55 protein-coding genes and 1 pseudogene (2 of these 56 only partly in view) are annotated in these 54709 nt (G+C 70.4%); 26 read left to right on the forward strand and 30 right to left on the reverse strand.

Annotation, left to right across the window (positions count from 1 at the left end; translation table 11 throughout):
* Positions 1-611, forward strand: partial view of a DEAD/DEAH box helicase gene (locus SPF06_RS15435; protein ID WP_323280013.1) — the final stretch only. It extends 1159 nt beyond the left edge of the window; only the last 611 of its 1770 coding nucleotides appear in the window; its start codon lies off the left edge, out of view; the stop codon is at positions 609-611.
* A gap of 84 nt (positions 612-695) precedes the next feature.
* Here SPF06_RS15435 and SPF06_RS15440 read toward each other — a convergent pair whose 3' ends face one another.
* The gene (locus tag SPF06_RS15440; protein ID WP_323280014.1) at positions 696-1280 is read right to left on the reverse strand and encodes an isochorismatase family protein; all 585 of its coding nucleotides are present in this window, start codon (positions 1278-1280) and stop codon (positions 696-698) included.
* 37 nt (positions 1281-1317) lie between these two features.
* Positions 1318-2661: a nicotinate phosphoribosyltransferase gene (locus tag SPF06_RS15445; RefSeq protein WP_323280015.1), complete on the reverse strand. Its 1344-nt coding sequence runs from the start codon at positions 2659-2661 to the stop codon at positions 1318-1320.
* 130 nt (positions 2662-2791) lie between these two features.
* On the opposite strand from SPF06_RS15445, the gene clpS reads away from it, so the two are divergent.
* From clpS to SPF06_RS15465, 4 genes are read left to right on the forward strand one after another with little or no spacing between them, the layout of a single operon-like run.
* On the forward strand, positions 2792-3109 hold the full coding sequence (clpS, locus tag SPF06_RS15450; protein WP_323280016.1) for an ATP-dependent Clp protease adapter ClpS: 318 nt from the start codon (positions 2792-2794) through the stop codon (positions 3107-3109).
* Complete coding sequence (locus tag SPF06_RS15455; protein WP_323280017.1) at positions 3102-3710, forward strand: DUF2017 domain-containing protein; 609 nt, start codon at positions 3102-3104, stop codon at positions 3708-3710. The genes clpS and SPF06_RS15455 overlap by 8 nt, the downstream gene beginning before the upstream one ends.
* Positions 3688-4719: a glutamate racemase gene (gene murI / locus SPF06_RS15460; RefSeq protein ID WP_323280018.1), complete on the forward strand. Its 1032-nt coding sequence runs from the start codon at positions 3688-3690 to the stop codon at positions 4717-4719. Before SPF06_RS15455 ends, murI begins: the two co-directional genes overlap by 23 nt.
* Positions 4716-5513, forward strand: a complete 798-nt coding sequence (locus tag SPF06_RS15465; protein WP_323280019.1) for an MBL fold metallo-hydrolase — start codon at positions 4716-4718, stop codon at positions 5511-5513. The genes murI and SPF06_RS15465 overlap by 4 nt, the downstream gene beginning before the upstream one ends.
* Here SPF06_RS15465 and lgt read toward each other — a convergent pair.
* The gene (gene lgt, locus SPF06_RS15470; RefSeq protein ID WP_323280020.1) at positions 5501-6454 is read right to left on the reverse strand and encodes a prolipoprotein diacylglyceryl transferase; all 954 of its coding nucleotides are present in this window, start codon (positions 6452-6454) and stop codon (positions 5501-5503) included. The genes SPF06_RS15465 and lgt overlap by 13 nt on opposite strands.
* Positions 6455-6589: 135 nt before the next feature.
* On the reverse strand, positions 6590-7567 hold the full coding sequence (locus SPF06_RS15475) for an aldo/keto reductase (protein ID WP_323280021.1): 978 nt from the start codon (positions 7565-7567) through the stop codon (positions 6590-6592).
* Between SPF06_RS15475 and rph the strand changes: the two genes are divergently transcribed.
* Entirely contained in the window at positions 7566-8339 is a 774-nt protein-coding gene (gene rph / locus SPF06_RS15480; protein WP_323280022.1) for a ribonuclease PH, read from the forward strand. The genes SPF06_RS15475 and rph overlap by 2 nt on opposite strands.
* On the forward strand, positions 8336-8986 hold the full coding sequence (gene rdgB, locus SPF06_RS15485; RefSeq protein ID WP_323280023.1) for an RdgB/HAM1 family non-canonical purine NTP pyrophosphatase: 651 nt from the start codon (positions 8336-8338) through the stop codon (positions 8984-8986). The genes rph and rdgB overlap by 4 nt, the downstream gene beginning before the upstream one ends.
* A gap of 44 nt (positions 8987-9030) precedes the next feature.
* Here the strand turns inward: rdgB and SPF06_RS15490 are convergent, their stop codons facing one another.
* Entirely contained in the window at positions 9031-9783 is a 753-nt protein-coding gene (locus tag SPF06_RS15490; protein ID WP_428985776.1) for a DedA family protein, read from the reverse strand.
* Between the two features lie 86 nt (positions 9784-9869).
* Here SPF06_RS15490 and SPF06_RS15495 point away from each other — a divergent pair, with 86 nt between their 5' ends.
* From SPF06_RS15495 to SPF06_RS15505, 3 genes are all read left to right on the forward strand, one after another.
* Complete coding sequence (locus SPF06_RS15495; protein ID WP_323280024.1) at positions 9870-10904, forward strand: 3'-5' exonuclease; 1035 nt, start codon at positions 9870-9872, stop codon at positions 10902-10904.
* Positions 10905-10982: 78 nt separating this feature from the next.
* A complete protein-coding gene (locus SPF06_RS15500; RefSeq protein ID WP_323280025.1) occupies positions 10983-11519 on the forward strand; it encodes a DUF4395 domain-containing protein in 537 nt (178 codons plus the stop codon).
* A gap of 83 nt (positions 11520-11602) precedes the next feature.
* Positions 11603-11932: a hypothetical protein gene (locus SPF06_RS15505; protein WP_323280026.1), complete on the forward strand. Its 330-nt coding sequence runs from the start codon at positions 11603-11605 to the stop codon at positions 11930-11932.
* On the opposite strand, the gene SPF06_RS15510 is transcribed toward SPF06_RS15505, so the two are convergent.
* Entirely contained in the window at positions 11929-12939 is a 1011-nt protein-coding gene (locus tag SPF06_RS15510) for an ADP-ribosylglycohydrolase family protein (RefSeq protein WP_323280027.1), read from the reverse strand. The two genes, SPF06_RS15505 and SPF06_RS15510, sit on opposite strands and share 4 nt — an antisense overlap.
* 214 nt (positions 12940-13153) lie before the next feature.
* On the opposite strand from SPF06_RS15510, the gene SPF06_RS15515 reads away from it, so the two are divergent.
* The 3 genes from SPF06_RS15515 to SPF06_RS15525 all read left to right on the forward strand — a co-directional run bounded on the left by SPF06_RS15515 (position 13154) and on the right by SPF06_RS15525 (position 18499).
* Positions 13154-14119 carry an aquaporin gene (locus SPF06_RS15515; RefSeq protein WP_323280029.1) on the forward strand — a complete coding sequence of 322 codons (966 nt, stop codon included), beginning with the start codon at positions 13154-13156 and terminating at the stop codon, positions 14117-14119.
* Positions 14120-14195: 76 nt separating this feature from the next.
* On the forward strand, positions 14196-15371 hold the full coding sequence (locus SPF06_RS15520; RefSeq protein ID WP_323280030.1) for a metallophosphoesterase family protein: 1176 nt from the start codon (positions 14196-14198) through the stop codon (positions 15369-15371).
* On the forward strand, positions 15368-18499 hold the full coding sequence (locus SPF06_RS15525; protein WP_323280031.1) for an SMC family ATPase: 3132 nt from the start codon (positions 15368-15370) through the stop codon (positions 18497-18499). The genes SPF06_RS15520 and SPF06_RS15525 overlap by 4 nt, the downstream gene beginning before the upstream one ends.
* Before the next feature lie 7 nt (positions 18500-18506).
* Here the strand turns inward: SPF06_RS15525 and SPF06_RS15530 are convergent, their stop codons facing one another.
* Complete coding sequence (locus tag SPF06_RS15530) at positions 18507-19217, reverse strand: IclR family transcriptional regulator (RefSeq protein ID WP_323280032.1); 711 nt, start codon at positions 19215-19217, stop codon at positions 18507-18509.
* 142 nt (positions 19218-19359) lie between these two features.
* On the opposite strand from SPF06_RS15530, the gene SPF06_RS15535 reads away from it, so the two are divergent.
* The 3 genes from SPF06_RS15535 (at position 19360) to SPF06_RS15545 (ending at position 22879) form a co-directional block, all read left to right on the forward strand.
* Positions 19360-19890, forward strand: a complete 531-nt coding sequence (locus SPF06_RS15535; RefSeq protein ID WP_323280033.1) for a flavin reductase family protein — start codon at positions 19360-19362, stop codon at positions 19888-19890.
* Positions 19891-19909: 19 nt separating this feature from the next.
* Positions 19910-21361 (forward strand): 4-hydroxyphenylacetate 3-monooxygenase, oxygenase component, encoded by a 1452-nt coding sequence (gene hpaB, locus SPF06_RS15540; protein WP_323280034.1) that lies wholly within the window; start codon positions 19910-19912, stop codon positions 21359-21361.
* Positions 21362-21511: 150 nt separating this feature from the next.
* Positions 21512-22879: an MFS transporter gene (locus tag SPF06_RS15545; protein ID WP_323280035.1), complete on the forward strand. Its 1368-nt coding sequence runs from the start codon at positions 21512-21514 to the stop codon at positions 22877-22879.
* A gap of 62 nt (positions 22880-22941) precedes the next feature.
* On the opposite strand, the gene SPF06_RS15550 is transcribed toward SPF06_RS15545, so the two are convergent.
* From SPF06_RS15550 to SPF06_RS15570, 5 genes are all read right to left on the reverse strand, one after another.
* A complete protein-coding gene (locus SPF06_RS15550) occupies positions 22942-23637 on the reverse strand; it encodes a GntR family transcriptional regulator (protein ID WP_323280036.1) in 696 nt (231 codons plus the stop codon).
* Positions 23638-23754: 117 nt separating this feature from the next.
* Positions 23755-25122: an MFS transporter gene (locus SPF06_RS15555; protein WP_323280037.1), complete on the reverse strand. Its 1368-nt coding sequence runs from the start codon at positions 25120-25122 to the stop codon at positions 23755-23757.
* 154 nt (positions 25123-25276) lie between these two features.
* Entirely contained in the window at positions 25277-26050 is a 774-nt protein-coding gene (locus SPF06_RS15560; RefSeq protein WP_323280038.1) for an SDR family NAD(P)-dependent oxidoreductase, read from the reverse strand.
* Between the two features lie 19 nt (positions 26051-26069).
* Entirely contained in the window at positions 26070-27050 is a 981-nt protein-coding gene (locus SPF06_RS15565) for a 3-hydroxyacyl-CoA dehydrogenase family protein (RefSeq protein WP_323280039.1), read from the reverse strand.
* Positions 27051-27086: 36 nt separating this feature from the next.
* Positions 27087-28022 (reverse strand): sugar phosphate isomerase/epimerase family protein, encoded by a 936-nt coding sequence (locus SPF06_RS15570; RefSeq protein ID WP_323280040.1) that lies wholly within the window; start codon positions 28020-28022, stop codon positions 27087-27089.
* A gap of 194 nt (positions 28023-28216) precedes the next feature.
* On the opposite strand from SPF06_RS15570, the gene SPF06_RS15575 reads away from it, so the two are divergent.
* Positions 28217-28912, forward strand: coding sequence for a FadR/GntR family transcriptional regulator (locus SPF06_RS15575; RefSeq protein ID WP_323280041.1), 696 nt, complete (start codon positions 28217-28219; stop codon positions 28910-28912).
* Between the two features lie 32 nt (positions 28913-28944).
* Here the strand turns inward: SPF06_RS15575 and SPF06_RS15580 are convergent, their stop codons facing one another.
* The 3 genes from SPF06_RS15580 to SPF06_RS15590 all read right to left on the reverse strand — a co-directional run bounded on the left by SPF06_RS15580 (position 28945) and on the right by SPF06_RS15590 (position 31974).
* Positions 28945-29724, reverse strand: a complete 780-nt coding sequence (locus tag SPF06_RS15580) for a triose-phosphate isomerase family protein (RefSeq protein ID WP_323280042.1) — start codon at positions 29722-29724, stop codon at positions 28945-28947.
* Positions 29724-30185, reverse strand: a complete 462-nt coding sequence (locus SPF06_RS15585; RefSeq protein ID WP_323280043.1) for a ribose-5-phosphate isomerase — start codon at positions 30183-30185, stop codon at positions 29724-29726. The genes SPF06_RS15580 and SPF06_RS15585 overlap by 1 nt, the downstream gene beginning before the upstream one ends.
* Positions 30186-30246: 61 nt before the next feature.
* Positions 30247-31974: a dihydroxyacetone kinase family protein gene (locus SPF06_RS15590; RefSeq protein ID WP_323280044.1), complete on the reverse strand. Its 1728-nt coding sequence runs from the start codon at positions 31972-31974 to the stop codon at positions 30247-30249.
* Between the two features lie 165 nt (positions 31975-32139).
* Here SPF06_RS15590 and SPF06_RS15595 point away from each other — a divergent pair, with 165 nt between their 5' ends.
* The 3 genes from SPF06_RS15595 to SPF06_RS15605 all read left to right on the forward strand — a co-directional run bounded on the left by SPF06_RS15595 (position 32140) and on the right by SPF06_RS15605 (position 33940).
* The gene (locus SPF06_RS15595) at positions 32140-32673 is read left to right on the forward strand and encodes a hypothetical protein (protein ID WP_323280045.1); all 534 of its coding nucleotides are present in this window, start codon (positions 32140-32142) and stop codon (positions 32671-32673) included.
* A 25-nt stretch (positions 32674-32698) separates the two neighbouring features.
* Entirely contained in the window at positions 32699-33484 is a 786-nt protein-coding gene (locus SPF06_RS15600) for an alpha/beta fold hydrolase (RefSeq protein WP_323280046.1), read from the forward strand.
* Between the two features lie 63 nt (positions 33485-33547).
* Positions 33548-33940: a VOC family protein gene (locus tag SPF06_RS15605; protein WP_323280047.1), complete on the forward strand. Its 393-nt coding sequence runs from the start codon at positions 33548-33550 to the stop codon at positions 33938-33940.
* 49 nt (positions 33941-33989) lie between these two features.
* Here SPF06_RS15605 and SPF06_RS15610 read toward each other — a convergent pair whose 3' ends face one another.
* Complete coding sequence (locus SPF06_RS15610; protein WP_323280048.1) at positions 33990-34193, reverse strand: S1 RNA-binding domain-containing protein; 204 nt, start codon at positions 34191-34193, stop codon at positions 33990-33992.
* A gap of 212 nt (positions 34194-34405) precedes the next feature.
* Between SPF06_RS15610 and SPF06_RS22150 the strand changes: the two are divergent.
* Together SPF06_RS22150 and SPF06_RS22155 are read left to right on the forward strand one after the other, a co-directional pair.
* A pseudogene (locus tag SPF06_RS22150) lies at positions 34406-34834 on the forward strand (DUF222 domain-containing protein); the annotation flags it as partial.
* Between the two features lie 50 nt (positions 34835-34884).
* A complete protein-coding gene (locus SPF06_RS22155) occupies positions 34885-35280 on the forward strand; it encodes an HNH endonuclease signature motif containing protein (protein ID WP_428985778.1) in 396 nt (131 codons plus the stop codon).
* Between the two features lie 24 nt (positions 35281-35304).
* Here the strand turns inward: SPF06_RS22155 and SPF06_RS15615 are convergent, their stop codons facing one another.
* Positions 35305-36300 (reverse strand): AraC-like ligand-binding domain-containing protein, encoded by a 996-nt coding sequence (locus SPF06_RS15615; protein WP_323280049.1) that lies wholly within the window; start codon positions 36298-36300, stop codon positions 35305-35307.
* Complete coding sequence (locus SPF06_RS15620) at positions 36297-36908, reverse strand: TetR/AcrR family transcriptional regulator (RefSeq protein ID WP_323280050.1); 612 nt, start codon at positions 36906-36908, stop codon at positions 36297-36299. The genes SPF06_RS15615 and SPF06_RS15620 overlap by 4 nt, the downstream gene beginning before the upstream one ends.
* A gap of 154 nt (positions 36909-37062) precedes the next feature.
* Between SPF06_RS15620 and SPF06_RS15625 the strand changes: the two genes are divergently transcribed.
* Both SPF06_RS15625 and SPF06_RS15630 read left to right on the forward strand, forming a co-directional pair.
* Positions 37063-39081: a primary-amine oxidase gene (locus tag SPF06_RS15625; protein WP_428985779.1), complete on the forward strand. Its 2019-nt coding sequence runs from the start codon at positions 37063-37065 to the stop codon at positions 39079-39081.
* Positions 39082-39239: 158 nt separating this feature from the next.
* The gene (locus tag SPF06_RS15630; protein ID WP_323280052.1) at positions 39240-40742 is read left to right on the forward strand and encodes an APC family permease; all 1503 of its coding nucleotides are present in this window, start codon (positions 39240-39242) and stop codon (positions 40740-40742) included.
* Between the two features lie 21 nt (positions 40743-40763).
* Here the strand turns inward: SPF06_RS15630 and SPF06_RS15635 are convergent, their stop codons facing one another.
* Positions 40764-41480: a phosphoribosyltransferase gene (locus tag SPF06_RS15635; RefSeq protein WP_323280053.1), complete on the reverse strand. Its 717-nt coding sequence runs from the start codon at positions 41478-41480 to the stop codon at positions 40764-40766.
* Positions 41481-41511: 31 nt separating this feature from the next.
* Between SPF06_RS15635 and SPF06_RS15640 the strand changes: the two genes are divergently transcribed.
* Entirely contained in the window at positions 41512-42117 is a 606-nt protein-coding gene (locus tag SPF06_RS15640; RefSeq protein ID WP_323280054.1) for a DnaJ family domain-containing protein, read from the forward strand.
* 36 nt (positions 42118-42153) lie between these two features.
* Here SPF06_RS15640 and SPF06_RS15645 read toward each other — a convergent pair whose 3' ends face one another.
* From SPF06_RS15645 to SPF06_RS15670, 6 genes are read right to left on the reverse strand one after another with little or no spacing between them, the layout of a single operon-like run.
* Positions 42154-42999: an HpcH/HpaI aldolase family protein gene (locus tag SPF06_RS15645; protein WP_323280055.1), complete on the reverse strand. Its 846-nt coding sequence runs from the start codon at positions 42997-42999 to the stop codon at positions 42154-42156.
* A complete protein-coding gene (gene hpaH, locus SPF06_RS15650) occupies positions 42984-43769 on the reverse strand; it encodes a 2-oxo-hept-4-ene-1,7-dioate hydratase (RefSeq protein ID WP_323280056.1) in 786 nt (261 codons plus the stop codon). Before hpaH ends, SPF06_RS15645 begins: the two co-directional genes overlap by 16 nt.
* A gap of 2 nt (positions 43770-43771) precedes the next feature.
* On the reverse strand, positions 43772-44887 hold the full coding sequence (gene hpaD, locus SPF06_RS15655; protein WP_323280057.1) for a 3,4-dihydroxyphenylacetate 2,3-dioxygenase: 1116 nt from the start codon (positions 44885-44887) through the stop codon (positions 43772-43774).
* A gap of 36 nt (positions 44888-44923) precedes the next feature.
* Positions 44924-46429, reverse strand: coding sequence for a 5-carboxymethyl-2-hydroxymuconate semialdehyde dehydrogenase (hpaE, locus tag SPF06_RS15660; protein WP_323280058.1), 1506 nt, complete (start codon positions 46427-46429; stop codon positions 44924-44926).
* Positions 46430-46486: 57 nt separating this feature from the next.
* Complete coding sequence (locus SPF06_RS15665; RefSeq protein WP_323280059.1) at positions 46487-47185, reverse strand: GntR family transcriptional regulator; 699 nt, start codon at positions 47183-47185, stop codon at positions 46487-46489.
* Positions 47182-48696 (reverse strand): fumarylacetoacetate hydrolase family protein, encoded by a 1515-nt coding sequence (locus tag SPF06_RS15670; RefSeq protein WP_323280060.1) that lies wholly within the window; start codon positions 48694-48696, stop codon positions 47182-47184. The genes SPF06_RS15665 and SPF06_RS15670 overlap by 4 nt, the downstream gene beginning before the upstream one ends.
* A 133-nt stretch (positions 48697-48829) precedes the next feature.
* On the opposite strand from SPF06_RS15670, the gene SPF06_RS15675 reads away from it, so the two are divergent.
* Positions 48830-49810: a CapA family protein gene (locus SPF06_RS15675; protein ID WP_323280061.1), complete on the forward strand. Its 981-nt coding sequence runs from the start codon at positions 48830-48832 to the stop codon at positions 49808-49810.
* A gap of 10 nt (positions 49811-49820) precedes the next feature.
* Here SPF06_RS15675 and SPF06_RS15680 read toward each other — a convergent pair whose 3' ends face one another.
* The 5 genes from SPF06_RS15680 to SPF06_RS15700 all read right to left on the reverse strand — a co-directional run.
* A complete protein-coding gene (locus SPF06_RS15680) occupies positions 49821-50636 on the reverse strand; it encodes an alpha/beta fold hydrolase (RefSeq protein ID WP_323280079.1) in 816 nt (271 codons plus the stop codon).
* Positions 50637-50691: 55 nt separating this feature from the next.
* Positions 50692-51021 carry a biotin/lipoyl-containing protein gene (locus tag SPF06_RS15685; RefSeq protein WP_323280062.1) on the reverse strand — a complete coding sequence of 110 codons (330 nt, stop codon included), beginning with the start codon at positions 51019-51021 and terminating at the stop codon, positions 50692-50694.
* Positions 51014-52060: an alpha-ketoacid dehydrogenase subunit beta gene (locus tag SPF06_RS15690; protein WP_323280063.1), complete on the reverse strand. Its 1047-nt coding sequence runs from the start codon at positions 52058-52060 to the stop codon at positions 51014-51016. Before SPF06_RS15690 ends, SPF06_RS15685 begins: the two co-directional genes overlap by 8 nt.
* Positions 52053-53189 (reverse strand): thiamine pyrophosphate-dependent enzyme, encoded by a 1137-nt coding sequence (locus tag SPF06_RS15695; protein ID WP_428985777.1) that lies wholly within the window; start codon positions 53187-53189, stop codon positions 52053-52055. The genes SPF06_RS15690 and SPF06_RS15695 overlap by 8 nt, the downstream gene beginning before the upstream one ends.
* Before the next feature lie 199 nt (positions 53190-53388).
* Positions 53389-54709 carry the 3' portion of an amino acid permease gene (locus tag SPF06_RS15700; RefSeq protein ID WP_323280064.1) on the reverse strand. It continues 86 nt past the right edge of the window, so only the last 1321 of its 1407 coding nucleotides appear in the window; the start codon falls outside the window, past its right edge; it ends in the stop codon at positions 53389-53391.

Below are 54709 nucleotides of genomic sequence, written 5' to 3' on the forward strand. Positions count from 1 at the left end.
AGACGGCGTCCGTCTTCCTGCCTTCGGTGCCGCAGCTCATGGCGCTCGCGAACTCGATGGAGGCCGAGCGGGACCATGCCCTCGACCGCCCATCCTCGGACGAGGACGGGCTCATGGACCTCGAGGAATCGCTCATGGACGAGGCCAATCGCGAGGAGAAGGCGTCCGACACCCTCGAGAAGGGCAAGTACGAGGCACTGGAATCCCAGGCGGCGTTCGACAGGGTCCTGTTCGACGGCGGCGAATTCGGCATGGGCGGCGACGTGGGCTCCGACGAGGAGCTCGATTTCCTCGGCATCCCGGGGCTCCTCGACGCTGATCAGGTCGCGACGCTCCTGCGGCAGCGGCAGCAGGAGCAGGTTTCTCGGCGCAAGAGCGCGGGGCCCACGTCCTCGCCGGGAGGCATTCCCGACCATCGCCGCCTCATGGACCTCCGCAACGAGCTCGCGAAGAACGTCTCTGCGTGGAGCGCGCGGACCGGCACGCCGCACGGCGTGGTCCACACGAAGCTGCGCGAGCTGTGTGGCGGACCCGCCGTGGCGCAGGCAAGCGAGGAGCAGCTGACGGCGCGGCTCAAGAAGCTCCAGGGATGGTTTGTGGGGCGGGCGTAGCGCGTGCGCTCCGTTCGGTGGTCGCCTCCCGTGGTTGGTTGGGCCGGACCCGCGGGTGGTGACGGTTGGACGGTGCTGCGCCCGTCAGGCGAGGCGAACGCCCGCGGCCTCGAGGTCGTGGAACGTTGGCCCGAGGTCGTCGGAGATGCCCGCGCAGAGGTCCTTGAGCACGGTCGTGCGGTAGCCGGCCCGCGCAGCGTCGAGGGCGGTGGCCCTGACGCAGTAGTCGGTCGCGAGGCCGGCAACGTCGACGTCGGTGATGCCGTGCCGCGAGAGCCACTCGTCGAGGCCGGGGGAGTCGTCCGATGTGCCCTCCGCGTCTCCCGCTTGCGCGAGGTGCCCCTCAAAGCCCGAATAGGCCGCGGCGTACTGGCCCTTGCGGAACATCGCGTCGACGCTTGAGACGTCGAGGTTCGGGTGGAAGGCCGCCCCGCGCGTGCCGGCAACACAGTGGGGGGGCCACGAGTCCACGAAGTCAGGCGTGTCGGAGAAGTGCTCGCCGGGATCGATGTGCCAGTCCTGCGTCGTCACGACGGCCCCGTACTCGCGCGCATGGTCCGCGACGTGCTGGGAGAGGCGCGCGGCGACGGCGGCCCCGCCGTCGACCGCGAGCGAACCTCCCTCGCAGAAGTCGTTCTGCACGTCGACGATGATGAGTGCCCGTTTCATGGCTCCATTCTCCAACGCGCGGGCGGGCACGGAGCCGTCAGCTCTCGACGTACACCGTGGGAATCACGGGTTCGCCGCGGTGCATTCGTCGGGCCGCGGGCGGGAGCTCGGCGAGGGAGGCCTCGTGGCGCGCCCGCGCGCGCTCGACTCCTTCAGGTCCCGTCCATCCCGGCACGAGCTCGCCGTCCTTGACGAACTGCTCGAGGAGCGGGCGGTCGTTGCCGTCGCCTTCGGGGGGCTGCCCGACACCGACGATCTCGGCGATCGCGAGCCCGTCCTCGCCGAGCTGCCGCAGCGCGTACTTGCGCCCGCCGACGGTCTGCTTGTTCTTGGCGGCCTTGGCGACGGACACGAAAACGCCGTCGTCGTCCGTGCGGCTCACGAGCTTGTAGACCATGGAGGCGGTCGGGGCGCCGGAGCCCGTGACGAGCGAGGTGCCCACCCCGTACGAGTCGACGGGGGCGGCCGCGAGTGCCGCGATCGCGTACTCGTCGAGGTCCGAGGTCACGACGATGCGGGTGTTGACGTTGCCGAGTTCGTCGAGCAGGCGGCGCACCCAATGCGCCTGCCCGATGAGGTCGCCCGAATCGAGCCGCACCGCGCCCAGGCGACTGCCCGCGATGTCCACGGCCGTGCGGACGGCGGCCTCGACGTCGTACGTGTCCACGAGCAGCGAGGTGCCGGGCCCCATCGAGGCGACCTGCGCCTCGAACGCCTCGCGCTCGGAATCGTGGAGCAGGGTGAAGGAGTGCGCGGCTGTGCCCACGGTACGCAGCCCGTAGCGAAGGCCCGCGGCGAGGTTCGAGGTGCTCGCGAAGCCCGCGACGACGGCAGCCCGCGCCGCGGCGACCGCCGACTCCTCGTGCGTTCGACGCGAGCCCATCTCGATGCACGGGCGGCCATTCGCGGCGATCGTCATGCGCGACGCGGCCGAGGCGATGGCCGAGTCGTGGTTGAGCACTGACAGGAGGTACGTCTCGAGGATGCACGCCTCGGCAAACGTCGATTCGACGATGAGGACCGGTGAGTTCGGGAAGTACGCCTCGCCCTCGGCGTAGCCCCACACGTCGCCGGAGAATCGATAGTCTGCAAGAAAGTCCAGGGTCTCGCGGTTCACGACGCCGGTGCGCTCGAGGAACGCGAGCTCCTCGTCCTCGAAGCGGAACCCGACGATCCCTTCGAGGAGCCGCCCGGTTCCCGCGACGACGCCATAGCGCCGGCCGTCGGGGAGCCTCCGCGCAAACACCTCGAACACGGCCCGCCGGTGCGCCGCCCCCGAATGCAGGGAGGCCTGGAGCATCGTGAGCTCGTAATGGTCGGTGAACAGGGACGTGCGGGGCGCTTCGTGGCGGGCGGGGCCCCGGTCGGTCGAAGAGGTCACGGGCTTCACTTTAGCGGCGGTGCCGAGCGGGTGGGGCTGGTTGGCGGGCTGCGAGGGTGGGTGGGCGGGCTGCGAGGGTGGGTGGGTGGGCTGCGAGGGGTGGGAGGGTGGGCTGCCTAGAATGGTGCCCATGACTTTGACCGTCGCGACGGAACCATCGCCTGGCCTCACCGAGGAGACGACGTCGGCGACCGACACCGCGAACCTGGTCCCGTGGAACCTTGTGGTCTGGAATGATCCCGTGAATCTCATGAGCTACGTGAGCTACGTCTTCCAGACCTATTTCGGCTATTCGGAGACGAAGGCCGAAGCCCTCATGATGCAGGTTCACACGGAGGGGCGCTCGATCGTCTCCCACGGCGCGAAGGAGACGGTCGAGAGGCAGGCGATCGCGATGCACAATTTCGGGCTGTGGGCCACGGTCGAGAGGGCGGGCGAGGATGGCTGAGCCTTTCACCTACGGCCGGCGCGGCATCAGCGGGCGCTTCGAGGACGCGGAACGAGAGCTCCTGCGCGGCCTCTTCCGGGACGTCGTCGCGCTGCTCGAGCCGCACGACGCGCCGGACGAGGATCCCCTCGCGGCCCTCGTGGGCATCACCCCGGACGCGGAAGAGCCCGAGGATCCGGCGCTCAAGCGCCTGCTCCCGAACGTCTCGAAGGACGACGGCGAGGCGGCCCGCGAGTTCCGCCGCTTCACCGAGCGTTCGCTCCGCGAGAGCAAGGCGGGCGCGCTGCGGGCCGCGGCGATGGGCCTCGAGGCCCGCGACGTGCTCCTCGACGACGCGGCGGCGGCGCATTGGGCGACTGCGCTCACGGACGTGCGCCTCGTCCTCGCCGAGCGCCTGGGGATCCACAGCGAGGAGGACGCGGAGCGGATTCACGAGATCGCCGATTGGTCCGATGTCGGGGACGACGACGTCGACGCCTACCTCGCGCTTGTCTACAACTTCGTGACGTGGCTCCAGACGACACTCGTCGACGCGATGATGACGGCGTTCCGCGCGCGGGACGGGAAGGATGCCGCCCATGGGCCGCAGGGCCAAGACTGAGGCGTACGCGGAGCTCGACCGCTCAGAGCGCCCGATCGGCGTCTTCGATTCCGGGGTGGGAGGGCTCACGGTCGCGCGGGCCGTCATCGACCAGCTTCCGAACGAGTCCGTCCTGTACGTCGGGGACACGGCCCACGGCCCGTATGGACCGCTTCCCATCGCGGAGGTGCGTGCGAACGCGCTAGGCGTCATGGACGAGCTCGTCGATTCCGGGGTCAAGCTCCTCACGATCGCGTGCAATTCGGCGTCGGCCGCCGTCCTCCGCGACGCGCGCGAGCGGTACACGGCACGCTACGGAATCCCGGTCATCGAGGTCATCCAGCCGGCGGTGCGCCGCGCCGTCGTCGCGACCCGCAACGGGAGGGTCGGCGTCATCGGCACGAGCGCGACAGTCGGCTCGCGGGCCTATGAGGATACGTTCGCGGCGGCGCCTGAGCTGAGCATCACGTCGGCCGCGTGCCCCGATTTCGTGCGCTACGTCGAGGCCGGCGTGACCACGGGCCCCGAGCTCCTCGCAGCCGCCGAGGGCTATCTCGCGCCGCTCCGCGAGGCGGGCGTCGACACGCTCGTGCTCGGCTGCACGCACTATCCGCTCCTCACGGGCGTCATCAGCTACGTCATGGGGGACGGCGTGACGCTCGTCTCGAGCGCGGAGGAGACCGCGAAGGACGTCTACCGGGCCCTCGTGGACCACGGGCTCGAACGCCGCTCGCCCGAGCCCCCTCTCCACACGTTCCTCGCGACGGGGGACCCGGTCCAGTTCGAGGTCCTCGCGCGCCGGTTCCTCGGCCCCGAGGTCCAGCGCGTCGAGCACGCCGAGCATGTCTCGGCGCACTATCCGACGGGAAGCCTTGCCCGCATCACGCCCGAGATGCTCGAGGCCGCCCGGGTCGAGGCACGCACCGGGAGCGGTGGCCGCCTCTCCTACTTCGTCGAGGGCTTCGGCGGGCGATCGCTCTCGGGTCCTTCCACGCCTTCCGAGCCGGGCGCGGATAGGATGCAGGCGTGAAACTCACGATCGTCGGCTGCAGCGGCTCGTTTCCCGGGCCGAGCTCGCCGGCGAGCTGCTATCTCCTCACGGCGAACGACGGCGATCGCGACTGGCGTCTTCTCCTCGACCTCGGCTCGGGCGCGCTGGGCAATCTCCAGCGGTACATGGACCTGAGCGACATCGACGGCGTCCTGCTGAGCCATCTGCATCCCGACCACTGCATGGACCTCACGGGGCTTCAGGTCGCGATCCATTGGGACCCGGCCGGCTGGCCGTCGGGGCGGGTTCCCGTGTGGGGGCCTGCCGCAACCTCGCGGCGACTCTCGATCGCGCTCGACATGGAGCCCCCCGCGAACCTCGACGAAGACTTCGAGTTCCACAGCTGGGCGGTCGGCGAGAAGGTCGAGCTCGGCCCGTTCAGGTTCTCTGTCTTCGCCGCGCGGCACCCCATCGCAGAGGCCTACGCGATGCGGATCGAGGCCACAGAGCCGCGGCGCGATGGAGGCATCGAGACGAGGGTCCTGGCCTATTCGGGGGACACCGATTCGTGCCCTGGCCTCATCGAGGCAGCGCAGGACGCCGACATGTTCCTGTGCGAGGCCGCCTACCACGAGGGGCGGGACGACGCGATCGACGGCGTGCACCTCACGGGCCTCCGCGCCGCGCAGGCCGCGACCGACGCTGGCGCGAAGCGCCTCCTGCTCACGCACCTTCCCGTGTGGAACGACGCCAACCGCACCGTGACGGAGGCGCAGGCCGCCTATTCGGGTCCGATCTCCGTCGCCGTGGCGGGCGTCCACTACACGGTCTGATCAGCCTCCGGGCCGGGCTCGGTCTCCGCGGGACCGGGTTCTTTTTCCCCGGCCCCGAGCTCGGGCCCGGTCCCCGCGCCTTCCGCTTCGGGACGGGCCGGCTGGTGCCGCGCGCGCATGAGGATGAGCGCCAAGGAGACGGCGCCGCCGAGGAACACGAGCCCCGCGACCCACGTGTTGACCCGGAGCCCGAGGATGAGGTTGGCGTAGTCGGAGCGCATGAGCTCGATGACGAAGCGTCCCGCCGTGTAGATCATGACGTAGAGCGAGAATTCGACCCCGCGCGCGAGCCTGAGGCGCCGCGCCAGGACGAGGATCGCGATCGCGCCGAGGACGGTCCACACGGCCTCGTAGAGGAATGTCGGCTGGAAGTACCCGATGACGATCGGCTGGCCGTCCGGTCCGATCGCTGCCTGGCCCGTCGCGGAGTCCATCTCGTGGATCTCGAGGCCCCAGGGGAGCGTGGTCGGATCGCCGTAGAGCTCGTTGTTGAACCAGTTGCCGAGGCGGCCGAGGGCCTGGGCGAAGAGGAGGCCGGGAGCGAGGGCGTCTGCGAATGCGGGGAGGCTGGCCTTCTTCCACCGGCAGCCGAACCAGGCCCCCAGCCCGCCGAGGGCCACGGCGCCCCAGATCCCGAGGCCTCCGTCCCAGATCGCGAACGCGTTCCACGGGTTCTTGCCGGGGGCGAAGTACAGCTCGGGATCGGTGATGACGTGGTAGATCCGGCCGCCGACGATGCCGAACGGGACCGCCCACAGGGCGATGTCGAGCACCTCGCCGCTCCGGCCCCCGCGGCTGATCCAGCGGCGGTTGGTGAGCCAGATCGCGACGGCGATGCCCGCGAGGATGCACAGGGCGTAGAAGTGGATCGAGAGCGGGCCGATCTTGATCGCGTTGATCGTCGGCGAGGGCAGGTATCCCGGGAGGGAGAGCGCGCTCATGGCACGTCCTTTCGTCGCGGCGCGGCGGGCGAGGCCTTCCACGCCTCGGGCAGGTCCCGGCCCGCGGTGCGCTGCGGGCTGCCTGCACGCCCTCCAGTCTAGGGGCGACGCCCGCCCCCCTCGGAAGCGGACGGGTCAGAGCATCTCGAGCGGCACGGCCCGGCGTGGCGCGGGGAACGCCGCATCGAGCACCGCGAGGTCGTCCGGGGTGAGCCGGATGCCGAGGGCGCTGCGGTTCTCGAGCGTGTGCTGGGGAGTCGAGGACTTGGGGATCGCGATCACCCCGTCGTCGCGCAGGACCCACGCGAGCGCGACCTGGGCCTCACTGGTCCCGTGCCGCGCCGCGACGCTCGCGAGCGCACGATGGCCCAGAAGACGGCCCTGCTCGATGGGGGAGTAGGCCATGACGGGCACTCGGGATCGGCGGAGGCGCGGGAGGAGGTCGAATTCGATGCCGCGGCGGGCGAGGTTGTAGAGGACCTGATCTGTCTGGAAGCCAGTCGCCGAGGTGGCGCCGGGGATGTGAGCGAGCTCTGCGAGGTCCGCGGGATCGAGGTTGCTCACCCCCCACGCCCGGATCTTGCCCTCCTCCTGGAGCCGCATGAGGGCTTCGATGCTCTCGGCGAGCGGCGTGCTGCCGCGCCAATGGTAGAGATAGAGGTCGAGATAGTCGGTGCGGAGCCGGCGCAGGCTCCCCTCGAGTGCCTGGGCGGTTCCCCGTCTGGTCGCGTTCCACGGGAGGACCTTGCTCACGAGGAACACCTCGTCGCGCCGCCCGGCGATCGCCTCCCCGACGAGCGCCTCGGCAGCGCCGTCCCCGTACATCTCGGCCGTGTCGACGAGCGTGAGGCCCGCGTCGAGTCCCGCCCGGAGGGCGCGGCGCTCCTCGTCCGCGCGGGAAGGGTCCTCGCCCATGAACCACGTGCCCTGCCCGAGGCACGGCACGCGGGCGCCGCATGGAAGCGGGACGAGAGGGACGCCGTCGTCGTTCGTCGCGGGGTGCGGGGAATCCTCGGGGGCCATGAGTCCCCAGCCTAGCCCCGCGCCCACAGCTTGACCCTGCGCCTGCGGATAAAGGCCGACGACGGCGCGCGCCGCTAAGCTTGGTGCCATGACCCCACTCAAGGCCTCGAGCTCTTCCGCTGTGCGCGCCGATGGGCGCGCTCCCGACCAGCTGCGCCCCATCAGCATCACGCGGGGGTGGTCGAAGCAGGCGGAGGGCTCGGCGCTCATCGAGTTCGGGAACACCCGCGTCCTGTGCACGGCGTCGTTCACGGAGGGGGTGCCGCGCTGGCTCAAGGGCGAGGGCCGCGGGTGGGTCACCGCCGAGTACGCGATGCTTCCGCGCGCCACGAACACGCGCTCGGACCGCGAGTCGGTCAAGGGGCGCATCGGCGGGCGCACGCATGAGATCTCACGCCTCATCGGCCGCTCCCTGCGGTCGATCATCGACACGAAGGCGCTCGGCGAGAACACGATCGTGCTCGACTGCGACGTGCTCCAGGCCGACGGCGGCACGCGCACCGCTGCGATCACGGGCGCGTTCGTCGCGCTCGCCGAGGCCGTGCGCTGGGCGAAGGACAAGGGCCTCGTCGAGTCGGGCTCCGAGCCGCTCGTCGATACGGTCTCCGCGGTCTCGGTCGGGATCATCGACGGTGTGCCGGTCCTCGACCTTCCCTACGTCGAGGACGTGCGGGCCGAGACGGACATGAACGTCGTCGTGACCGGCTCCGGGAAGTTCGTCGAGGTCCAGGGGACCGCCGAGGGCGCGCCGTTCGACCGCGACGAGCTCAACAGCCTCCTCGATCTCGCGCTCATCGGAACGGCGCAGCTCGCCGACATCCAGCGCGAGACCCTCGCCGAGGCACTCAGGACCGCTGAATGAGCGGCGCCCCCGGCGGCGCAGGGCCGCGCCTCGTCCTCGCGACGCACAACCAGGGCAAGCTCCGCGAGCTCCGCGAGCTGCTCCGCGGCCACGTGCCCGGGCTCGACGTCGAGGCGCAGGTCGTCGATGCCGCGGCGGTCGGCGGCCCCGACGTCGTCGAGGACGGCGTGACGTTCGGCGAGAACTCGCTCCTCAAGGCGCGCGCCGTCGCGGCGGCCACGGGCCTCGTCGCGGTGGCCGACGATTCGGGGCTCTCCGTGGACGTGCTCGGCGGAGCGCCCGGGATCTTCTCGGCGCGCTGGGCCGGCCGGCACGGCGACGACCGCGCCAACCTCGAACTCCTTCTCGCCCAGCTGGCCGACGTCCGCGACGAGCATCGCGGGGCGGCGTTCGTGTGCGCGGCCGCGCTCGTGGTCCCCGCGAACCAGGGCGACGCAGCCCGCGAGCACGTCGAATACGGCGAGCTCAAGGGGACGCTCCTGCGAGAGCCCCGCGGCGAGGGCGGCTTCGGCTACGACCCGATCCTCCGGCCCGATGGCCTCGACCGCAGCTGCGCCGAGCTCACGCGCGAAGAGAAGAACGCGATCAGCCACCGCGGCCAGGCGTTCCGCGCGCTCCTTCCCGCCATCGTGGAGGCACTCTCCTGAGCCCGGAGGCGGCTTGAGCCCGCGGACTGGGCGGGCCTGGGCTCTCAGTCCTGACGCTCGCCCCGGTCCTCGAGGCTCGGCAGGGCTTCGGCGGCGGGCTCCGTGCCGCGGCGCTTCGCGAGCCATGACTTGGTGAACTCGACGATGATCGGGATCACCGAGATGAGGACGATGACGACGAAGATCAGGTCGATGTTCTTGCCTACCCAGTCGTATTGCCCGAGCCATGCGCCGAGGAGCGTTACGCCGCCGCCCCACGGAATGGCGCCGAGGACGTTGTAGAGGAAGAACTTCCGCTTCTCCATGCCCGCGACGCCCACGATGACCGGGACGAACGTCCTGATGATCGGCACGAAGCGGGCGAGGATGAGTGCCTGGCCGCCATGCCGCTCGAAGAATTCGTGCGCCTTTCGGACGTTCTCCTGCTTGAAGAACCGAGAGTCCGGACGGCTGAAGAGGGCGGGGCCGATCTTCGCGCCGATGAGGTACCCGACCTGATTGCCCACGATCGCCGCAACGATGATGCACACGATGAGCAGCCAGATGTTGAACTGGATCGCCCCCGTTGCGACGAGGAGCCCAGCCGTGAAGAGCATCGAGTCGCCGGGCAGGAAGAACCCGATGAGCAGGCCCGTCTCCGCAAAGATGATCCCGCAGACCAGAAGCACGACCCACGGGCCGAGCGACGAATGGCGCAGGAAGACGTCAGGGTTGAGCCAGTCCGGAAGAAGGGCGGTCTTCGGCTGGACGACGGCGGGCAGGGCGGCGGCGAGTTCGTGCAGCGCGGAGGGGATCACCTTCCAAGGGTACCGGCCGCGACTATGAGAGTGCTGTGGCCGTGGCGGTCCCGGATCGGACGGGCCCCCGCGGCTAGACTCGCCGCGTGGCCCTGGACTTCACCGCGATCGACTTCGAGACCGCCAACGGCTTCCGGGGCTCCCCGTGCTCGGTCGGCCTCGTGAAGGTGCGCGGGGGAAAGCCCGTCGAGACGGCAACTTGGCTCATGCGCCCGCCTGCCGGCCACGACGGCTTCGACCCGCGCAACGTCGCGATCCACGGGATCCGCGCCGAGGACGTCGTGGGCGAGCCCCGCTTCGGCGAGCTGTTCTCGGAGATCGGCGGCTTCATCGGGGACGACGTCCTCGCGGCCCATAACGCGGCGTTCGACCTCGGCGTGATCCGTTCGGCCCTTGAGGTCTCGGACATGCCGGCCCCCGCGTACGACTACGCGTGCACGGTCGTGCTCTCGCGCCGCACGTATGACCTGCCGTCCCATTCGCTGCCGTTCGTCGCGGAGGCGGCGGGCGTGCCGCTTGTGAATCACCACGATGCGACCGAGGACGCCGCGGCCTGCGCAGGCATCCTCGTCGACATCGCCCAGCGCCACGGCGCGGACAGCGTCGAGGATCTCTACGGGTCCCTGCACCTGGCCCTGCCCCGCCATCCCGAGTTCGTCCCGGGACGGGACGCGGTCTCCGCGCCGACGGCGAAGGCCCTCGGTATCGCTTCGCGCGCGGCCGCCCCGGGCGCGGCTGCCCGCGGCCAGCGCACCTGGGTTCGGTGGCCGGAAGAGGGCGTGAACCCCTCGCCGAACCCCGCGGCCGACCCCGCGCACCCGCTGTTCGGCCACCGGATCGTCTTCACCGGTGCCCTCGGCATGACCCGCGCCGAGGCGAAGAGCCGGGCTGCCGCGCTCGGCGCCCAGCCGGCAAGCTCCGTCACGCGGGCCACGACGCTCCTCGTCGTGGGGGACGGCTTCGTCGCGTCCGACCTCGCCGCCGGCCGAGGTTCGGCCCGCATGACGTCGAAGGCGCGCCGTGCCCTTGAGCTCCGCTCGTCGGGCTATCGGGTCGAGGTGCTCTCCGAGGGCGAGTTCCTGCAGATGCTCGGCGGGGAGTGGCCTGCACAAAGCGCATGAAGCCTGCCCAAAGTGCGTGAAAGTCACGCTCCGCAACATTCCTTTCGGTGGTGCGGCGGCACTTCCTAGGCTGGAACGGTGACGAGCACTCGATCAGCCTCAGCCGTCGTCCGCAGCAGCGTCCTCCGCAGGGCGTTCGCGTTCCCGAACCCCGTCAACGAGTACGCTGCCCGCTCGACCGCGGGCATCGTCGTCGTCCTGAGCCTCTCGGCCCTCGTGCTCGGAGTGTTCGCGGGCTGGGGGTGGCCCCTGTGGATCATCGCGCTCGGCTTCTGGCTCCGGGTGGCGGGCGGGCCGCGCTATTCGCCCGCGGGCAGGCTCGCCGTGCACGTCATTGCCCCCCGCTTCGGCAAGCCGCGCCTCGTCCCGGGCCCGCCCAAGCGCTTTGCCCAGACCATCGGAGCGGTGCTGTCGACGGCGGCCGCGATCCTCTGGATCGCGGGCGTCGCCCCGGTCGCGTTGGCCCTCGTGGGGCTCCTTGTCGTCGCCGCGTCCCTCGAGGCCTTTGCAGGCTTCTGCCTTGGGTGCTGGCTCTTCGGGCGGCTGCAGGCGGTTGGGCTCATCCCCGAGAGTGTGTGCGAGGCCTGCAGCAACATCGCGCTGCGGAGCCGCTGAGCCGCGCCGTCGCGCCAGAGGAGCCGGGAAGTCGTGATGCCGGACCCTCGACACCTTCGGTGACCGCGTCTGACACTTGGTGGGTGGCTGGATACCGGATCACGCTCTACGTCTTTCCGAGCCCAGGCATCCGTGGGGGACCGGGGGTGCCCGCCGATCTGCGACCGGTCGTGAGGGGTTGGCCGGCCGACGGGCCGTCCGCGCGGGCCGCCGCCTTCGAGCTTTCGCGCATCTATCTCGGGTCCGGCTGGGCGGTCGAATGGACGGCCCGCCCGATCGGCCTCGCGTGGCCTGGGCGCCGGTGGAGCGGGAGATTCGCTCCGAGCGGCGGGGACGACGACGGCCTGTCGGGTGTGCGCGAGCCCCGGCGCCCCTACCCGCCCGTCGGCTCGGCACGGGCCGCGCGGGTCTAGTCCGCGCCCGAGGCCGCCGCAAGCGCCGTGGAGAGCCCGACGGCGATGTCCTCGCCGTCGAGCCGCACCCTCCACAGCGCGGGAACTGCATCGATGCCCCAGTGCACGCCGAGCAGGGCGCCCGCGATCGCGGCCGCGTCGGGCCCGGCCTCGGCCGTCCGCCGGATCGCGGCCGAGAAGGCCTCGGGCAGCACCGCGCCGGAAGCGGCGGCTGCCTCGGCCGCGAGCGAGGCGGCGAGCGCTTCGTGCAGCGTGCGGGCCGCCGCGGATCCCTCCGAGAGCGGGACGCCGTCGAGCGCCGCATCGACGGCCGCGATGACGTCGGGGGCCGCACCGCGCGCGCCCGGGAGCCCTTCGCGCGTCGTCGCCGTGGCCTCTCGCACCCCCGATCCCTCCGCGATCTCCCGCACGGCGAGCGCAACGGCGACGGCCGCGTGCACGGCAGAGGCATGGCCGTGGGTGAGAGACGCGCCGTCGGCAGCCATCGCCGCGACGGCCTCGGCGGGCGTCCCCACGACGAGGCCGAACGGGGCCGAGCGGGCGGCGGCGGCGCCGTCGTCGAACGCGGTGCCGAGCGGGCGCGCGGGGGTTCCCATCTCGCCGCCCGCGAGCGACGACGCCCAGTCGGGTCGCGCGGGGAGGGCGCGGCGGGCGGCGGGCTGGCCGTCGATCCATCGCTCGGGCACGGGAGGGGCAGAGGAGGGGAGCGGGATGCCCTGGCCGCGCGCCCACCGCAGGAAGGCGAGCCAGACGCACGCGGACTGGTCGGCATAGACGCCCGCGTTCGCCCATTCGAGCACCTCGAGGAGTGCGTCCGCGGTGTAGAGCGAGAGTTGGCCCGCCGCGCCGAGCCGGATGGCGCCGTCGTCCTCTTCCCGGGGCCCGAATTCGCCCGGGACCATGAATTCCCGGGCGTCGGGCGTTCTCGCGAGGACGACGCCCTCCGCTGCCGCGCCGCCCGCGAGGCAGCCGTGGATTCTCGAGAGGGGGCTCGGGGAACTCGTCACGTGAGCAATGTACCGCCCGCTCGCCGCTTCGGGGACGGACCGCGCTCGCCCGCCTGTGGCGGCGCTCACAACTTGGAGTGTTCGCAAAGAGGGGGACTGTAGGATGTGGGCGGGCCCGCGACCAGTCACCTGCGTGACCATCGCACCTGCGCCAGAGAAGCAGCCCCCGGCCCAGCCAGACGGGCCCCACCGACGACTCGAAAGAGGACTTCCCATGACCACCCCCGCGGCAACCACCGCTGCCGAGGCCGTTCCTGCGGCCCCCAAAGAGTTCGGCATCGTCGCGAAGCTCGCGGCCGAGGCCTTCGGCACGTTCCTTCTGATCTTCGGCGGACTCGGCGTCGCCCTCTTCAGCAACCCGACCACCGCGCCCCTCCCGACGCCGCTCGCGCTCGGCCTGAGCATCGGCGTGGGCGTCGCCGCCGTCGGCCACATCTCGGGCGGCCACTTCAACCCGGCCGTGACGGTCGGCACCGCCGTGGCGGGCCGCACGCCGTGGAAGGTCGTGCCCCTGTACGTGCTCGCCCAGCTCGTGGGCGGCGCGATCGGCTCGCTCATCCTGTGGGTCACGGTCAAGACCCTCCCGAACCTCTCGAACGTCCAGACGATCTTCACCCAGCTCTCGAACGGGGTGGACGACCTCTCGCCGAACAAGTTCCCGCTCGCGGGCGGCCTCCTCGTCGAGGTCGTCGCGACCGCCGCTTTCCTCGCGATCGTCCTCGCCGCCACGTCGAAGCGCGCCGCGAAGGGCGTGGCGCCGTGGGCCATCGGCATCGGCCTCGCGATCCTCATCCAGGCGATCGCCCCCATCACGAACGCGTCGATCAACCCGGCGCGCTCGACGTCGACCGTCCTCTTCGCCGAGGGGAGCGCCGTGGGGCAGCTCTGGATCTTCTGGGTCGCCCCTCTGCTTGGCGCCGTCATCGCGGGCCTCATCTTCCGCGGCTTCGGCTCGCCCGACGACGTGCTCGTGACCGGCGCGCCGTCGGCTCCGTCGTTCACGACGGTTGAGGGAGAGCCGTCTCCGGGCGAGACGCTCGCCGAGAAGAAGGCAGACGAGGCGGAGGAGGCCGCGGCCGAGTCCGCCGCCGAGTCCGCTGATGGCTCCGTCGAGGCCCCGGCGGTGCAGCCGCGCTCCGACGAGGACGACGCGAAGTCGTTCTTCGACCAGTCGAAGTAGGTCTTTCGCGCCGTCATTGCATCCTGCTGGCGGGTGGCACCGAAGAATGTCGGTGCCACCCGCTAGCGTTTTTCCCATGAAGATCCTGCACACGTCGGACTGGCATCTCGGGCGGTCGTTCCACGGGCTCGGCCTGCTCGCGGTCCAGGGCGAGTGGCTCGACGGCCTCGTGGACTACGTGGCCGCCGAGCGGGTCGATGCCGTGCTGGTCGCGGGGGACGTCTACGATCGGGCCCTTCCGGCCGTCGACGTCGTGGCCCTTCTCGACCGCACGCTCGTGCGGCTCACGGAAGCCGGTGCGCGGGTCATCCTCACGAGCGGCAACCACGATTCGGCCGTGCGGCTCGGCTTCGGCTCGAGGCTCCTCGAGCGCGCGGGCGTCCACCTGCGCACGCGTGTCGCCGAGCTCGACGAGCCGGTTCTCATCGGCGGAACCGACGGGACTCAGCTCGCCGTCTACGGGCTGCCCTATCTCGAGCCGCGGCTCGTGGCGGGTGATCTCGGCGTCGATGAGCCGGGCCACACGCCCGTCACGCGGGCAGCGCTGGAACGCGTGCGCGCCGACCTCGCGCACCGCCGCGAGGGGCGCCCCGGCCCGGGCCTCCTGCACGCGGTGGTCATGGCCCACACGTTCGCGTCCGGCGGGGTGTCTGCCGAGAGCGAGCGGGCGCTGGCTGTCGGTGGGCTCGACGTCGTCTCCGCGGAAGAGTTCGCGGGGTTCGACTACGTCGCACTCGGCCATCTGCACGGCCGCCAGAAGCTCACAGAGACGATCCGCTATTCCGGCTCGCCGCTTGCCTACTCGTTCGGCGAGGCACGGCAGTCCAAGGGAGCGTGGCTCCTCGACTTCGACGAAACGGGTCTCGCCGCCGCGAGCGAGGTCGGATGGACCACGTCGCATCGGCTCGAGATCCTCCGCGGACAGCTCGACGAGCTCCTGTCCGATCCCGAGCTTTCCTCGGCCGAGGGCGCATGCTGTCAGATCACCCTCACGGACGCCGAGCGGCCCCAGCGAGCGATGGAGCGCCTTCGGAGCCGCTTCCCCCTCACGCTGTCGCTCCACTTCGACCCGGTCGGCGGGGCCGAACTCGGGTCTTCGACGTACCACACCCGGCTCGTGGGCGCCCGCGACGACCTCGAGGTGTGCTCCGGTTTCCTCGAGCATGTGCGCGGCCGGGGCCCGGGCGAATCCGAACGCGCGGCCCTCACGAGGGCGCTCGACGCAGTTCGGCTCGAGGAGGCTTCGCGATGAGGCTCCACCGGCTCGAGATCGAGGCCTTCGGGCCGTTCGCCGCGCGCCAGACTGTCGATTTCGACGCGCTCGCCGAGCACGGGCTCTTCCTCCTCAACGGCGCGACGGGTTCGGGGAAGACGAGTGTCCTCGACGCCGTGTGCTTCGCGCTCTACGGCGGGCTCCCGGGGGCGCGCCAGGGGAGCAAGTCGCTCAAGAGCCATCACGCAGAGGCGTCGGCGCAGCCCGAGGCGCTCCTCGAATTCAGCGCCCAGGGGCGGCGGTTCGAGGTCCGGCGCACGCCCGAATGGCAGCGGCCCAGCGCACGGTCCAAGAACGGCTACGTGACCCAGCAGGCAAGCACCCATCTCCGGGAGCTTGTCGGGGGCGAATGGCACGCTGTGTCGTCCCGCAATGATGAGGCCTCCGCTCTCCTGCGCGAGGTTCTCGGCATGGACCGAGAGCAGTTCACGCGGGTCGTCATGCTTCCACAGGGCGAATTCGCGGCGTTCCTCCGGGCGAAGCCGTCGGACCGCGAGGATCTGCTCGAGAGCCTCTTCGCGACGGGAAGATTCGGTGGGGTCGAGACACAGCTCGCGTCGATGGCGCAGGACGCGGAGTCGCGCGCCGCATCGGCCGAGCAGGCCGCGAGGGTGCCGCTGCGCCAGCTCGAAGCCGAGCTCTCGACGAGCGGCCTGCCGCAGGCGGGCTCAGACCCGGCAGACGCTCCATTCGAGGACGACGACGGCGTCGAGCCGATCCACGTGGACGGGCCGCGCCTCGACGCGGAAGCCGCCGAGAGGCGTTTTGTGTGGGCCGAGCGGCAGCTTGCCAGGCTTTCGGGGGAGGCCGAAGCCGCGATCGACCCGGCACGACGCGACGTGAAGGCCGCGCGCGCCGCCGAGGAGGCCTGCCGCCGTGCGGACGAGGACGCCGCCGAGCTTGCCGCCGCCCGGAGCCGTCAATCGCGCTGGGCGGCGAACGCCCGCGAAAACGGTGCGCGCGCGGAGAGGCTGCTGCTCGCGACGGCCGCGGCCGCGATCCGGCATGAGCTCGCTGAGGATCGCCTCGCGGCACGAGCCGCTGAGGACGCGGTCCAAACGCTCACGGCGGCTCGGGCCGCAGCCGCCGCGGCGGGATGGGCTGCGCCCGAGGCAGAGGAGCTGAGCCCCGCCGCGCTCCGCTCCGAGGCCGGGGACGCGCGTGCCGAGGCCGCCGTGCTCGCCGAGCGGATCCCGCTCGAGGAAGAGCTCGAGATCCTCGTCGCGCGGCGGGAGGAGGCCGAGGCCGAGGCCGCGCGGCGACGCTCGGAGCTTGCCAGGCTCGGGGCAGAGCTCACGGAAGCGGACGAGGTGCTCGCCGAACTCGCCCGCGAGCACACGAGGCTTGCGCCGCTCGCAGCGTCCCGGCCGGCGGCCGAACGGGATGAGAAGGCCGCGCGAGACGTGGTCGAGGCCGTGCAGGATCACGCCGTAGCTTCGGAACGGCTCGCGGCGGCCGAGGAGGCCCTGCGCGCACGGAAGGACGAAGCACTCAAACGTCGGGGCCTGTGGCTCGACCTCCGCGAAGAGCGACTGGCACTCACCGCGTTCGAGCTCGCAGCACAGCTCGACCCCGGAACCCCGTGCCCCGTGTGCGGCTCCGAGGACCATCCGCGGCCCGCGGTCGGCGACGAGGATCCGCTCCGGCTCGTCGACCGGGAGAAGGAGGCGGCGTCGGCCGCCGAGCTCGCCATGGACCGGGAGCGGGGTGCCGCTGCCGCCGTCGCCGATGCCAAGGCCGCACTGTCTCGCGTTGTCGGCCGTGGCGGGGATGCGGATCCGGACAAGGCCGCTCGAGAGCTCGAGGACGCTGTCGCCGGCGTGCGTTCGGCCCTCGACGCCGAGGCGCGACTCGGCGTCGTCGTCGCGCAGGCGCAGTCGCGCGAGGTCCGCCGCGGAAAGGCCGCGTCCGAGCGCGAGGCCTCCTCGGCCGCGCTCGTGCTCGCGGCCGCCGAGAGCGATCGCCTCGGCGAGGACCTGGCCAGGCGTACGCGGGACCTGGCCGTGTGGCGGGAGGGCTGGCCGACGCTGCGCGCGCGCCACGCCGCCGTCTCCGCCGTGGTGAGGGCGCTCGAGCCGCTGGCCGAGGCCGCGGCCCAGGACGTTGCCGCCCGCGCCCGCCGTGCGTCGGCCCGCGCGTCGCTCGACGCGGCGATCGACGCGAGTCCGTTCGAAACGGCCGAGCACGCGAGGGCCGCGCTCCTGCCCGAGGCTGAGGCCCACGAGCTTCGGCGCCGGGTGGACGGACACGCCGCGGAAGAGCGGATGATAGGCGGCTTGCTGTCCTCGGCCGCCGTCGTCCGCGCGCTCGAGGCCGAGCGGGCCGAGGCCGATGAGGCCGGCGGAGAGCTCGCGCTTCCCGACAGTGTGCGGGGCCGCCGGGCGGAACGACTCGCGGCACGGGTCGCAGAACTCGAGCACGCCGAGAACCGGCTCGCGGCCGTGCAGACTGCTGACCGGGCCGCCCGGACTGCCCTGGCCCGCTGCGAGCGGCTCAGGGCCGAGTTCGCGGACGTGATTCCCGAGTTAGTGCGCGTGCGAGCTGAGGCGGACATGCTCGGCGAGCTTCAGCGCACGGCTCGGGGGAGCGGCGATAACCGCCTGCGCATGTCCCTTCGCCGCTACGTGCTGGCCGCGCGGCTCGAGCAGGTCGCGCTCGCCGCGTCGGAGCGCCTCGCGATCATGAGCGACGGCCGCTTCGGCCTCGAGCACACGGACGCCCTCGCCGCGCGCGGGGCGGCGTCGGGACTCGGTCTCGAGGTCATGGACGCGTGGACCGGGCAGCGCCGCGACCCCGCGACGCTCTCGGGCGGCGAATCGTTCATGGCGTCGCTCGCGCTCGCGCTGGGGCTCGCCGACGTCGTGCAGCACGAATCCGGCGGTGTGGACATCGAGACGCTCTTCGTCGACGAAGGCTTCGGGACGCTCGACGAGCGGGCTCTCGAACAGGTCATGGAGGCCATCGAAGGCCTCCGGGACGGCGGCCGCACAGTGGGCCTCGTGAGCCACGTGCCGGAGCTCAAGCAGCGGATACCCGCTCAGATCCGCGTCGCCAAGGGGCGATCGGGATCGTCCCTCGCGGTGGTCGCGGGAGGGGCTTCGGTCTAGCGGCCGCCTAGCCGATCGCCTCGGCGATGCGCCGGGCCGAGGCCGCGAGGGCCTTCCCGATGACCTCGGTCTCCATGTTCCCGCCCAAATGCACGACGGCGAGGGCTGAGGGCCGCTGGCGCGGCGGCTGGATCGGGACGGCGACGGAGAACACGCCCGGGATGACCTCGTCGTGGCTCACGGCATAGCCTCGTTCGCGGGCCTCGTCCGCCTCGGGCCGATACGGCACGCCGGGCATCCGCTGCTCCCATTCGGTTCGCCCGAGCGCCGATTGGATCGCGATCCCCGGCGCGCCGGAACCGATGCTGTGGCGCGAGCCGGGGCGCTGGGCGATTGCCGTGCCGTTGTGCCGCGGCTCGACGGTGGCGAGCGTGACGCATTCGGCATGGTCCCACACCACGACGAACGCCGTCATACCGAGCTCGTCGGCGATGCGGCCCAGCTCGGGCGACGCCGCGGACTGGAGGTCCCGCGCGACGCCTCGCGCGAGCACGGCGAGGCCGGCGCCCGGGAGGAGCCGCCCCGAATCGTCGCGCTCGACGAGTGAATGGTCCTCGAGCGTGCGGATGATGCGGTACGCGATGGACCGGTGGAGCCCGAGCGATGCCGCGAGCTCGGCGATCGTGAGCGGCGCGCGGGCGTCGGCTAGGATCTCGAGAGCCCGAACCCCGCGCGAGAGCGTCTGGGAGTGAGCGGGCGTCTCTGGCGTGTTGGCCATCCTGGTCCTTTCCGAGGCTGATTCCTGGGTCTTGTGGCGTGGAACACACTCCTGTAGCGTGAAATGTGCTCGATATCGGGACTATCTGTTCGATTATAGAACAGATTCTCGAATCGGTCAGTCTGGGGAGGAGGTGCCGTCCATGAGCGCGCAGCCCGGAGAGTTCCCGGGCGGGCGGAGGCGCTCGTCCGCATCGCGTTCCCACCACTTCCGCGGCAGCCTCGGCCGATTCGCGACCGGGGTCGCCATCGTGACATTCGACGGGCCCAGCAGGCGGTACGGCATCACGGTGAACTCCTTCACGTCCGTCTCGCTCGAGCCGCCGCTCGTGCTTGTGAGCATCGCCCGGCGGACCACAGCGCACGACGAGCTCGCTGGCCGCGCGTTCACGGTGAACATCCTCGGCGCGGAGCAGCAGGCCCTCGCGCTGCATTTCGCCGGCAGGCCCGGCGTGGAGCCCCAGTGGGTCGAAGGCTCCGTCGCGCCGCGCCTGAGCCGCGTCCTCGCCTACTTCGAATGCACGCCGTGGGCCGCGTACGACGGCGGGGACCACACGCTGTACCTCGGCGAGGTCGTCGACTTCGACTACCGCTCGGGGGACGCGCTCGCCTTCGCAAACGGCCACTTCACCACCATCCCCGAAAGCCAGCTCGGCGTCGAGGACCTGCTCTAGCTCCACGAAGGGAAACACCATGGGAATCCGCACCGGCCAGCAGTTCCTGGACGCGCTCAACGCGATGCGGCCGCATCTCGTGATCGATGGCGGAGTCGTCTCCGAGAACCTCACCGAGCATCCCGCGTTCGCAGGCCTCGCGCGCACGTACGCGCACCTCTTCGACATGCAGCACGCCCCGGAGTTCCAGAGCCGGCTCACGTACACGTCCCCGACGAGCGGGGACCTCGTGAATGCGTCGTTCCTCGTGCCGCGGACGAAGGAGGATCTTGCGAGGAGACGCGACGCCATGAGCGTGTGGGCTGAATACTCGAGCGGCTTCCTGGGCCGCACGGGCGACTACATGAACTCGTCGCTCACGGCCCTGGGCTCCGCGAAGAAGTTCTTCGCGCAGGCGGATCCTGTCTTCGGCGAGCGCATCGAGGCGTACTACGAGATGGCACGCGAGAACGACCTCCTCGCGACCCACACGCTCATCCCGCCGCAGGCCAATCGGTCAGTCTCGGGCTCGGAGCAGCTGGGCGGGCAGCTTTCGGCGCGGGTCGTCGAGGAGCGGGACGACGGCGTCGTCATCCGCGGCGCGCGCATGCTCGCGACGATCGCCCCGATCGCCGACGAGCTCCTCGTCTTCCCCTCGACGCTCCTGCGCGCGACACCCGAGGACGCCCCGTATTCATTCGCGTTCGCGATCCAGAATGACGCCCCGGGCCTGCGCTACCTGTGCCGCACGGGCCTGCACCACGGCGGAAGCCACCACGACGAGCCGCTCGCGAGCCGCTTCGAGGAGATCGATGCCGTCGTCGTGTTCGACGACGTCTTCGTCCCGAACGAGCGCGTCTTCATGCTCGGGCACCCCGAGCTGTGCAATCAGTGGTATTCGGATACGGGAGCTGCCGCGCTCATGACCCATCAGGTCGTGACCCGCACGCTCGCGAAGAGCGAGTTCTTCCTCGGCCTCGCATCGGAGATCGCCGCGACGATCGGTATCGACGGCTTCCAGCACATCCAGGAGGATCTTGCGGAGCTCATCCGCAACGTCGAGATCGGCAAAGCTCTCGTCGTCGCGGCCGAGGCTCAGGCCGAGCTGAGCGACGACGGCGTCATGCTCCCGCATTGGCCGACCTTGAACGCCGCGCGCAACTGGTACCCGAAGGTGTCCCAGCGGTATCCCGAGATCATCCGCAAGTTCTGCGCGTCGGGCCTCATGGCGTTGCCTGGGGAGGCGGACCTCGACGTCGCCCGCGAGGACATCGAGCTGTACCTCCAGGGCAAGGCCCTCACGGGTCCCGAGCGCATCCGGCTGTTCAAGCTCGCGCTCGACGCCTCGGTCTCTGGGTTCGCGGGCAGGCAGTCGCTCTACGAGTACTTCTTCTTCGGCGACCCCGTGCGCATGGCGGGCGCCCTCGTGAACAGCTACGATCGGGCGGCCTTGCGCGCGCGGGTCCGCGAGCTCCTCGACCGCGAGGACTGATCGCCGTCGTCGTCCGCCTGCCAGCCACGCTCTCGCGGGAGGGTATGCGGCGCGCCCTGCTTCCTGTATCCTCTCGAATTAGTGACCGACCAATCGGTCACTAATTCTTTCAGTCCGGCTCCTGCCGGCCCACCGAACAACGGAGTTCGCATGACCCAGGCACGCAGCAGCGCAGAGCCAGCACCGGCCGCCTCGAAGGAAGCACGACGCGTCCTCGCGGGCACGCTCGTCGGCACGACCATCGAGTGGTACGACTTCTTCATCTACGCCCAGGCTGCCGGCGGCGTCCTCGCGTCGCTGTTTCTCGCCCCGGTCGCGAAGGACAACCCGGGCCTCGCCCAGATCCTCTCGTTCGCGACCATCGGCATCTCCTTCCTGTTCCGCCCGCTCGGCGCGATCGTCGCGGGCCACCTCGGGGATCGGCTCGGCCGCAAGAAGATGCTCGTGTTCACGCTCGTCCTCATGGGCCTCTCCACCTCGCTCATCGGCGTTCTGCCCACGTACGCGCAGGCGGGCGTCGTGGCCCCGGTCCTGCTCATCCTGCTCCGCGTGCTGCAGGGATTCTCGGCGGGCGGCGAATGGGGCGGGGCGGCGCTCATGGCCGTCGAGCACGCGCCCCGCAGCCGGCGCGGCTACTTCGGCGCCTACCCGCAGATCGGCGTGCCGGTCGGCATGATCCTCGCGACCTTCACGCTGTGGGCCCTCACCGCGGCCATGGGGCCCGCGTTTGCCGTGTGGGGCTGGCGGATCCCGTTCCTGCTCTCGATCGTCCTCATCTTCGTCGGGTACGTCATCCGGCGCGCCGTCGAGGAGAGCCCGGTCTTCAAGCAGCTCCAGGAGAGGCGCCGCGAATCGTCCGCGCCCCTCGGCCAGCTTTTCCGCCGCAACGCGAAGGAAGTCGTCCTCACCGCTGTCATCTTCATCGCGAACAACGCGGCGGGCTACCTCCTCATCGCCTACTTCGCGACGTACGCGGTCAAGTCGCTCAAGATGGACCAGCCGACGGTGCTCCTGACGACGACACTCGCCTCGTTTGGCTGGCTTGTCTTCACCCTGTGGGGCGGCGCGATCTCGGACCGTCTCGGCAGGGTGCGGACGTTCCAGCTCGGCTACGTGTTCCTCGCGCTGTGGGCGGCGCCGATGTGGTTCCTCATCGACACGAAGAACATCGTCTGGTACTTCGTCGCCCTGTTCGGCATGACGATCGGCCTTGGCCTGAGCTACGGCCCCCAGTCAGCCCTCTACGCCGAGATGTTCCCCGCGAAGGTGCGCTATTCGGGTGTCTCGATCGGCTACGCGATCGGCGCGATCCTCGGCGGGGCGTTCGCCCCGATGATCGCGGAAATGCTCATGAACCAGTTCAGGGCATCGTGGACGATCGGCGTCTACATCGCGGCCGCCGCGATCGTCTCGCTCGTAGGCGTTTCCCTCGTCAAGGAGACCAAAGGCGTCGACCTGCATGTCGCCGAGGCCCGCGCCGACTACGTCCCGAACCTGAGCGGGGACGCGGCGGTCTGAGCCGCCGCGGGCGTCAGAGCGCACGACGGCGGCCCCTCCTCGTGGGCCGCCGTGCGCCGTGGTCAGGAACGGGGCGAGGAGCCCGCGTCCTTGACCGCGCGGTCCCGCACGTGGTCGATATGCGCCGCCATGGCCGCCCGAGCCCGCGAAGGGTCACCGGATTCGAAGGCGGCAAGGATCTCTGTGTGCTCCGCGATCGCGTGCTCGGCGTCCGTCACGCCGAGGTTTCCGAAGAAGCGGAAGCGCTGCACCTGGCCGCCGAGCGCGTTGTAGGCGTTGAGCAGGAACCGGTTGTGCGCGCTCGCGGCGATGAGGCGATGGAAGCGCTCGTCGGCCTCCCAGTAGGCGCCATACTCGGCGAACGTGGGGCCGGTCGGCGCGCCGCGGAGATCGTCAACGGCCTTCTCGAGCTCGGCGCGGAGCTCGGGCGTGACGTGCGCGCACGCGCGCTCGGCGATCGCGGGCTCGATGACCGCCCGCGCGTCCATGAGCTCCCCGAGCTCCTCGGCCGTGAAGAGCGGGGCCACGCGGTACCCCTTGAGGGCCTCGCGCCGCACGAGCCCTGTGGCCTCGAGGCGCGCCAGCGCTTCCCGAATGGGGGTCTGGGAGACCTCGAGCTCGGCGGCCATGCGGTCGATCCCGATGCCAGAGCCTGGCTCGAGGCGCCCGTCCATGAGCGAGGAGAGGAGCTCCTGGTAGACGTAGTCGGCCAGGAGCTGGCGGTTGGCGGGCCGAGGGCCACCTGAGAGGGCGGGCATGGAAGAAAATCCTATATGAAGACGGGCTCCGGGGAGCCGAACGCGGGGGCGACGACAGTGCGGGCCGCCAGCCTTCGGCTGGCGGCCCGCACGAGGTAGAACTCGCCGAGGCGAGGATCAGTGGTGCGCGACCGGCTCGAGCAGCTCGTCCGACTTGGCCATGCGGAAGAACTTCGTCCCGAAGACCATCGCGGCCGCGAGGAACGCGAACACGCCGAGGGAAATGACGCCCCACACGCCGCTCTGGGTCGGGACGGCGTCGTTGATGCCCGTGCGCATGAGCGGCGCGACGAAGCCTCCGAGGTTGCCGAGCGAGTTGATGAGGCCGATTCCCGCGGCGGCTGCCGCGCCCGTGAGGAACGAGGTCGGGTAGGCCCACGTGATCGGGCCGACCGTGAGGAAGCTTGCGACGGCGAGCGTGATGAACAGGATGCCGAGGACCGGCTGCCCATTCGCGCCGGCCCACCCCGAGCCGAGGATCGCAAGGCCCGTGAGGACGTAGCACGCGGTGCCCCAGGCGCGCCGGCGGACAATCGTGTTCGCAGCCTTGCCGAAGAAGTAGCACGCGAAGAGGCCCACGAGCCACGGGACGGCCGAGATGACGCCGACCTCCCAGCCGACCTTCTTCCCAATGAGCGACGCAACCTGCTGGGGGAGGTAGAAGGTGGTCCCGTACACCGCGATCTGGAGCGCGAAGTAGATGACCGTGAAGTACCAGACCTTCCAGTTGCCCATGGCGCGCCAGATCCCCGTGGGCCCGTCCTCGGTGCGGACACGGTCTTCGAGTTCCATGACGCCCATGAGCGCTGCCTTCTCGTCCTCGTCGAGGAACTTCGCCTTGGCCGGGCTGTTCGTGAGGAAGAAGAGCGCTGCGATGCCCGCGATGACGGCGAGCACGCCCTCGACGAAGAACATGACCTGCCAGCCGCGTGCGAAGCCGAGCGAGTCGCCGAAGCTGATGAGTCCGCCGCTGAGCGGGGCGCCGATCATCTGGGAGAACGGCTGCGCGAGGTAGAAGATCGCGAACATCTGCACGCGGACCTTGTTCGGGAACCACTCCGAGAGGAACATGATGACGCCGGGGAAGAGCCCGGCCTCGGTCACGCCGAGGAGGAAGCGGAGCACGTTGAACATGACGTCGTTCGTCGTGAACGCGAACGCCGCTGCGACGATGCCCCACGTGATCGCGATGCGGGCGAGCCAGAAACGCGCCCCGAAGCGCTTGAGGAGCAGGTTGCTTGGAACCTCGAACAGTGCGTAGCCGATGAAGAAGATCCCCGCGCCGAGGGCGAACGCACCGGCGCTCACGCCGCGGTCGGTCCGGAGCGCGGCCTCGGCGAAGCCGACATTCGTGCGATCGAGGAACGCCACGAAGTAGAGGATGACGAGCATCGGCATGAGGTGCCGGGCCGCCTTGGCGATGGCGGACTTGAGGGCCGCGCTGCCGACCTCGGCGGTCAGCGGATTGCCAGTTGAGGTGGACACGTCTCTCCTTTGAGATGGGTTTTGTCCGGGTATGAAACGGGGAATTACCGAATGATCGTGACGATGCCGACGACGACGAGGACGACGCCGATGGCAAGGTACGCGAGGCGCGCGGTGGACCAGCGGCCGAGGAAGGGGTTCATGGCGTGTGGCCTCAGTGCATGTACAGGCCGCCGTCGACGTTCAGGGTCTGGCCCGTCACGAAGCCGGCGTCCTCGCTGATGAGGTAGGCGATGGCCGCGGCGATGTCGCGCGGCGTGCCGATGCGCGGCAGCACGCCGTCGGCCGCCATCTTCTCCTTGCGCTCGTCGGTGAGGGTGCCGCCCATGATGTCCGTGTCGATGGGGCCGGGGGAGACGGCGTTGACCGTGATGCCCTGATGGCCGAGCTCGCGGGCGAGGCTGCGGGTGAAGCCGATGACTCCCGCCTTCGCGGTCGAGTAGACCGTCTTGCTGAACGTCCCGCCGCCGCGCTGGGCCGAGACCGAGGAGAGGCTCACGACGCGGCCGACCCCGGAGCGCACCATGGATTCGACGGCGCGCTTCGTCGTGTGGTGCACGCCGTGGAGGTTGACGTCGATGACGCGGTGCCATTCCTGGGGCGTGACCTCGAGGTAGTCGACCGGGGACGAGACGCCCGCGAGGTTGACGACGGCGACGAGCTGCGGAAGGGCGGCCTCGAGCTCGTCGAACGCGTCGCGGACCTGGCCCTCGTCGGCCACGTTCGCGCCCGCGCCCGCCGCGATGACGCCGTGCTGCTCGGCGACCTCGGCGGCGACGGACTTGGAGGCCTCGGCGTCGAGATCCAGGATGCCGACGTTCCAGCCGTGCTCGGCGAGGTAGTGCGCCGTGAAGCGCCCGATGCCGCGCGGCGAGGCGGCGCCGGTCAGGATGACGCTGCGCTGTTCGGGAAAGGTGGGGGTGTTCAAGAGTTCTCCTTGCTGAGGGTCAACGGGTGGCGGGCGTGGGCTCGGCGGCGTGGATGGGGGCCGGCCCGAGTTCGTCCATGAGCTTCTTGATGGCCACGTAGGCCTTGTTCCGGTATGCGACGAGCTCGGGGATGCGCTCGGCGGGGACGTCGAGGTAGCCCGCGCCGGACTTCGTGCCGAACTTCCCGGCGTCGACGAGCTCGCGCAGCGACTCGGGCGTCGCGAAGCGCTCGGGCCACCGGGTCTGGAGGGACGCGTAGCAGAACGAGTAGACGTCGAGCCCCGCCATGTCTGCGATCGCGAACGGGCCGAAGGCGGGGAGCCGGAAGCCGAACGTCGTGCGGACGATCGTGTCGATGTCGTCCGGCGTCGCGATGCCCTCCTCGACGATCTGCGTGGCCTCGTGGAAGAGGGCGTACTGGAGCCGGTTGAGCACGAAGCCGGTCGAGTCCTTGACTCGCGCCGTCTCCTTGCCGGTCCAGGCGACGATCTCCTCGACGACCGGCAGGATCGCCTCGTCGGTGCCCGTGTGCGGGATGAGCTCGACGCCCGGGATGAACGGCGCCGGGTTGGAGAAGTGGACGCCGAGGAATCGCTCTGGGCGGTCCACCGCCTCGGCGAGCTTGCCGATGAGGATCGTCGACGTGTTGGAGCCGATGATCGCGTCCGGCCGAGCCGCCGCGCTGATACGGCGGAGCGTCTCGTGCTTGATCTCGATCTTTTCGGGCACGGCTTCCTCGATGAAGTCGGCGTCGGCGACAGCCTCCTCGATCGAGGCAGCAGCCGTCAGGTTCGCCTCGATGCGCTCGACGGCGTCTGCCGGGAAGAGGCCCTGCTCGGCGAAGTCGGCGGCTTCGGCGAGGAGCCGGTCGTAGTTCTTCTTGGCGATCTCCTCGCTGATGTCGGCGATCGTGACGGTGGCTCCGGCGAGGGCGAGCGACTGTGCGATGCCGCCTCCCATGTAGCCGGAGCCGACGACGGCGATTCTGCGGAGCGTCATAGGTGTCCTCCTTTGGACTGGGCTGCTTGAGAGCTGTCAGGCCTTGGGCAGCAGAGTGCGGATGTACTTCTGGTTGGTCGCGCACATCCCGAGGCTGTCGCCTCCGTAGTGCTCGGCGAGGATGATCCCCGAGAAGCCGAGCGCGATCGCGTCGCGGAACACCTTGCGGTAGTTGATGAGGCCGGCTTCCATGGTCGACGGCGCCGAGGTCGCCCAGCTGCCGTCCGCCGCCTCGTCCCGCGTGTAGTTCTTGACGTGCCAGTAGTTCGCGTGGGGGAGCGTCTTCGCGAAGAGCTCGCGCCAGTCCTCGACGGGTCGGTGCAGGCGGATGAGGTTCGCGACGTCGGGGTTGAGCCCCACATTGTCGAGCCCGACTTCCTCGACGAAGCGCACGGCGCTCTCCGCCGTGCCGAGGTACGTGTCTTCGTAGAGCTCGAGCGAGACGGGCAGGCCGAGCTCGCCCGCGTGCTTGCCGAGCTCGCGGATGCGGCGCACGGCGAGGTCCCACATCTCGGGGTCGGCAGGGTCCTTGGGACCCTCCGCCGTCCAGAACCAGAGCGCCTTCCGCTGGGCCTCGCTGAAGGGCTGATGGAGCCCGGTCGAGAAGACCTGCATGCCCCATTCGGCGGCCGCGTCGATCGTGCGGTGCGCGTACTCGAGGTTGCGCTCGTCGTGGCCCGGCATGATGACACTCTGCCGCTGGAGGTGCACGGACGGGATGCCGACGCCGTGCGAGGCGGCAATCGCGAGGAACTCGTCGCGGCGCGAGGGCTCGAGGTCGGCGGGGCGCACGTGGCTGTCCGCGAGCTCGGCGAGCGAGAAGCCGACCTCCTCGATCTGCGCGAACATGTCGTCCCAGACCTGCGGATCGGCGTCGTGCATGGTCACGCCGTTCGCGTCCTGCGGGGCGAAGCCGTGGAGGCACGTCGCGATCGGCCAGGTGTCTGCGGTGTAGGGAGGTTTCTCCGGCATGATGCTCCATTGCAAGGTCGAGGCTCCGGGGCCTTCAGGGTCTGTCAGTAAGATCCTATAGGATATATGGTCGCTCGGATAGCCTTCTCGACCGGGGAATATTTGTAAGATGTCTGACATCAAGTCTGCATGGCGGCCTGAGACTTGGCAAGGGGCCGGCACCCTAGACTACGAATGACGACGGACGGAGGATGATGGCTCGAAAGTCACTCGTCGGCGAGGTCGCCGACGATCTTCTGGATCGCATCGTGGCGGGAGAGTTCCCTCCGGGCGCGCTCGTCCCTGGCGAGCTCGAGCTCTCGGCCCAGCATGAGGTGAGCCGCATGACCGTCCGTGAGGCCATGAAGACCCTCGAGGCGCAGCGCATCCTGAGCGTCCAGCGCGGACGCGGAACGTTCGTCAACGCCGTCGACCAGTGGAACTCCCTCGAAGCGCTCCTCCGCGCGGCGTCGGCCCACGTGGGCAACGAACTCGCGGGAATCCAGCTCATCGAGCTCCGTCGCATGCTCGAAACCGGCGCGTGCGCGCTCGCGGCCCCGCGCATCACGGAGGCCGACCTCGCCCGGCTGCGGGGATTCCTCGCGGACATGCGCGACGCCCATGACCGCGGGGACGTCGACGAGTTCGTCGGCGCCGATCTCGCGTTCCACGACGTCATCCTCGAGGCGTCGGGCAACGTCTTCCTCACCGCCGTCTTCCAGCCGCTCCATCGCATGCTCGCGGCGCGGCGCAAGGAGACATCGAGGGTCCCGGACATCCAGGAGCACGCCCTCGGGATGCACGCGGCTGTGCTCGCGGCCCTCGAGTCGCGGGACGCGAAGGCCGCGAGCGAGGCGATGGACGCCCACATGACGCAGACACTCGACGACCTCGTGAACTACGTCCAGTAGCGGGAACTGCGCCCAATAGGCTGCGCGCCGGGTCAGGCCCGCGCGCCCGCCGTCGCGAGGGAGAGCGCCTCATCGAGGATCGCGTCAAGTGCCTCCGGCCGGTGGGCGAAGCGGCCGAGAAAGAGCCCGTCGACGTCGCCGGCAACCTCTGCGAGGAGGCCGGGCCGCGCGCTCCCGCCGTAGATGACGGCGGAGCCGGGGAAATCCACGAGCCCGCGCACGTGCTTCCGTACCCGCGCGCACACGGCGCGGATGTAGGCGGGCTCGGCTGGCTCGGCCGCGCCGATGGCCCAGTGAGGCTCGTAGGCGACGACGACGCGTCCGCGACAGCCTGCCGCGCGCGCCGAGGCGAGCGCATCCTCGATCTGGCGGATGCACTCGCGCGCCGCGTCGGCCGGCGCGAGCCGCGCGGCCTCGCCGACGCAGAGCACGGGGACGAGGCCGTGGCGCAGCGCAGCGTGGGTCTTCGCCCGTACGATGTCGTCCGTCTCGCCGAAGAGCCCCCGCCGCTCGGCGTGGCCGACCTCGACGACGCCGCACCCCAGCTCTGCGATCTCCGCCCCGCTGACCTCGCCCGTGAAGGCACCCGAATCCGCCGTCGCAAGATCCTGCGCGCCGACTACCGCCACGCCGTCGAGAATCTCGAGCACTGCGGGCACCGAAAGGTACGTGGGGATCACGAAGAGCTCGGCGTGGCCCTCGCGCACGGCCGCGTGCGTGCGGGCGAGTTCCGCGACCGCACGGCACCATGCGACCGTCTGGGCGTGGCCGAAGTACATCTTGAGGCTCACGCCGAGGAGGAAGCGCGGCATCACACGCCCTCGTACGCGCAGATCTCCTGGACCTTCTCCTGCGAGCGGCTCGTCTCGTCGAACTCGTACGTGAGCCACTCGCGGACGTTGCGGAGCGCGAGTTCGAGCCCGATGACGCGTTGGCCCATGCAGAGCACCTGCGCGTTGTTGGAGAGCACGGACCGTTCGACGGAGAAGGCGTCGTGCGCTGTGACGGCGCGGATGCCCGGGACCTTGTTCGCCGCAATTGCGACGCCGAGGCCTGTCCCGCAGATGAGGATCGCGCGGTCCGCCTCGCCTCGTGCCACGAGCTCGGCCGCACCCGTCGCGATGGCCGGGTAGTTTGTGTGCGCGTCGGCGGCCACGCCGACGTCGGTCACGGACGCGACGAGGCCGTTCGCCTCGAGGTCCTTCTTGATGGCCTCCTTGTACTCGAAGCCCGCGTCGTCCGAGCCGACGACGATGCGCCACTGCTGTGCCATGGGTGTCTCCTGGGGTGGTGGGGTGTGTTCTCGTGGTGGGGGAGTGCGGACGGTTGCGCGGTCAGTCGCGTGCGAGCAGGCCGCCGACGGTGGTCGCGATGAGCGCGAGGGAGACCGCTCCGGGATCGGGCACCCCGAGCGACTTGTCCCCGTGCGAGCGCGCTCGGCCCATCCCGGGGAGGAGGTCCGCGGTGTCCTGCGCGGCCTTGGTCGCGGTCTTCGCGGCGGTTTCCCACGCGGTTGAGAGGCTCTGGCCGTCGGCGACGCCGGCCGCGAGGGATTCCGCGAACGGCACGAGCGCGTCGACGAGCGTCTTGTCGCCCACGCGGGCCTTCCCGTAGGCCATGACGGCCTCGGCGGCCTCCGTGAGCCCGGCCGCGACGCGCTCGCCGGTGAGCACGTCGTCGTCGCCCGCTGCCGAGCCGAGCGTGCGCAGGATGACGCCCCACAGGGCGCCGGACGTGCCGCCCGCGCGGTCCGCCCACGCGCCTCCGGCCCCCGCGAGCAGCGTCCCCGCGCCGGCCCCGCGGGCCGCGAGTCCCGCCGCCTCGGCCGCCGCTGCGCTGGCCCCGCGCTGCATGCCGATGCCGTGGTCGCCGTCGCCTGCAATGGCATCGAGGCGCCCAAGCTCGTCGGCGTGGGCGTCGATGGCCGCCCGGGTGGCGTCGAGGAGTCCCGCGATGCGGCGGGCGTCCTCTCGGGACTCCTCGCTCGCCGCGGGGATCGCGCGCTCGGCGGCCTCGGCACCGCCGTCCTCCGCCGCAAGGAGGCCGCCTCGGTCGAAGGACCCCGTGCGGAACGCCGGCGTATCCGCGGGCGCAGCCCACAGCTCTTCGAGCTCGTCGTCGAGCCAGAGGAACGTGAGCGAGGCTCCGGCCATGTCGAAGCTCGTGCAGAATTCGCCGACCTGCGGGTCGACGAGCGTGATGCCTCGCTCCTCGGCAAGCTCGGCGACGCGGCGGAACACGACGAACAGCTCCTCGGACTTGACCGAGCCGAGGCCGTTGAGGATGGGGACGACTCGCGCGCCGGCCGTCTCCGCGACGGGCACTTCCGCGTCGGCCAGGAGGTGTTCGGCGAAGAGCTCGGCGAGGCCATCCGCGGTGGGGATCTCGGTCTCCGCGAGACCCGGCTCGCCGTGGATGCCGAGCCCGATCGCCATGCGGCCCTCGGGGACCGAGAAGAGCGGCTCGGCCGCTCCGGGCATCGTGCAGCCGCTGAATGCGACGCCCATCGAGCGGGTCCGGTCGTTGGCGCGCCGTGCGACGCGCTCGACGCCGTCGAGGTCCCAGCCGAGCGACGCCGCGGCGCCCGCGATCTTGAAGACCGTGAGGTCGCCCGCGATGCCGCGGCGCCGCTCGGGCTCGTTTGGTCCGGCGGAGAAGATGTCGTCAGTCACGGCCACGGTGCGGCAGTCGATGCCGTCGGCGCGGAGGGCCTCCTGCGCCTCGGTGAAATGGAGGACGTCCCCCGCGTAGTTCCCGTAGCTGAGCAGCACGCCGCGGCCGCGGTGGCTCGCACGGGCCACCGACTCGACTTGGTGGGCCGAGGGGGACGCGAAGAGGTTGCCCATGGCCGCGCCGTGGGCGAGGCCGGGGCCGACAAGGCCTGCGAACGCCGGGTAATGGCCGCTTCCGCCGCCGATGACGACGGCGACCTCGGGCTCCTCCGCGACCGTCGAGCGGGAGACCCCGCCGTAGACCTTGCGGACCCACCGCCCGTTCGCGCGGGCGAAGCCCTCGACCATTTCGTCGGCGAAGTCGGCGGGTGCGTTCCAGAGTCGCGTCATGGGGGTCTCCTCATCGAGTGAACGAGCTACATCCTATAGGATATAGGTGGGGGCGGAGGATTGAGAAGTCCTCGCGCCCTGCCCCTCGTGGACCCTTCGCTCGACGACAAGCCCCGTGCGCTCGCATCGCGGCGCGTTCGGATGCCCGTGCGGGAGGGTGGAGCCATGACAGCTTCCGTCCTCGGGGCGCCGCAGACCCGCCCGGCCGGTGCCGACGCGCGGCGAGCGTCGCCCTCGTCCGCTCCGGGTCGGATCGCGGCGGACGACGGCGGGAGGCGGGCGCGCGCCGTCGTCCGCCACGCGCGGTGGGTCGCCGCGACGGCCGCGGCAGGGATCGCCGCCCACCTCGCGATGGCCCTCGACGGCGGTTGGATGGCGTTCCTTGCCCTGGCGATGGCCGCTGGGTGCGCGCCCTGCGCATGGACCATGTGGCGCCGTCCATCGGTGCACGCTGCGCGCGTGCTCGTCGGGATGTCCCTCGCGATGGCCCTCGCGCACGCGGCCCTCGTGCTCGGGCTTGCCGGCGTGACAGGCGGGCATGCGCACGGTGGGGGGTCGCACACTGCGCTGTCGTCGGAGCAGGCAGGCCACGACGGCCAGGCGCTCGCGATCGTCGCCGCGGACCTCGCCTCGGCGCTGCTCGCCGCGGGCTGGCTGAGAAGGGCTGGGGAGGGGGGAGCGGACGCTGAGCGGGCGTGACCCGGCGGGGCGCTAGGGTGTCCTCGTGGCTGAAGTGCTCAACCCGACCGACGGGACCCCGCTCGCCTTCGATGTCTCGGGCGAAGGGCCCGCCATCCTGCTTCTCCACGGGTCGGCGCTCTCTCGCGCGATCTGGCGGGGCCTCGGCTACGTGCGCGGGCTCGAAGGCTTCACCGTCATCCGCATGGACCTCCGCGGCCACGGCCGCAGCGGCAAGCCGCACGCGCCGGACGCCTACCGGATGCCGCTCGTCGTCGAGGACGTGATCGCCGTGCTCGATGCGGCGGCGGCGCCGCTCGCCCATGTCGTGGGGTATTCCTTCGGCTCGCGCGTGGCGTTCGCGCTCGCGGCCCACACCCCGGATCGCGTCGCGAGCCTCGTGACGCTCGGCGGCGCGTACGGTGCCCAAGGCGGCCAGGTCGAGAAGGTGTTCTTCCCCGGCTACCTCGAGGCGATGCGGGCCGGCGGCATGGCCGCCTTCGCGGACGGCTTCGAGGCGGCCGGCAATTCCCTCGACCCCGCGACGCGCGCGGCCTTCCTCGCGAACGACGCCGAGGCCCTCGCCGCGTATTTCGAGGCGACGGAGGCTGGCGAGGGGATTCCCGAGGAGGTTCTCTCGGGCCTCGGCGTGCCCGCCCTGCTCATGGTCGGAGCGCTCGACGCGCCGCGGCTTGCCGCGTCCCGGCGGGCCGCCGCCCTCATGCCGGATGCGCGCCTCGTCGAACTCCCGGGGCGGACGCACGCCTCGACGCTCTTCCCCGCGGGGCCGGTTCTCGACGAGCTCGTGCCGTTCCTCAAAGAGAACTCGTAGGGCTGGGAGGCGACGGCCCGACTTCTGGCCAGTCGTCGTTTCCCCCACATACTGTGGGGTCCTATGGAGATGCGCTTGGAAGTCGTACAGGTACCCGTGTCCGACGTCGACACTTCGAAGTCGTTCTACACAGAGAAGCTCGGCTTTGCCCTCGACCACGACGTAGAGCACATTCCGGGAATGCGGGTCGTGCAGCTGACACCGCCGGGCTCCGCCACCTCGATTGTCATCGGCACGGGCATGACCAGCATGCGGCCCGGCAGCCTCGAGGGCCTGCAGCTCGTCGTTCGTGATCTGGGCGCTGTCCGAACCGAGCTCCTGAGCCGTGGTGCCGACATCAGCGAGGTCCAGGATATGGGCGGCGTCCAATTCGCCCATTTCGCCGACCCCGATGGCAATCGTTGGGTCATCCAGGGCGCAACTCCGCCCGAGGTTCGGGCTGCTCACGTGGGATGACGGCTGCGAGGCCTGCCCGGCCGGCTCGAAAGCCGACCGGGCCGACCTGTCAGCCGACGAGCATCGCGCTGAATCGTGATTCGGCTGCGTCGAACTCGATGACGCGCACGCGCACGGTCGCGCCGACCAAGGCGCTGCCACCGCGGACGAGCCCTTGCACACCAGAATCAGACTCAACGAAGAGCCCGAACGGTTTGACGGACGTGACGACGACATCGATCTCATCGCCCGCATTCAGGAGGGTTCCGGCCATGTGGCTCACCCCCTCTCCATCCTCAGGGTGAGTCTGACGGCGGTGCGGACGCGACCCCTCGTTCCTTCCGCAGTGGGGCGGCGCCAGCTCCGGGGCTCCGCCCAGACCTCACGCAAGCCGATGGTACACAAGCTGAGGCAACCGTCGTATAGGTCTACATTGCTGAAGGTTGCGAGCGCGACGACGGGCAGCCGACCCGATTCGACGGGGATGTGGGGCATGCCCTCGCCGTTTCGGAAGCACACGCGCGAGTGATCACAGACGAAGCCTCGACGCTGCATCCCGACTGCGCGGAAGAGTTCGGGGTCAAGGCCCTCGGGCGGCTCGAAACGCGAAGTGGCCGGAAGCGGACGCCAGCAGAGTTGCGCCGGGTCATCCGGACGCTCCGGGAGAAGCTGCACCCCGAATCGATTCGGGCGCGCAAGTCGCGGGCCGAACAAGATCGCCGGGTGTACGTGCGGCCGGAGTCCGATGGCATGTGCTCGCTCACGGCAATTCTTCCGGCTGAGGTGGGCTTCGCGGCGTTTGCGCGGATCGATGCGCTCGCCCGGCGTCAACGCCAGAACGATCCCGAGGAGGGGCGAACGCTTCCGCAACTACGTGCCGACGCGTTCGCATGTTTCGTGTTTGAAGGCGGCGGCGCGGCTCTCGGCGGCTCGCCGTGGCGGCTCCGACATGGCAGCGCCTCTTTGTGGCCGACGAACGGGGTACCGCTGACACTCGGTCGCTCCGCTTACCGTCCCCCGAATGCCTTCGCCGCTTCATCGAGTACCGCGACGGAACCTGTCAGTTCCCCGGTTGTTCTCGGCCCGCGAGTTCTGGGGAAATCGACCACATCGTCGAGTGGCAGGACGGCGGCGCCACCGATGCGGAGAACCTCCAGGCTCTCTGCCGGAAGCACCATGCCCTCAAGAGCCTGCGGCTTTGGAGCTCTCGCCGGCTCGAGCCGAATAGTTCTGATGTTGTGGGCAAGGTCCTCTGGGTTTCGCCGCTCGGGGCGAGGGTCCTGGCGGGGCCGCTCGAAAGGCGCGATGATGATCCGCCGGATCCCGGCAAAGATCCGCACGACGGCCCGCCGCCCTTCTGAGGTTGCGCTGCTGTCTTGAGGCTGTCAGCCTGCGCGGTAGCCCGTCGGCGATTCGCCGAAGGCTGCCCGGAAGATCCGGCTGAAGTGGGCCGAATCGAGGAAGCCCCAGCGTGCGGCAATGGCCGTGACCGGACGGTCGGCGAGCACGGGGTCCCGCAGGTCGCGCCGGCAGCGCTCGAGTCGACGCTCGCGGACTGACGCGGCGACGGTGGTCCCGACCTCCTTGAACAGATCGTGGAGATGCCGTGTCGAAATATAGTGCGCCGAGGCAATGGAGCCGGGGGAGAGGTCCGGATCGGCGAGGTTCGCCTCGATGTAGTCGTGGATCCGTGCTAGGAGCACCTGATGGGGATCCCGGGTGTTCGCGATGTGATCGTCGAGTTCTCCGTTGAAGAGCGTCGTCACGAGATCCAGGGCGTTGTGGACGAGACGCGTCCCGTTCGGCCCGGCGATCGCGTCGAGGCTCTCGGCGAGCCGGATGAGGAAGGGGCTCACGAGCAGCCCGAGACCGCTCGTGCCGCTCATCGAGGTCGCCGTGATCTGGGCCATCGCCTCCGAGGGCAGGTCGAGCGCCGAATGGGGGAACATGAACACCAGGGTGCGGAAGTCGCCGTCGAACGCGATCGTGTAGGGGCGGTCCGTCGAATAGACGGCCAAGTCGCCCGGACGCATGACGGCCTCGCGGCCGTCCTGGAGCAGAAGGCCGGTGCCCTGGAGCTGGATGCCGAGCTTGAAGTACTTCCGCTCGGACGCCGCAATGAGATCGTCGGTGCGGTGCACGGCGTGGCTGCTCGCGGCGACCTCGATCATGCTCAGGTCCTCGCGCGCCAAGCGCTTGCCGCGCATCGTGCCCCTGAAGGCCGCGTGGCGGTCGGCCGTGACCTTGAGGGGGACGAAGGACTCGGACGCGGCGCGCCGCCACGTGTCGATGTCGCGGGCGACGGCGATGTCGAGGCCGGGGGCGGCCGCGACGGCCGGCTTCGTCGTCGGCCCGATGCCCGTGGTGAGTGCGGTGGTCATGCGTTGTCGCCTTTCACGAGGGCATTGAGGAGGCAGTCGAGCTGCGCCGCGAGCTGGGCGGGCGAGTGATGGGAGGGGGAGAGGGTCGCGGTGATCTGCGCCCCGAGCACGAGGTCCATGACGGCGCCGACGGCGGAGTCGAGACCGGCGCCCGATTCGAGGTCGGCGTCAGAGTCCCGGAAGCCGGCGCCCCGGATGAGCTTGGCGAGCATGGCGCGCCACTGTTCCATGGAGCGCTCGTGGACGGCCGCCTTGGCGGGGTCCCGGAGTGCCTTCTGCCAGAATGCGATCGCGACCCGCGCCTCGCTGAGCCGCTCGTCGTCGAGCGGGAGGATCTCGTGGCAGTACGCGCGCAGCGCCGCGAGCCCGCCGAGGCCCGACGTCGCGGCCGCCATGCGCCGATTCGTCTGCGTGAAAATGTGCTCGAACGCGAAGTCGAGCAGGCGGTCCTTCGTGGGGAAGTAGGGCTTGAGTGCGCCGTTGGCGAAGCCCGCCTCGGCCGCGATGTCCCGCATCGTGGCGCCGTCGAGACCTCGCTCGGCGATGATCCGCCACGTCGCGTCGACGAGCTCGATGCGGCGCTGGTCATGATCGACGATCTTCGGCACCGTCCTCCGCCTCCTGCCCAATCCGATTCTGTCCTGTCCGGCCGCAGTTCTTTTTTCTACAACCGTTGTGATTCAGCTTACAGGGGGTTATTCTCTACGTCTATAGAAAAAACCGTTCCGATCCACTTCCGGAGGGACCATGAGCACTGAGACCATGACGCACGGAGACGGCGGACAATGCGCGCACGAGGCGCACGGCCCGCAAGCAGTTCCCGCCCACGAAGGCGTCAGTGCCTTCGCCCTCCCGGGCGCCGACGAGATCACGTCGGTCCGCGAGATCCTGCACAGCGCGGGCCTCTGGCGGGAGACGAGCCGGATTGCGTACCTCGGCCTTGTCGAGCCGCCCCGCGGAGCGCAGGCGGAAGGCGGCGAGGCTGCCGGCGGCCTCGACCGCCGCTTCCGCGTCTTCCTGCACGACACGGCGGGTGCGAAGCCGCACGACGTCACAGTCTCGGTGACGCGCGGAGAGGTCGACTCGGATGTCGAGCTCGATACCGCCGTCACCGGCGAGCTGCCCGTCCTCGAAGAGGAGTTCGCCGCCGTCGAGGAGGTCCTCAACGCAGACGAGCGGTGGCTCAAGGCGCTCGCGGATCGCAACCTCGACGTCTCGACGGTGCGCGTCGCACCCCTCTCGGCTGGCGTGTTCGAGTATCCGGAGGAGAAGGGCCGCCGCATCCTGCGCGGCCTGGCCTTCGTCCAGGAGTTCCCCGAGGACCTCCCCTGGGCCCACCCGGTCGACGGGCTCGTGGGCTATGTCGACGTCGTGAGCCGCACCGTCGACCAGATTCTCGACTTCGGTCCGGTTCAGATCCCCGCGGAGCACGGCAACTACACCGACCCCGAGCTCACGGGGCCGCTGCGTACGAGCCAGAAGCCCATCGAGATCACCCAGCCCGAGGGGCCGAGCTTCACGGTCACAGGCGGCAACCACGTCGAGTGGGAGCGTTGGAGCCTCGACGTCGGCTTCGACGTGCGCGAGGGCATCGTGCTCCACAACATCGCGTTCGACGACGTCGACCCGGCCACGGCGGGTGACGGCGCCACCGAAGCCACGCGGCGGCGCCGAATCCTCGACCGCGCGTCGATCGCCGAGATGGTCGTCCCGTACGGCGACCCTTCCCCGGTGCGCTCGTGGCAGAACTACTTCGACACCGGCGAGTACCTCGTGGGCCAGTTCGCGAACGAGCTCGAGCTCGGCTGCGACTGCCTCGGCGAGATCACGTACCTGAGCCCCACGGTGAGCGACGCGTTCGGCAACCCGCGGACCATCCGCAACGCGGTCTGCATGCACGAGGAGGACTGGTCGATCCTCGCGAAGCATTCGGACCTGTGGAGCGGCGTCAACTATGTGCGCCGCAACCGCCGCCTCGTCATCAGCTTCTTCACGACTGTGGGCAACTACGACTACGGGTTCTACTGGTACCTCTACCTCGACGGCACGATCGAGTTCGAGGCGAAGGCGACGGGCGTGGTCTTCACGAGCGCGCTCCCCGACAAGGAATACCCGTACGCGTCCGAGCTTGCCCCCGGGCTTGGCGCGCCGTTCCACCAGCACCTCTTCAGCGCGCGCCTCGACTTCGCGCTCGACGGCGGCCCCAACCGGGTCGAGGAAGAGGACGTCGTGCGGGTCCCCATGGGTCCCGGGAATGAGCGCGGCAATGCTTTCACCCGCCGGCGCACCGTGATCGCACGCGAGTCCGAGGCGGCGCGCAGTGCGGACATGGCGGCGGGGCGCACGTGGATCGTCTCCAACCCGGAGTCGCGCAACCGCCTCGGCGATCCGGTCGGCTACAAGCTGCACCCGCACGGCCAGCCCATGCTCCTCGCGGACCCCGAATCGTCCGTCGCCCGCCGCGCGGCCTTCGCGACGAAGGACCTGTGGGTCACGGCGTACGACGAGGGGGAGCGGTACCCGACGGGCGATTTCGTCAACCAGCACGCGGGCGGCGCGGGCCTGCCCGCGTACCAGGCGCAGGATCGGGACCTCGACGGGACGAACCTCGTCGTGTGGCACACGTTCGGCCTCACGCATTTCCCGCGCCCCGAGGACTGGCCCATCATGCCAGTCGACCACGTGGGCTTCCGCCTCCGGCCCGAGGGCTTCTTCGATCGGAGCCCCGTGCTCGATGTCCCGGCGCCTGCGTCGAGCGAGGGCGGCCACTGCCATTCCTGACTGGCCGTTCGGTCGTCTCGTTGCGTGACAAGAAGCGTTCGCTGTGAGACAAGTCACGCGTCCGGCGGCCGCAGCACCATAGTGCTGTGGCCGCCGCGCCGTTTCCCCCAAGAAATCCCTGAACTATTCTTCCCGCTGCGCGGGAGACTGGAGGAGCCATGAGCATCGAGACGAGCTCACACAGCGCAGACACGTCGACCCATACGCCGCACCGCCGCCTCGGCGTCGCGTCCGTGACGATGATGATCATCGCCGCGTCCGCGCCGCTCACGGTCCTCGCGGGCGGCGTCACGACGACGTTTGCCGTCACAGGGCTCCTCGGAGTCCCCCTCTCCTTCCTCCTGCTCGGCGGCGTGCTTGCGGTCTTCGCCGTCGGCTACGCGGCAATGAGCCGGCACGTGACCAACGCTGGTGCGTTCTACGCGTACGTCGCGCAGGGCATCTCTCGGCCAGCCGGAGTCGGGGCGTCCCTCGTCGCCCTCATGTCCTACAACCTCATGCAGGTGGGCATCTACGGCCTCTTCGGCTTCACGGTGTCGTCGCTCGTGTCGGAGCGCTTCGGCATCGACGTGCCGTGGTGGATTCCGGTGCTCGCGTGCATCGCCGTCGTCGCCGTCCTGGGCGTCAACCGCGTCGACCTCTCCGCCAAGGTGCTCGGCGCCCTCGTCGCGCTCGAGTTCCTCGTCGTGATCGTCTACGACGTCGTCTCCTTCGCCGTCGCGCCGGAAGGCGTCTCCGCCGAGCCGCTCTCGCCCGCGAGCCTCTTCGTGCCCGGCGTCGGCGCCGTGCTCTCGTTCGGCATCGCGGCGTTCATGGGCTTCGAGTCGGCCGCGATCTACGGCGAGGAGGCGAAGGACCCGCACCGCACGATCCCACGCGCAACATACACGGCGGTGGGCATCATCGCGGTCTTCTACGGAGTCTCCTCGTGGGCCATGGCCGTCGGCACAGGCCCGTCGCAGCTCTTCGACATCGCGGGCAAGCAGGGCCCAGACCTCGTGTTCTCCTTCCTCGGCTCGCACCTCGGGACGATCGTCGCGGACATCGCCCAGCTCTTGTTCTGCACGAGCCTCTTCGCGGCCCTCGTGAGCTTCCACAACGCCGTCGCCCGCTACTTCTTCTCCCTTGGCCGCGAGCGGGTCCTCCCCGCCTGGCTCGAGGCGAGGAGCCGGCACGGCGCGCCCAAGGCGGGCTCGCTCGTCCAGACGGGCATCGCCGTCGTCGTCGTGGCCGCCTTCGCGCTCGCCGGCAGCGGCTCGGACCTCGGGCCGCTGTACCCGGTCCTGACCCTCTTCACGTGGCTCACGAACGCGGGCGCGATGGGCCTCGTGCTCCTCATGGCGATCGTCTCGGTCTCCGTGGTGGGCTTCTTCCGGCGTCGCCGTGTGCTCGCCGGCGGGGCGTGGTCCGCCGTCGTCGCGCCGTCCATCGGGGCGGTCGCGCTTGCGGTCGTCTTCGGGCTCATCGTCGCGAACTTCGACGTGCTGCTGGGCCAGACCGAGACGACTCCGGTGAGCTTCGTGCTCCCCGCGCTCATCATCGTGCCCGGTATTGCGGGGATCCTGTGGGCGCTCCGCCTTCGCCAGAGGGACCCGGAGCTCTACCGCCGGATCGGCCACGGCGAAGAGGGCGCGCTCGCGCACCACCTCGGCGAGGAATAGGCCGGCGGGAGCGGGGCGGAATCAGCCGCGGGCGGCGAGGAGGTCCATGACCTCCTCGTCGCTGCATTGGGGGAAGGATACGTAGGCGCCGCCCACAGAGCGGAACCCGTGCGGCTGGCGGGGGCAGACCACGCGGTCGACGAGGGCTGCGAGCTCGCGTACGACAACTGGGGGAGCGACCGGGAGAGCGAGGACGACGGCGGAGGCGCCCGCCGCGCGGACGGCGGCGATGGCGGCACGCGCGGTATCCCCGGTTGCCGCGCCGTCGTCGCACACGATGACGGCGCGGCCCGCGGCGCCCTGGCCTCGCCCGCCGAGGTAGAGGTTCTCCTGGCGCTCGAGTTCGGCGGCCTCGCGCTCGCGCACGCGGTCGAGGCTTGCCTCCGTGAATCCCGCGGCGAGGAGCCGTCGCATGAGCGGACGGTCGACGTCGGAGCGGCGCACGCCGTCGCACGCAGCGATGGCGCCGAACGCGACTTCCTCGTGGCCCGGGATCCCCAGCTTGCGGGCTGGTACGACGTCGAACGGCAGGCCCAAGGCGCGCGCCACTTCGGCCGCGACCGCGACGCCGCCGCGGCTCAGGCCGAGGACGAGGGGCGGCAGCGTGTCTTCGCTTGACGAGGAGGAGCCCAAGGACGGGGAGACAGCGTACTCGCCGAGTTCTGCGGCGAGCGCGCGGCCCGCGGCAGACCGGTCGGCGTACAGTCCGTGCTCTGCGTCTCCGTGCGGCCACGCCATGGCTCCCAGTATGCGGCAATACTGGAACGTGATGAACGCACGGGGAGCGGAGGATCGCGAGAGGCGCCTCGAACGGGCCGCGGAGCTGCGGGCCGCCGGATCGGCGCGAAACGACCCGCGGCAGGCCACCCCGGAGGAGGCCCGCGAGGAAGGGCTGCGCGCACGGCGCGAGAAGATCGACCCCGCCCGACGCGCCGAGTACCTCATCCGCGACGCCATGGCGCGCGGCGAGTTCGACCACCTCGAATACGCGGGCAAGCCGATCCCCGGTCTCGGCGGCACCTACGACCCGGACTGGTGGATCAAGGGCCTCATCCAGCGCGAGCATCTCACGGGGCTCGGGCCCAAGGCGCTCCTGCTTCGCGTCGAGGACGCCGAACTGGACGATCGGCTCGACGCGATGTTCACCGAGCGGGAGGTGCGGGCGGCCGTGGAGGACTTCAACGCGCGCATCATCGACGCGCGGCGTCAGCTCGAGGGCGGGCCGCCGGTCGTGACGAAGACTAGGGACGTCGACGGCGAGGCGCAGCGCTGGCGCGAACGTCGCGCCGCACGCGAGGCGGAGCGGCGAGCGCACGAGCCCATCGAGGAGAAGCCTCACACGTGGCGGCGACGGCTCTGGCGCGGGCAGAGCTGAGCCCTACGCCAGCATTGCCCGCGCCCGACAGCCACTTCAGTAGCTCGCTGGCCGGTCGCCGTCGGCCGTATCTCCTGCGGCCTCCGTCGCCCGTGTGAAGCGTGCGGCGAGCTCCTCGCTCGAGCGCGCGAGGATCGCGACGTCGGCGCCCACGAGCACGAAGCGGGCCCCTGCGTCGATGTAGCGGCGGGCGGTCGACTCGACGAAGGCGTTGACGCCGGCTGGCTTCCCTGCCGCCTGGGCGGCCGCGAGGCAGCGTTCGACGGCGGTGATCACCTCGGGGTGCTCCTGCTGACCCAAGTAGCCCATCGAGGCCGCGAGGTCGGAGGGGCCGATGAAGATCGCGTCGATGCCGTCAACGGCGAGGATGTCCTCGACGTTCGCGACAGCTTCCGCCGTCTCAATCTGGACGGCGAGCGAGATCGTCTCGTCGGCGCGCGCGAGGTAATCCGGAATCCGATTCCACCGTGCGGCGCGGGCAAGCGCGGAGCCGACGCCGCGCACGCCGTGCGGCGGGTACCGCACGGCGGCGACGGCGGCCCGCGCCTGCTCGGCGTCGTTGACCATGGGGATCAGGAGGTTCTGTGCACCGAGGTCGAGGTACTGCTTGATGAGCACCGCGTCGTTCCACGGCAGGCGCACCATGGGCAGCACGGGGTAGCCGTGCACGGCCTGCAGCTGGGCGAGCACGGACTCGAGCGAGTTCGGGCTGTGTTCGGCGTCGATGAGCAGCCAGTCGGCGCCTGAGCCGGCCATGATCTCGGCGACGAGCGGGCTTCCCGAGCAGACCCACAGGCCGATCTTCGCGCTCGCGCTGCCTTCGGCGCGCGCTTGCTCGAGGGCGTGCCGGAACGTCCGCTCGGGTTCTAGACGAAACGGCATGTCACTGTTCCGAGAGGTCCGTAGTCTGCGTACACCGTGTCTCCTTCGTAGACCCACATGGGGCGCGTAAACGAGCCCGCGAGCACGAGGTCGCCCGCGCGCAGAGACTGCCCGTGCTGCGCGAGCTTGTCCGCGAGCCACGCGACGCCCGACGCCGGGTGGTTGAGCACGCCTGCCGCCACGCCCGTCTCGATGATCTCCTGATTCTGGTAGAGGAGTGCGGAGACCCACCGCAGGTCGATGTCGTGCGGCCGCACCGGGGTGCCGCCCACGACCATCGCGCCCATCGCGGCGTTGTCCGAGATCGTGTCTACGATCGTGCGGCCCTGCATTTCGATCCGCGAGTCGAGGATCTCAAGGGCGGGCACCACATAGTCCGTCGCGTCGAGCACGTCGAACAGGGTGATGCCCGGTCCCTTGAGGTCCTGGTTGAGCTTGAACGCGAGTTCGACCTCGATGCGCGGGTGCGTGTAGCGCTTCCACTCCACGACGGAGCCGTTCTCGAGCACCATGTCGTCGAAGATCACGCCGTAGTCCGGCTCGGTGATGCCAGTCGCGGCCTGCATGGCCTTCGAGGTCAGTCCGATCTTGCGGCCCACGACGCGCTTGCCTTGAGCCTCGAGCCGCGAGGCCCAGAGCTTCTGCACGGCATACGAGTCCTCGATATCCATGCCCTCGTAGCGGGTGTGGAGGAGCGGGACGGGCGTGCGCGTCCGCCCCGCCTCCACGAGCTCGTCTGCGATGGCCTCGATGGTCTGGGGATCCAGCACCGTCAGACCTGGCTTCCGAGCTTGAAGCCCTTCGATGCCTCGCCGTGGTACGAGCCGGTCTCGTCCCCAGCCCGGGTGTAGGAGAAGCCGTCCGCGCCGATGGTCACGGCCAGCTCGGACTTGTCCTCGCGCTTGATGACTTCCTGCGGGTTGCCGTCGAGGTCGAGGACGAGGGAGGCCTCGGTGTACCAGGACGGGACCACGGGGTTGCCCCACCAGTCGCGGCGCTGGTTGTCGTGGACGTCCCACGTGATGGTGGGGTTGTCCGGATCGCCCGTGTAATAGTCCTGCGTGTAGATCTCCACGCGGTGGCCATCGGGGTCGAGGATGTAGAGGTAGAACGCGTTCGATACGCCGTGGCGCCCGGGGCCGCGCTCGATCCGGTCCGACATGCGCAGCGCACCCATCTTGTCGCAGATCTGGATGATGTTGTGCTTCTCGTGCGTCGAGAACGCGATGTGGTGCAGGCGCGGGCCGTCGCCGCCCGTGAGGGCGGTGTCGTGGACGGTCTGCTTGCGGTGCAGCCAGGCCGCGTACGTGACGCCGTCGGAGTCCTTGATGTCCTCCGAGACCCGGAAGCCGAGGCCCTCAAGGTAGGCACGGCCGCGCGGCACGTCGGGGGTGACCTGGTTGAAGTGGTCGAGGCGCACGAGCTCGCCGGCCGAGTACAGGTCGTAGCGCATGTGCAGGCGCTCGACGTGCTCGACGTCGTAGAAGAACTCGTACGGGAAGCCCAGCGGGTCTTCGACGCGGACGGCGTCGCCGATGCCGCGCACGAAGCCCTCCTTGCGGCGCTCGGTCCGGCAGCCGAGCTCCTTGAAGTACGCCTCGGCTTTGTCGACGTCCTCGGGGGTGCGCACCCGGAACGCGAAGGCGGCCGCGGCGGCGATCGGGCCCTTGCGCAGCACGAGGTTGTGGTGGATGAACTCCTCGAACGAGCGCAGGTAGATGGCATCGTCGTCCTCGTACGTCACGTGGAGGCCGAGGAGGTCGACGTAGAAGTCGCGGGACTTCTTCAGGTCGGTGACCACGAGGTCGAGGTACGCGCAGCGGACGATGTCCGGGGCCGGAACGGAAGGGGCAAGGGTGGCTGGGTGGGTGTTGTCGCGGGCAGTCATCGTGTTTCTCCTCGTTGAGCAGTTCAGGGTGGCGTCTCAGGCGCCGAACTTGGGCGTGTGGACGTCGCCGAGAGTGATGTGCACGGCCTGCTGGTCCGTGTAGAAGTCGATCGAGCGGTAGCCGCCCTCGTGGCCGAGGCCCGAGGCCTTGACGCCGCCGAACGGCGTGCGCAGATCGCGGACGTTGTGGGAGTTGAGCCAGACCATGCCGGCCTGGACGGACTGGGCGAAGGTATGGGCGCGCTTGAGGTCGTTCGTCCACACGTACGCGGCGAGCCCGTACTTGGTGTTGTTGGCGAGCGAGAGCGCCTCGGCGTCGTCGTCGAACGGGGTGATCGCAACGACCGGGCCGAAGATCTCCTCCTGGAAGATCCGCGCGTCCGGCTTGACGTCCGCGAACACGGTCGGCGCGACGTAGGAGCCGTTCTCCTGGCCCTCGGGCAGGTTGGCCGGGCGGCCGCCGCCCGCGAGGAGCCGGCCCTCGGTCTTGCCGATCTCGACGTAGCTCATGACCTTCTCGTAGTGCTCGGGGTGCACGAGCGCGCCGACCTGCGTCTTGGGGTCGTGCGGGTCGCCGACCACGATGTTCTTCGCGCGCTCTGCGTAGCGCTCAGTGAACTCGTCGTAGATGCTCCGCTCGACGAGGATGCGCGAACCTGCCGTGCAGCGCTCGCCGTTGAGCGAGAAGACGCCGAAGAGCGTCGAATCAATCGCGGCGTCGAGGTCGGCGTCCGCGAAGACGACGGCGGGGGACTTGCCGCCGAGCTCCATCGACATGCCTTTGAGGTTCTCCGCGCAGTTGCGGAAGATGAGCTGGCCCGTCGAGGACTCGCCCGTGAACGAGATGAGCGGCACGCCGGGGTGCTTGACGAGGGAATCGCCGGCGGTCTCGCCGAAGCCGTTGACGAGGTTGAAGACGCCCGCAGGCAAGCCGGCTTCCTCGAAGATGTCTGCCCACAGCGACGCCGAGAGCGGCGTGAACTCGGCCGGCTTGAGCACTACGGTGCAGCCGGACGCGAGCGCGGGGGCGAGCTTCCACGACTCGAGCATGAAAGGCGTGTTCCAGGGCGTGATGAGGCCCGCGACGCCGATCGGCTTGCGGTTGACGTAGTTGAGCTGGCTGCCGGGAACCTTGAGGGCGTTGTCCTGCTGCGCCACGATGAGGTCCGCGAAGAAGCGGAAGTTCTCGGCCGCGCGCTGCGCCTGGCCGCGGGCCTGCGTGATCGGGAGGCCCGTGTCGAACGTCTCCATCTCGGCGAGCCGGTCTTCCTGGCGCTCGACGGCATCGGCGATCGCGAAGAGGACCTTGGCCCGCGCGCGGGCCTTCATACGCGGCCACGGGCCATTCTCGAACGCGTCGGTCGCCGCGGCGACGGCGGCGTCGATGTCCGCCTTCTGGCCGGACGCCGCGGTCGCGTACGTCGTGTTCGTGACCGGGTCGAGGACCTCGAAGGTCTCGCCGCCGATCGAGTCGACGCGCTGGCCGCCGATGTAGTGCTGGAGATGAGTGGGGAGGTTGTCGGGCACGAAGTGCTTGCTCATGAGCGATGCTCCTATGGGTTGTTTTCCTGATCGGGGTGTCTTCCTGATCGGGATGTCTCAGAGGACAGGGAAGTTGGGGTGGGCTCCGGTGCTGGCCAAGTACGCGTCGAGCGTTGCGGAGCGGTGCCGGCGCGCTGCGAGCTCGATCTCCTCGCTCGAGGCCCCGCGCTCGATGAGAGCCAGGAGCCCCTCATGCTCGGCGACGGACTCGCCAGCGCGCTCGGGCACGAAGCTGAACGTCGAGCCGCGCAGCGCGGTGAGGCGGTTCCAGCCGCGGTGGACGAGATCGAGGATGTGCGGGTTCGGGCAGTGCTCGAACAGCACGCTGTGGAACTCGTGGTTGAGCCGCGTGAACTGGACCGGGTCGAAGTGCTGCGGATCTTCGGCCATGGCCCGCATGCGCGCGTTGACCGCCCGCGCTGTCGCGATGTCCGAGGGCCCGACGGCGTGGGCGGACAGAGCGGTCGCGGCGCCTTCCACGATGCTCAGCGTCTGCATCGTGTAGAGGTACTCGACCGGATCGATTCCCGCGACGGTCGCGCCGATGTTCTTCTCGAACGTCACGAGGCCTTCCGCCTCGAGCCGCCGCACGGCTTCGCGGACCGGCACCACGGAGACGTCGAGCTCCGCGGCGACCTGGGCCAGCACGAGGCGCGCGCCCGGCGCGAGCGATCCAGAGACGATGCGGTCGTGCAGCCACTCGTATGCGAGCTGGGACTTGCTCGCGGTGGCGGCCACGCGTGCAGGGGCGCTCATGACAGCCGGCTCGCTTTGCTCGTCGACGTCTCGGCCTCGTAGCGCGCTCTCCACTCGGCGTTCATGGGGAACAGGCCATGGACCGGGTTGCCCTCGGCGACCCGCTCCGCGACCCACGCCTCCTCGCGCTCTTGGGCAACGGCGTCGTCCGCGACCTCCTCGGCGAGCTGCGGCGGGATGACGACGATCCCGTCCTCGTCGCCCACGATCACGTCGCCGGGCTGTACCGCCGCGCCGCCGCACGCGATCGTCTCGTCGACGGCCCACGGCACGTGCTTCCGGCCGAGGACGGCAGGGTGGGCGTTCGCGCCCCACGCCGGGATGTCCATGCCCGAGACCGGGCCGAAGTCGCGAATGCCGCCGTCCGTGATGATCGCGGCCGCGCCGAGGACCTGGGCGCGGAGCGCGAGGACGTCGCCGAGCGTGCCGGAGCCTTTCTCGCCGCGCGCGTCCATGACGAGGATGTCCCCCTCGCGCAGTGAGTCGACCGCGCGCTTCTGCGCGTTGTACCCGCCGCCGTGGGTTGTGAAGAGGTCCTCGCGGGCCGGGACGTAGCGGAGCGTCCGCGCCGTGCCTACGACCTTCGCGCCGGGCTTCGTCGGGGTGAGGCCCTCGATGTGGCAGTTCTGCATCCCGCGCTTGCGCAGCTGGACGCTCAGCGTCGCGGTGCCGACCGAGCGGAGCTTCTCCGCGAGCTCGGGGGTCAGGACGCTCGCCGCCCGGGTGTCCGGCGCCGGCGCGGGGGCGATCCCGGCGGCCTCCGCCGAGCCCCACGCGTCGATACGGTCCGCGTCCGTGAGCCTCGGCATCGCGCCGAACGGCTCGAGGCCGTGCGTCGACTCGACGACGCGGTTGGCGAGGCGCCCGGTGGTGAGCGTTGCGCCGTCGGACGTTGTGCCGTCGACCTCGATCTCGACGAGGTCGCCCGGCTGCGCGACCGTCGCGCCGGCCGGCGTGCCCGTGAGGATGATGTCGCCGGGCTCGAGCGTCATGAGGCGGGAGAGGTCAGCGACGAGCTGCGCGAACGGGAAGAGGAGCGTCGCGGTCGAATCCTCTTGCGCGAGCTCGCCGTTGATCCACATGCGGACGCGCAGGGCGCCCGGGTCGAGCTCCTGAGCCGGGAGCAGGGCCGGGCCGATGGGCGCGATGCCGTCGACGCCCTTCGAGCGGAGGTTCGAGCCCTTGTCCGGCCAGCGCAGGTCCGCGAGACCGGCGTCGTTGGCTGCGGTCACGGCGCCGACGTGCTGCCACGCATCCTCGGGGGAGATGCGGTGGGCGCGGCTCCCGATCACGAGCGCGACTTCGCCTTCGACCGTGAGGAGCTCGACGCCGCGAGGCCGGTGGAGCTCAGCGCGGTGGAGCGCGAGCGACGTCGCGGGCTTGAGGAAGTAGGACGGGACGGCGGGGGTGCGGCCGCGCTGTGCCGCGCGGCTGGGGTAGTTGAGGTGGACGGCGACGACCTTGCCGGCGGCGTCGATCGTCTCTTGGCCAAGCTGCTCGGGTCGCTCCACGGATGCCTCTCCCTCGAGTCGTCGTGATCCCGGCCTGTCGGCCTGATCGGGATCGTATACGAAAATCGTATACGAAGTGCCTGCCCGACTCAAGAGGCATTTTTCGGCGCACGATGGAGTCGGAGGGAAGCTCATGAAGATCTGCCTCGTCGGCGATGTCATGCTGGGGAGGCTCCTGAACGAGCGGCTGCGCCACTCGCCCCCGGAGCGTGTGTGGGGCGACCTCCTGCCGCTCTTCGAGGAGGCCGACCTGCGCTTCGCCAACCTCGAGTGCGTCCTGGCCGACGGCGGGACGCCGTGGCCGGACAAGGCCTTCCACTTTCGTTCGGACACGAAGAACGTCGCATGCCTCGAGAAGGCGCGGATCGACGTCGTCTCGCTCGCGAACAATCACACCCTCGACTACGGCGTCGGTGCACTGCGCGAGATGCTGCCCGTTCTCGACGCGCGCGGGGTGCTGCACGCAGGCGCGGGCCTCGATGCGGAGGGAGCACGGCGGCCCGCCGTCGTGACGGCGGGAGCGGTCGACGTCGGCGTCATCGCGTTCACCGACAACGAGCCGGGCTGGGCCGCCACGGAAGCCACGGCCGGCGTCTTCCATGTGCCGACGTCGCCCGGCGATCCCCGCCTGCGGGACCTCGTCGACCTCGTGCGCCGCACGCGGAGCGAGGTCGGCTTTCTCGTCGTCTCGGCGCACTGGGGCGCCAACTGGGGCACGTCGGTGCCGGCAGACCATCGGGCCGTGGCCCACGCGCTCGTCGACGCCGGCGCCGATGTGGTCTTCGGCCACTCGGCCCATATCTTCCGCGGCGTCGAGGTGTACCACGGCCGCCCCGTGGTATACAGCGCGGGCGATTTCGTGGACGACTACGCGGTCGATCCGCTGCAGAGGAACGACGAGTCGTTCGCCTTCGTGCTCGAGGCGCACGACGGCGTCCCCGTCGCCCTGCGCTTGGTGCCCACGCTCATCGAGGATCTCCAGGTGCGGCTCGCCGGACGCGAGGCCCGCGCGATCGGAGCGCGGATGCAGCGGCTCAGCGCCGCACTCGGCACGGAGGCGCGATGGCTCGACGCCGAGCGCCGTCTCGACATCCGCTGCGGAAGCGGGTCCTGACCCGCAGCCGCTACTCGGCGAGGAACGCGATGGCCGCCTGCTTGAACGCGCGCGCGGTCACGGCGTTGACGTGATTCCGCCCCGGCAGCACCACCACGCGCGCGTCCGGCACGAGCGCGCGGAGCGCGTCGAGCCCCTCGACGCGCTCGTCCTTCTCGCCCACGACGACGAGCACGGGCTGCCTCGGCACGGCCTCGGCCGCGTCGAACGGCTCCTCCTTGACGGCCTCGACGAGGGAGAGGAGCGCGTACATGTCCGAGCCGGGCGAGGCCTGGGCCATCGTCACGAGCGCCTCGGTCGAGGAGTCCTCGATGGGGGTGCCGTCCGCGAGGAACCGCTGTGCCGCGACGAGGTCGAACTCGGCGAGGGGATCCCGCGCGCTCGGCCCGCCGAGCACGATCCGCCGCACGAGCGCGGGCTGCGTCGCGCCGAACTCCCACGCGAGCCGTGAGCCGAGCGAATACCCGACGAGGTCGAGGCCGCTTGCCGGGTGCCCCTCCGCGATGGGCCGCGCGCCCGCGTCCGAGGCGATCTGCAGCAGATCCGCCCGGATGCGGCTCGGGGAATAGGAGTCGACATCCTCGGGCGCCGAGCTGAGCCCGTGCCCGGGGAGGTCGACGGCGATGACCCTCCGGCCGGCGTCGAGGAGGGCCGGGATCCAGCCGCTCTGATCCCAATTGAGCGCGACCGACGACGCGAAGCCGTGGATGAGCAGCACGGGCGGGAGCTCCGCCGCGTTCTCGGGTTCGAAGACCTGCACGTTGAGCCCCGGATCGGTCCCTTCGACCGTGTGGTGCGTCGCCGCGCCTTCGTGGCGTCCGGTCATCATCGTCATGGTCCCGCCGTCCTGGGTTGTGGTTCGATCAGTCGTCGTGGAGCTGTCAGTCGTCGTCAAGATTGGCGCTCAGGCGGACGCGCCGCTTCGGCGCCTCCTCCGTCGGCACCGTGCCGACGATCCCGGCCGTGTCGTCCGGGACCTCGAACACGATGAGCGGGTCGCCGACCTTGATGACGTCGCCGGGCGCGCCGTAGAGCTTGAGCACCTTGCCGGACTGCGGCGAGGGCAGCTCGAGCGCGGACTTCGTGGTTTCGACCTCGACGAGCGGCTGGTTCCGTTCGACCTGGTCGCCCTCGGCCACGAGCCAGTCGAGGACGGTCGCCTCGATGAGGCCTTCGCCGAGGTCGGGGAGGGGGAAGGGAAGCTCAGCCACGCCTGTACTCCAATACTCGTTGGATGCCGAACAGGATCCGGTCGATATTCGGGATGTACTCGTCCTCCAGGTCGCCTGAGGGATACGGTACGTCGAACCCGGTGACGCGCTCAACGGGTGCCTTGAGGGTTCCGAAGCACTGCTCGGTGATGATTTGGGCCACCTCCGCGCCGAGGCCGGACGTGCGGGGGCCCTCATGGACGACGACGGCGCGCCGCGTCTTCCCGACGGACGCCGCGAGGGCCTCGGCGTCGATGGGCTTGAGCCAGCGCAAGTCGAGGACCTCGACGTCGATGCCGTCCTCGGCCGCGAGCTCCGCGACCTGGAGGCACCGTGCCACCATGGCGCCCCACGCGACGAGCGTGAGGTGACGCCCCTCTCGGGCGACGCGGGCACCGGTGAGGTTCGGTGCGCTCGGCGAGGCGGCGCCGTCGTTCGCTGCCGCCTCGGTCAGCACTGGGCCCTTCTGCCAGTAGCGGGACTTGGGCTCCATGAAGATGACCGGGTCTGGCATTCGAGCCGCGGCCTTGAGCAAGCTGTAGCCCTGCTGCGGGTCGGCCGGGCATACGACCTTGAGCCCCGGGACGTGCGCGAAGAGCGCCTCGAGGCTCTCGCCGTGGTGTTCGGGGGCACGGATGCCGCCAAAGCTCGGGACGCGCAGCGTCACTGGCATGGGGAGCGCGCCGCGGCTGCGGTAGTTCATGCGGCCGAGCTGGCACACGATCTGGTTCACGGCTGGGTATGCGAAGCCGTCGAACTGGACTTCCGGGATCGGGTGGAAGCCGGCCATCGCAAGGCCGATCGACATCCCGAGGATCCCGGATTCCGCTAGCGGGGTGTCGAAGACCCGCCCTGCGCCATGCTTCGCCGCGAGGCCCGAGGTCACGCGGAAGACGCCGCCGAGCGTGCCGACATCCTCGCCGAGCACGAGGGCTTTGGAGTCCTCGGCGAGAAGCTCATCAAGCGCGAGGTTGAGCGCGCCCTGAAGCGAGAGCTCACGGGTTCCGCCCTGCGTAGGTGCTGTCATCGTTTCACTCATGCTCGGACTCCTTGCGCCAAGAATTCTTCTGCCGCAGCAGTTCGCCGGTGGGTTCCTGGAAGACGAAGTCGAACATCTCGGCGCCGGGGCGCGGCCCGAGCGCGATGACGCCCGCGCGCACTGCCTCCGCCTCGGCGGCGCCTGCTGCGTCGGCGGCGTCGAGGTCTGCCTCGCCTGCGGCGCCCTCCGCGAGGATCCGTTCGCGGAGCCGCGCGAGCGGATCGGCGCCTCCGTCCGCGCGCTCCTCGTCGAGGGTGCGGTAGCGGCCGGGATCGTCCGACGTCGCGTGCGGTCCGCGGCGGTACGTCATCGCCTCGACGATAACGGGCCCGGTACCTGAGCGGGCGTGGGCGACGGCGCGACGCGTCGCCTCGAGGACTGCGGCGGCGTCGTTGCCGTCGACTTGGAGCGCCGGGATGCCGTAGCCCGCGCCGCGAGCCGCGACGCTCCCGCCGGCGACCTGCTTCTCGGTCGGGACCGAGATCGCCCAGCCGTTGTTCTGCACGAAGAACACGACCGGGGCCTTGAAGATCGCGGCGAAGTTCATGGCCTCGTGGACGTCGCCCTGGCTCGAGGCGCCGTCGCCGAGGTAGGTGATCGCGACGGCATAGCCGCCCTCGGGAGCCTTGCCGTGCGCGGTGTTCTGCTGAGCGGTGTTCTGCGCAGCGAGGGTCTGGCCGTGTGCCCACCCGACGGCGTGCAGCACGGAGCCGGCCACGACGGCCTGGATCGGGGCGACGTGTGCCTTCGAAGGGTCCCAGAGCCCCCCGTGCCACGTGGCCTTGTGCGTGGACATGTATTCGACCATGTCCACGCCGAACGCGCGCGCGACGCCGAGCTCGCGGTAGGTCGGGAACGCGAAGTCGCGAGTGGGGTCGAGCGCGAGCGCCGAGCCGACCTGCGCGGCCTCCTGCCCGAGCTCCGGGGCGTAGGCGGGGAGGATTCCTTGGCGCTGCCACGAGATGGCCGCGACATCGAGCTGCCGGACGGCCGTCATGAGCCGATAGAGCTGCACCAGCGCGTCACGGGTCACAGCCTCGGCCGCTGGAAGCTCGGCGAGCTGCTCCCGAGGTGCGCCGGCGAGCCCGGCCCGGCCCGGCGCCGTCGTGCGGGTTCCTAAAGTCTGCATACCTCGACGGTAGGTTTGTCGCGCAAGCTGTGCAACTTCTCCTGTCATAGCTATACAAAATGTCGGATACGAGCCCGTTGTGGGCCGCGTCACAGGGCATAGTGCCATGGTCCGTGGAAAAGCCCCGGGTTCCGGAACTGTCCTCCCGCTTCGGCGCGAGGCAATGTCCGAAACCCGGGGCTCTTCGGCCGGGTAGCGGTCAGGCGTCCGCCGCGACCTTGGCCACCGCAGCGCGCCGGCGCAGGGCGCTCCCCGCGGCGAGCACGGCCACGAGCGCGAACGTGCTGAGCAGCTGCGGACGCGAGTCCTCGCCCACGAGCCCGACGGCGAAGATGGCCGCGAGGATCACGAGGCCCACGGCCGTGAGCCACGGGAATCCCGCCATGCGCAGCGGCAGGTCAACGCCGTCGCGATCGGCGCGGCGCCTCAGCACGAGCTGCGAGAGGAGGGCCGAGCCCCACACCATGAGGCACGTCGAGCCCACGATGTTGAGGAGGATGGGCAGGACCTGGTCTGGGAAGACGATCTCGAGCACCGTCGCGACGATGCCGAACGCGACGCTCGCGAGGACCGCCGCGGCCGGGACCTGGGACTTCGTGAGCGATGCGAGCGCGCGAGGAGCCTCGCCGCGCTCGGCGAGCGAGTACACCATGCGGGAGGCGCCGTACAGATTGGCATTGAGCGCCGAAAGGAGAGCGACGACGGCGACGAGCGTGATCGCGGTCGCGGCGCCAGGCATCCCGGCCGCGTCCAGGACGGCCGCGAACGGGCTCTTGAGCCCCGCCGAGCCCGCCGGGACGACGGCCGCGATGATGAAGATCGAGCCCACGTAGAACACGAGGATGCGCCATACGACCGTGCGGACGGCCTTGCCGACGCTCCGCGCCGGGTCGCGCGTCTCGGCCGCCGCGACGGAGACGATCTCGGTCCCGCCGAATGCGAACACGACGACGAACAGGGCCGTCGCGATGCCCGCGAAGCCGTGCGGGGCGAACGAGCCGCCGCCGAAGTGCACGAGGCCTGGCGACGGGATGCCCGGGATCCAGCCGAACAGGAGCGCCGCGCCGACCGCGAGGAAGCCCACGATCGCGGCGACCTTGAGGAGCGCGAACCAGAACTCGAACTCGCCGAAGTTCTTCACGCGCGTGAGGTTGACCGCCGTGAGCACGGCGACGAAGAGGAGGGCCATGAGCCACACCGGGAGTGCCGGGAACACCGTGGCAAGGAGGCCCGCTGCGCCGAGGGCCTCTGCCGCGATGACGACGACGAGCTGGATCCACCAGAGCCAGCCGACGGTCGCGCCGGCGACCGGGCCCAGGGCTCGGGACGTGTAGACGGAGAAGGCGCCGCTCGTGGGGTTGGCGGCCGCCATCTCGCCGAGGGCCCACATCACGAGGATGATGAGCGTGCCCGCGACGAGGTAGGAGAGGAGGACCGCGGGGCCGGCGGCCTGGATGCCTGCCCCCGATCCGATGAACAGGCCCGCACCGATGGCGCTTCCGAGGCCCATCATGGTGAGC

The organism is Sinomonas terricola, assembly GCF_034931225.1.
GTDB classification, from domain to species: domain Bacteria; phylum Actinomycetota; class Actinomycetes; order Actinomycetales; family Micrococcaceae; genus Sinomonas; species Sinomonas terricola.

Bases quoted from the DNA above. Each gene is read 5' to 3' on its own strand.
- SPF06_RS15615 (WP_323280049.1), bottom strand. From the start codon at position 36,300: ATGACCACCGCACTCACCACGGGCATCGGGCCGACGACGAAGCCGGCC.
- murI (WP_323280018.1), top strand. From the start codon at position 3,688: ATGGGCCGCAGGGCCAAGACTGAGGCGTACGCGGAGCTCGACCGCTCA.
- SPF06_RS15595 (WP_323280045.1), top strand. From the start codon at position 32,140: ATGACAGCTTCCGTCCTCGGGGCGCCGCAGACCCGCCCGGCCGGTGCC.
- SPF06_RS15635 (WP_323280053.1), bottom strand. From the start codon at position 41,480: ATGGCGTGGCCGCACGGAGACGCAGAGCACGGACTGTACGCCGACCGG.
- SPF06_RS15610 (WP_323280048.1), bottom strand. From the start codon at position 34,193: ATGGCCGGAACCCTCCTGAATGCGGGCGATGAGATCGATGTCGTCGTC.
- hpaD (WP_323280057.1), bottom strand. From the start codon at position 44,887: ATGACTGCCCGCGACAACACCCACCCAGCCACCCTTGCCCCTTCCGTT.
- rdgB (WP_323280023.1), top strand. From the start codon at position 8,336: ATGAGCGGCGCCCCCGGCGGCGCAGGGCCGCGCCTCGTCCTCGCGACG.
- SPF06_RS15625 (WP_428985779.1), top strand. From the start codon at position 37,063: ATGACGCACGGAGACGGCGGACAATGCGCGCACGAGGCGCACGGCCCG.
- SPF06_RS15520 (WP_323280030.1), top strand. From the start codon at position 14,196: ATGAAGATCCTGCACACGTCGGACTGGCATCTCGGGCGGTCGTTCCAC.
- SPF06_RS15590 (WP_323280044.1), bottom strand. From the start codon at position 31,974: ATGACGCGACTCTGGAACGCACCCGCCGACTTCGCCGACGAAATGGTC.
- SPF06_RS15440 (WP_323280014.1), bottom strand. From the start codon at position 1,280: ATGAAACGGGCACTCATCATCGTCGACGTGCAGAACGACTTCTGCGAG.
- SPF06_RS15580 (WP_323280042.1), bottom strand. From the start codon at position 29,724: ATGCCGCGCTTCCTCCTCGGCGTGAGCCTCAAGATGTACTTCGGCCAC.
- SPF06_RS15675 (WP_323280061.1), top strand. From the start codon at position 48,830: ATGAAGATCTGCCTCGTCGGCGATGTCATGCTGGGGAGGCTCCTGAAC.
- SPF06_RS15585 (WP_323280043.1), bottom strand. From the start codon at position 30,185: ATGGCACAGCAGTGGCGCATCGTCGTCGGCTCGGACGACGCGGGCTTC.
- SPF06_RS15575 (WP_323280041.1), top strand. From the start codon at position 28,217: ATGGCTCGAAAGTCACTCGTCGGCGAGGTCGCCGACGATCTTCTGGAT.
- SPF06_RS15565 (WP_323280039.1), bottom strand. From the start codon at position 27,050: ATGACGCTCCGCAGAATCGCCGTCGTCGGCTCCGGCTACATGGGAGGC.
- SPF06_RS15475 (WP_323280021.1), bottom strand. From the start codon at position 7,567: ATGGCACCAAGCTTAGCGGCGCGCGCCGTCGTCGGCCTTTATCCGCAG.
- SPF06_RS15550 (WP_323280036.1), bottom strand. From the start codon at position 23,637: ATGCCCGCCCTCTCAGGTGGCCCTCGGCCCGCCAACCGCCAGCTCCTG.
- SPF06_RS15605 (WP_323280047.1), top strand. From the start codon at position 33,548: ATGGAGATGCGCTTGGAAGTCGTACAGGTACCCGTGTCCGACGTCGAC.
- clpS (WP_323280016.1), top strand. From the start codon at position 2,792: ATGACTTTGACCGTCGCGACGGAACCATCGCCTGGCCTCACCGAGGAG.
- hpaE (WP_323280058.1), bottom strand. From the start codon at position 46,429: ATGAGCAAGCACTTCGTGCCCGACAACCTCCCCACTCATCTCCAGCAC.
- SPF06_RS15665 (WP_323280059.1), bottom strand. From the start codon at position 47,185: ATGAGCGCCCCTGCACGCGTGGCCGCCACCGCGAGCAAGTCCCAGCTC.
- SPF06_RS15455 (WP_323280017.1), top strand. From the start codon at position 3,102: ATGGCTGAGCCTTTCACCTACGGCCGGCGCGGCATCAGCGGGCGCTTC.
- SPF06_RS15570 (WP_323280040.1), bottom strand. From the start codon at position 28,022: ATGCCGGAGAAACCTCCCTACACCGCAGACACCTGGCCGATCGCGACG.
- SPF06_RS15640 (WP_323280054.1), top strand. From the start codon at position 41,512: ATGAACGCACGGGGAGCGGAGGATCGCGAGAGGCGCCTCGAACGGGCC.
- SPF06_RS15630 (WP_323280052.1), top strand. From the start codon at position 39,240: ATGAGCATCGAGACGAGCTCACACAGCGCAGACACGTCGACCCATACG.
- lgt (WP_323280020.1), bottom strand. From the start codon at position 6,454: ATGAGCGCGCTCTCCCTCCCGGGATACCTGCCCTCGCCGACGATCAAC.
- SPF06_RS15695 (WP_428985777.1), bottom strand. From the start codon at position 53,189: ATGCAGACTTTAGGAACCCGCACGACGGCGCCGGGCCGGGCCGGGCTC.
- SPF06_RS15535 (WP_323280033.1), top strand. From the start codon at position 19,360: ATGAGCGCGCAGCCCGGAGAGTTCCCGGGCGGGCGGAGGCGCTCGTCC.
- SPF06_RS15515 (WP_323280029.1), top strand. From the start codon at position 13,154: ATGACCACCCCCGCGGCAACCACCGCTGCCGAGGCCGTTCCTGCGGCC.
- hpaB (WP_323280034.1), top strand. From the start codon at position 19,910: ATGGGAATCCGCACCGGCCAGCAGTTCCTGGACGCGCTCAACGCGATG.
- SPF06_RS15525 (WP_323280031.1), top strand. From the start codon at position 15,368: ATGAGGCTCCACCGGCTCGAGATCGAGGCCTTCGGGCCGTTCGCCGCG.
- SPF06_RS15530 (WP_323280032.1), bottom strand. From the start codon at position 19,217: ATGGCCAACACGCCAGAGACGCCCGCTCACTCCCAGACGCTCTCGCGC.
- SPF06_RS15645 (WP_323280055.1), bottom strand. From the start codon at position 42,999: ATGCCGTTTCGTCTAGAACCCGAGCGGACGTTCCGGCACGCCCTCGAG.
- SPF06_RS15545 (WP_323280035.1), top strand. From the start codon at position 21,512: ATGACCCAGGCACGCAGCAGCGCAGAGCCAGCACCGGCCGCCTCGAAG.
- rph (WP_323280022.1), top strand. From the start codon at position 7,566: ATGACCCCACTCAAGGCCTCGAGCTCTTCCGCTGTGCGCGCCGATGGG.
- SPF06_RS15680 (WP_323280079.1), bottom strand. From the start codon at position 50,636: ATGACCGGACGCCACGAAGGCGCGGCGACGCACCACACGGTCGAAGGG.
- SPF06_RS15690 (WP_323280063.1), bottom strand. From the start codon at position 52,060: ATGAGTGAAACGATGACAGCACCTACGCAGGGCGGAACCCGTGAGCTC.